Source organism: Frankia sp. Mgl5 (assembly GCF_023242985.1).
GTDB classification, from domain to species: domain Bacteria; phylum Actinomycetota; class Actinomycetes; order Frankiales; family Frankiaceae; genus Parafrankia; species Parafrankia soli.
The window spans coordinates 1-56,259 of sequence record NZ_JALKFY010000826.1 but is presented as its reverse complement, the minus strand read 5'-3'; the positions used below and the strand labels follow the sequence as shown (position 1 = coordinate 56,259).

The 56,259-nt window shown below is 68.7% G+C and carries 55 protein-coding genes, 1 other RNA gene and 3 pseudogenes; 28 read left to right on the top strand and 31 right to left on the bottom strand.

The window, feature by feature from the left end; genetic code table 11:
• Positions 1-136: 136 nt before the first annotated feature.
• From MXD62_RS33725 to MXD62_RS33710, 4 genes are all read left to right on the top strand, one after another.
• Positions 137-595 carry a helix-turn-helix domain-containing protein gene (locus MXD62_RS33725; protein ID WP_368862491.1) on the top strand — a complete coding sequence of 153 codons (459 nt, stop codon included), beginning with the start codon at positions 137-139 and terminating at the stop codon, positions 593-595.
• 3 nt (positions 596-598) lie between these two features.
• Positions 599-904 (top strand): hypothetical protein, encoded by a 306-nt coding sequence (locus MXD62_RS33720; protein ID WP_248833400.1) that lies wholly within the window; start codon positions 599-601, stop codon positions 902-904.
• 68 nt (positions 905-972) lie between these two features.
• Positions 973-1,437, top strand: a complete 465-nt coding sequence (locus MXD62_RS33715; protein WP_248833399.1) for a hypothetical protein — start codon at positions 973-975, stop codon at positions 1,435-1,437.
• Between the two features lie 21 nt (positions 1,438-1,458).
• Positions 1,459-1,893, top strand: coding sequence for a hypothetical protein (locus MXD62_RS33710; protein ID WP_248833398.1), 435 nt, complete (start codon positions 1,459-1,461; stop codon positions 1,891-1,893).
• A 156-nt stretch (positions 1,894-2,049) separates the two neighbouring features.
• Here MXD62_RS33710 and MXD62_RS33705 read toward each other — a convergent pair whose 3' ends face one another.
• The 5 genes from MXD62_RS33705 to MXD62_RS33685 form a co-directional block, all read right to left on the bottom strand.
• On the bottom strand, positions 2,050-2,331 hold the full coding sequence (locus tag MXD62_RS33705; protein ID WP_248833397.1) for a type II toxin-antitoxin system RelE/ParE family toxin: 282 nt from the start codon (positions 2,329-2,331) through the stop codon (positions 2,050-2,052).
• On the bottom strand, positions 2,328-2,609 hold the full coding sequence (locus MXD62_RS33700) for a type II toxin-antitoxin system Phd/YefM family antitoxin (RefSeq protein ID WP_248833396.1): 282 nt from the start codon (positions 2,607-2,609) through the stop codon (positions 2,328-2,330). The genes MXD62_RS33705 and MXD62_RS33700 overlap by 4 nt, the downstream gene beginning before the upstream one ends.
• Positions 2,610-2,810: 201 nt before the next feature.
• Entirely contained in the window at positions 2,811-3,176 is a 366-nt protein-coding gene (locus MXD62_RS41120) for an NUDIX domain-containing protein (RefSeq protein ID WP_368862490.1), read from the bottom strand.
• 803 nt (positions 3,177-3,979) lie between these two features.
• Positions 3,980-5,182 carry a cytochrome P450 gene (locus MXD62_RS33690; protein WP_248833395.1) on the bottom strand — a complete coding sequence of 401 codons (1,203 nt, stop codon included), beginning with the start codon at positions 5,180-5,182 and terminating at the stop codon, positions 3,980-3,982.
• A 448-nt stretch (positions 5,183-5,630) separates the two neighbouring features.
• Positions 5,631-6,035 carry a YchJ family protein gene (locus tag MXD62_RS33685; protein WP_248833394.1) on the bottom strand — a complete coding sequence of 135 codons (405 nt, stop codon included), beginning with the start codon at positions 6,033-6,035 and terminating at the stop codon, positions 5,631-5,633.
• 158 nt (positions 6,036-6,193) lie between these two features.
• Between MXD62_RS33685 and MXD62_RS33680 the strand changes: the two genes are divergently transcribed.
• Positions 6,194-6,907 (top strand): histone deacetylase, encoded by a 714-nt coding sequence (locus tag MXD62_RS33680; protein ID WP_248833393.1) that lies wholly within the window; start codon positions 6,194-6,196, stop codon positions 6,905-6,907.
• Between the two features lie 236 nt (positions 6,908-7,143).
• Here the strand turns inward: MXD62_RS33680 and MXD62_RS33675 are convergent, their stop codons facing one another.
• The 5 genes and pseudogenes from MXD62_RS33675 to MXD62_RS33660 form a co-directional block, all read right to left on the bottom strand.
• Positions 7,144-8,448, bottom strand: coding sequence for a glycosyltransferase (locus MXD62_RS33675; RefSeq protein WP_251082732.1), 1,305 nt, complete (start codon positions 8,446-8,448; stop codon positions 7,144-7,146).
• 306 nt (positions 8,449-8,754) lie between these two features.
• Positions 8,755-9,321, bottom strand: a complete 567-nt coding sequence (locus tag MXD62_RS33670) for a dihydrofolate reductase family protein (RefSeq protein WP_248833391.1) — start codon at positions 9,319-9,321, stop codon at positions 8,755-8,757.
• A 207-nt stretch (positions 9,322-9,528) separates the two neighbouring features.
• On the bottom strand, positions 9,529-9,762 hold the full coding sequence (locus tag MXD62_RS33665) for a hypothetical protein (RefSeq protein WP_248833390.1): 234 nt from the start codon (positions 9,760-9,762) through the stop codon (positions 9,529-9,531).
• Between the two features lie 475 nt (positions 9,763-10,237).
• Positions 10,238-10,526: pseudogene (locus MXD62_RS41115) on the bottom strand (YbhB/YbcL family Raf kinase inhibitor-like protein).
• Positions 10,527-10,707: 181 nt separating this feature from the next.
• The gene (locus MXD62_RS33660; RefSeq protein ID WP_248833389.1) at positions 10,708-11,400 is read right to left on the bottom strand and encodes a TetR family transcriptional regulator; all 693 of its coding nucleotides are present in this window, start codon (positions 11,398-11,400) and stop codon (positions 10,708-10,710) included.
• Positions 11,401-11,558: 158 nt separating this feature from the next.
• Here MXD62_RS33660 and MXD62_RS33655 point away from each other — a divergent pair, with 158 nt between their 5' ends.
• Entirely contained in the window at positions 11,559-12,395 is an 837-nt protein-coding gene (locus MXD62_RS33655; RefSeq protein ID WP_248833388.1) for an oxidoreductase, read from the top strand.
• A gap of 65 nt (positions 12,396-12,460) precedes the next feature.
• Here MXD62_RS33655 and MXD62_RS33650 read toward each other — a convergent pair.
• Positions 12,461-12,562: pseudogene (locus MXD62_RS33650) on the bottom strand (DNA-binding response regulator); the annotation flags it as partial.
• Here MXD62_RS33650 and MXD62_RS33645 point away from each other — a divergent pair.
• Positions 12,534-12,899 (top strand): response regulator, encoded by a 366-nt coding sequence (locus MXD62_RS33645; protein WP_308301368.1) that lies wholly within the window; start codon positions 12,534-12,536, stop codon positions 12,897-12,899. The pseudogene MXD62_RS33650 and the gene MXD62_RS33645 overlap by 29 nt on opposite strands.
• Positions 12,900-12,961: 62 nt before the next feature.
• Here MXD62_RS33645 and MXD62_RS33640 read toward each other — a convergent pair whose 3' ends face one another.
• A complete protein-coding gene (locus tag MXD62_RS33640; RefSeq protein ID WP_248833386.1) occupies positions 12,962-13,300 on the bottom strand; it encodes an EthD domain-containing protein in 339 nt (112 codons plus the stop codon).
• A gap of 1,351 nt (positions 13,301-14,651) precedes the next feature.
• On the opposite strand from MXD62_RS33640, the gene MXD62_RS33635 reads away from it, so the two are divergent.
• The 5 genes from MXD62_RS33635 (at position 14,652) to MXD62_RS33615 (ending at position 20,184) form a co-directional block, all read left to right on the top strand.
• Positions 14,652-15,431, top strand: coding sequence for a hypothetical protein (locus tag MXD62_RS33635; protein WP_248833385.1), 780 nt, complete (start codon positions 14,652-14,654; stop codon positions 15,429-15,431).
• Positions 15,432-15,712: 281 nt separating this feature from the next.
• Positions 15,713-16,228 (top strand): SigE family RNA polymerase sigma factor, encoded by a 516-nt coding sequence (locus MXD62_RS33630; RefSeq protein ID WP_020463251.1) that lies wholly within the window; start codon positions 15,713-15,715, stop codon positions 16,226-16,228.
• Entirely contained in the window at positions 16,228-16,998 is a 771-nt protein-coding gene (locus tag MXD62_RS33625) for a hypothetical protein (protein ID WP_248833384.1), read from the top strand. Before MXD62_RS33630 ends, MXD62_RS33625 begins: the two co-directional genes overlap by 1 nt.
• 68 nt (positions 16,999-17,066) lie before the next feature.
• A complete protein-coding gene (locus MXD62_RS33620; protein ID WP_248833383.1) occupies positions 17,067-19,514 on the top strand; it encodes a molybdopterin-dependent oxidoreductase in 2,448 nt (815 codons plus the stop codon).
• A gap of 220 nt (positions 19,515-19,734) precedes the next feature.
• The gene (locus MXD62_RS33615; RefSeq protein ID WP_248833382.1) at positions 19,735-20,184 is read left to right on the top strand and encodes a pilus assembly protein TadG-related protein; all 450 of its coding nucleotides are present in this window, start codon (positions 19,735-19,737) and stop codon (positions 20,182-20,184) included.
• 52 nt (positions 20,185-20,236) lie between these two features.
• Here MXD62_RS33615 and MXD62_RS33610 read toward each other — a convergent pair whose 3' ends face one another.
• Positions 20,237-21,364, bottom strand: a complete 1,128-nt coding sequence (locus MXD62_RS33610) for a hypothetical protein (protein ID WP_248833381.1) — start codon at positions 21,362-21,364, stop codon at positions 20,237-20,239.
• Positions 21,365-22,541: 1,177 nt separating this feature from the next.
• Here MXD62_RS33610 and prfB point away from each other — a divergent pair.
• The 4 genes from prfB to cobA all read left to right on the top strand — a co-directional run bounded on the left by prfB (position 22,542) and on the right by cobA (position 26,117).
• Positions 22,542-23,642: a peptide chain release factor 2 gene (gene prfB / locus MXD62_RS33605; protein WP_041256622.1), complete on the top strand. Its 1,101-nt coding sequence runs from the start codon at positions 22,542-22,544 to the stop codon at positions 23,640-23,642.
• 436 nt (positions 23,643-24,078) lie between these two features.
• Complete coding sequence (locus MXD62_RS33600; RefSeq protein ID WP_248833380.1) at positions 24,079-24,948, top strand: polysaccharide deacetylase family protein; 870 nt, start codon at positions 24,079-24,081, stop codon at positions 24,946-24,948.
• Complete coding sequence (locus tag MXD62_RS33595) at positions 24,932-25,186, top strand: glycosyltransferase (RefSeq protein WP_248833379.1); 255 nt, start codon at positions 24,932-24,934, stop codon at positions 25,184-25,186. The genes MXD62_RS33600 and MXD62_RS33595 overlap by 17 nt, the downstream gene beginning before the upstream one ends.
• Positions 25,187-25,301: 115 nt before the next feature.
• Positions 25,302-26,117 (top strand): uroporphyrinogen-III C-methyltransferase, encoded by an 816-nt coding sequence (gene cobA / locus MXD62_RS33590; RefSeq protein WP_248833427.1) that lies wholly within the window; start codon positions 25,302-25,304, stop codon positions 26,115-26,117.
• Between the two features lie 7 nt (positions 26,118-26,124).
• Here the strand turns inward: cobA and MXD62_RS33585 are convergent, their stop codons facing one another.
• The 3 genes from MXD62_RS33585 to MXD62_RS33575 all read right to left on the bottom strand — a co-directional run bounded on the left by MXD62_RS33585 (position 26,125) and on the right by MXD62_RS33575 (position 28,290).
• Entirely contained in the window at positions 26,125-26,760 is a 636-nt protein-coding gene (locus tag MXD62_RS33585) for an ATP-binding protein (RefSeq protein WP_248833378.1), read from the bottom strand.
• Entirely contained in the window at positions 26,757-27,914 is a 1,158-nt protein-coding gene (locus MXD62_RS33580) for a PQQ-dependent sugar dehydrogenase (RefSeq protein ID WP_248833377.1), read from the bottom strand. The genes MXD62_RS33585 and MXD62_RS33580 overlap by 4 nt, the downstream gene beginning before the upstream one ends.
• A 193-nt stretch (positions 27,915-28,107) precedes the next feature.
• Positions 28,108-28,290, bottom strand: a complete 183-nt coding sequence (locus MXD62_RS33575) for a hypothetical protein (protein ID WP_020463240.1) — start codon at positions 28,288-28,290, stop codon at positions 28,108-28,110.
• Between the two features lie 239 nt (positions 28,291-28,529).
• Between MXD62_RS33575 and ftsE the strand changes: the two genes are divergently transcribed.
• The 4 genes from ftsE to MXD62_RS33555 all read left to right on the top strand — a co-directional run bounded on the left by ftsE (position 28,530) and on the right by MXD62_RS33555 (position 32,148).
• Complete coding sequence (gene ftsE / locus MXD62_RS33570; RefSeq protein WP_248833376.1) at positions 28,530-29,276, top strand: cell division ATP-binding protein FtsE; 747 nt, start codon at positions 28,530-28,532, stop codon at positions 29,274-29,276.
• Positions 29,276-30,148, top strand: a complete 873-nt coding sequence (ftsX, locus tag MXD62_RS33565) for a permease-like cell division protein FtsX (RefSeq protein WP_020463238.1) — start codon at positions 29,276-29,278, stop codon at positions 30,146-30,148. Before ftsE ends, ftsX begins: the two co-directional genes overlap by 1 nt.
• Before the next feature lie 76 nt (positions 30,149-30,224).
• Positions 30,225-30,701 (top strand): SsrA-binding protein SmpB, encoded by a 477-nt coding sequence (gene smpB, locus MXD62_RS33560; protein WP_071060358.1) that lies wholly within the window; start codon positions 30,225-30,227, stop codon positions 30,699-30,701.
• Positions 30,694-32,148 (top strand): class I SAM-dependent methyltransferase, encoded by a 1,455-nt coding sequence (locus tag MXD62_RS33555; RefSeq protein ID WP_248833375.1) that lies wholly within the window; start codon positions 30,694-30,696, stop codon positions 32,146-32,148. Before smpB ends, MXD62_RS33555 begins: the two co-directional genes overlap by 8 nt.
• A gap of 114 nt (positions 32,149-32,262) precedes the next feature.
• On the opposite strand, the gene MXD62_RS33550 is transcribed toward MXD62_RS33555, so the two are convergent.
• Positions 32,263-32,730, bottom strand: coding sequence for a VOC family protein (locus tag MXD62_RS33550; RefSeq protein ID WP_248833374.1), 468 nt, complete (start codon positions 32,728-32,730; stop codon positions 32,263-32,265).
• Positions 32,731-33,051: 321 nt separating this feature from the next.
• Between MXD62_RS33550 and ssrA the strand changes: the two genes are divergently transcribed.
• Positions 33,052-33,426, top strand: a transfer-messenger RNA (tmRNA) gene (gene ssrA, locus MXD62_RS33545).
• A 943-nt stretch (positions 33,427-34,369) separates the two neighbouring features.
• Here ssrA and MXD62_RS41110 read toward each other — a convergent pair.
• From MXD62_RS41110 to MXD62_RS33475, 14 genes and pseudogenes are all read right to left on the bottom strand, one after another.
• Positions 34,370-35,407 (bottom strand): annotated as a pseudogene (locus MXD62_RS41110) (recombinase family protein); the annotation flags it as partial.
• Complete coding sequence (locus MXD62_RS33535) at positions 35,404-35,598, bottom strand: hypothetical protein (RefSeq protein ID WP_248833372.1); 195 nt, start codon at positions 35,596-35,598, stop codon at positions 35,404-35,406. The pseudogene MXD62_RS41110 and the gene MXD62_RS33535, both read right to left, overlap by 4 nt.
• Positions 35,599-35,635: 37 nt before the next feature.
• Positions 35,636-36,259, bottom strand: coding sequence for an ImmA/IrrE family metallo-endopeptidase (locus MXD62_RS33530; protein WP_248833371.1), 624 nt, complete (start codon positions 36,257-36,259; stop codon positions 35,636-35,638).
• A gap of 49 nt (positions 36,260-36,308) precedes the next feature.
• Positions 36,309-36,689, bottom strand: a complete 381-nt coding sequence (locus MXD62_RS33525) for a helix-turn-helix transcriptional regulator (protein ID WP_248833370.1) — start codon at positions 36,687-36,689, stop codon at positions 36,309-36,311.
• A 363-nt stretch (positions 36,690-37,052) separates the two neighbouring features.
• A complete protein-coding gene (locus MXD62_RS33520) occupies positions 37,053-37,424 on the bottom strand; it encodes a hypothetical protein (RefSeq protein WP_248833369.1) in 372 nt (123 codons plus the stop codon).
• 156 nt (positions 37,425-37,580) lie between these two features.
• Positions 37,581-38,192: a DUF2637 domain-containing protein gene (locus tag MXD62_RS33515; RefSeq protein ID WP_248833368.1), complete on the bottom strand. Its 612-nt coding sequence runs from the start codon at positions 38,190-38,192 to the stop codon at positions 37,581-37,583.
• A gap of 59 nt (positions 38,193-38,251) precedes the next feature.
• A complete protein-coding gene (locus MXD62_RS33510; RefSeq protein WP_248833367.1) occupies positions 38,252-39,085 on the bottom strand; it encodes a replication-relaxation family protein in 834 nt (277 codons plus the stop codon).
• Between the two features lie 121 nt (positions 39,086-39,206).
• Positions 39,207-41,507 carry a type IV secretory system conjugative DNA transfer family protein gene (locus tag MXD62_RS33505; RefSeq protein WP_248833366.1) on the bottom strand — a complete coding sequence of 767 codons (2,301 nt, stop codon included), beginning with the start codon at positions 41,505-41,507 and terminating at the stop codon, positions 39,207-39,209.
• Positions 41,504-42,712, bottom strand: coding sequence for a DNA (cytosine-5-)-methyltransferase (locus MXD62_RS33500; protein WP_285224281.1), 1,209 nt, complete (start codon positions 42,710-42,712; stop codon positions 41,504-41,506). Before MXD62_RS33500 ends, MXD62_RS33505 begins: the two co-directional genes overlap by 4 nt.
• A 261-nt stretch (positions 42,713-42,973) precedes the next feature.
• The gene (locus MXD62_RS33495) at positions 42,974-43,135 is read right to left on the bottom strand and encodes a hypothetical protein (protein ID WP_248833364.1); all 162 of its coding nucleotides are present in this window, start codon (positions 43,133-43,135) and stop codon (positions 42,974-42,976) included.
• 355 nt (positions 43,136-43,490) lie between these two features.
• Positions 43,491-44,135 (bottom strand): hypothetical protein, encoded by a 645-nt coding sequence (locus tag MXD62_RS33490; protein WP_248833363.1) that lies wholly within the window; start codon positions 44,133-44,135, stop codon positions 43,491-43,493.
• 103 nt (positions 44,136-44,238) lie between these two features.
• A complete protein-coding gene (locus tag MXD62_RS33485) occupies positions 44,239-44,409 on the bottom strand; it encodes a hypothetical protein (RefSeq protein WP_248833362.1) in 171 nt (56 codons plus the stop codon).
• Positions 44,410-44,425: 16 nt separating this feature from the next.
• On the bottom strand, positions 44,426-44,689 hold the full coding sequence (locus tag MXD62_RS33480; protein ID WP_248833361.1) for a hypothetical protein: 264 nt from the start codon (positions 44,687-44,689) through the stop codon (positions 44,426-44,428).
• Positions 44,686-45,006 (bottom strand): hypothetical protein, encoded by a 321-nt coding sequence (locus tag MXD62_RS33475; RefSeq protein ID WP_248833360.1) that lies wholly within the window; start codon positions 45,004-45,006, stop codon positions 44,686-44,688. The genes MXD62_RS33480 and MXD62_RS33475 overlap by 4 nt, the downstream gene beginning before the upstream one ends.
• Positions 45,007-45,278: 272 nt before the next feature.
• On the opposite strand from MXD62_RS33475, the gene MXD62_RS33470 reads away from it, so the two are divergent.
• The 7 genes from MXD62_RS33470 to MXD62_RS33440 all read left to right on the top strand — a co-directional run bounded on the left by MXD62_RS33470 (position 45,279) and on the right by MXD62_RS33440 (position 56,122).
• Positions 45,279-49,277, top strand: coding sequence for a hypothetical protein (locus tag MXD62_RS33470; RefSeq protein WP_248833359.1), 3,999 nt, complete (start codon positions 45,279-45,281; stop codon positions 49,275-49,277).
• A gap of 466 nt (positions 49,278-49,743) precedes the next feature.
• Positions 49,744-50,613, top strand: a complete 870-nt coding sequence (locus MXD62_RS33465) for a hypothetical protein (protein ID WP_248833358.1) — start codon at positions 49,744-49,746, stop codon at positions 50,611-50,613.
• 180 nt (positions 50,614-50,793) lie between these two features.
• A complete protein-coding gene (locus tag MXD62_RS33460; RefSeq protein WP_248833357.1) occupies positions 50,794-51,537 on the top strand; it encodes a hypothetical protein in 744 nt (247 codons plus the stop codon).
• 67 nt (positions 51,538-51,604) lie between these two features.
• The gene (locus MXD62_RS33455; RefSeq protein WP_248833356.1) at positions 51,605-52,303 is read left to right on the top strand and encodes a hypothetical protein; all 699 of its coding nucleotides are present in this window, start codon (positions 51,605-51,607) and stop codon (positions 52,301-52,303) included.
• Between the two features lie 6 nt (positions 52,304-52,309).
• Positions 52,310-53,716: a hypothetical protein gene (locus MXD62_RS33450; RefSeq protein WP_248833355.1), complete on the top strand. Its 1,407-nt coding sequence runs from the start codon at positions 52,310-52,312 to the stop codon at positions 53,714-53,716.
• A 7-nt stretch (positions 53,717-53,723) separates the two neighbouring features.
• A complete protein-coding gene (locus MXD62_RS33445; RefSeq protein ID WP_248833354.1) occupies positions 53,724-54,977 on the top strand; it encodes a pyridoxal phosphate-dependent aminotransferase in 1,254 nt (417 codons plus the stop codon).
• Entirely contained in the window at positions 54,974-56,122 is a 1,149-nt protein-coding gene (locus tag MXD62_RS33440) for a cytochrome P450 (protein ID WP_248833353.1), read from the top strand. Before MXD62_RS33445 ends, MXD62_RS33440 begins: the two co-directional genes overlap by 4 nt.
• The last annotated feature ends 137 nt before the right edge of the window (positions 56,123-56,259 follow it).

Sequence of the window (56,259 nt, the reverse complement as noted above, 5' to 3'; positions counted from 1 at the left end):
GCCGCCCAGGCCGTAGGCACGGTGGGTGTCGGCCTACGCACACGGGACTTGCAGATATTGCGTTTGTTGCGGATGATGCGGTTGGAGTCGCTGGGATCAGCGGACGAGGGTCATGGATGTTGGTGGGGTGGTGCGGATGCCCGGCCTGGTGGACGACGCCGCGGCGCGGCGGGACTCTGGTGCGGAGCTTGCTCGGCGGGCGGCGCGACGTATCAGTGAGTACCTCACGACGCACCCAGGTGCTGATCAGGACACGATCAGGGGGGAACTGGCGGGCGATGACGCCCTGGTGGTCCCGCGGGAGGCGACCGTCCTGCTCGCCAGGATTCTCCTGCTTCTGGCACAGGGGGAGAGCGTCAACGTCACGCCTGACTCCGCCGAGCTGACCACGCAGCAGGCAGCTGACTTCCTGAACGTGTCCCGGCCCCATCTGATCAAGCTGTTGGAGGCCGGTGAGATCCCGTTCCGTCTGGTCGGTACCCATCGCCGGGTCAGGTTCCGCGACCTCCACGAGTACCGGAGCCGCGACGACCTGGAGCGCAGGGGTGCGGCCGACGACCTGACCGCGCTGACCCAGGAACTGGGGTTGTCCTGACCGATGGCCTTCACGGTGGTCTACGACGCCAACGTGCTCTACCCGAACACCCTGCGCGATCTGCTGATCCGGATCGCGCAGTCGGGCCTGGTCCAGGCGAAGTGGACCAATGAGATCCTCGATGAGATGCTTGCCGCGGTCAGGCGAAACAGGCCGGAGATCTCGGCTGAGAAGTGTGACCGCCTCCGCAGCCTCATGAACGCCTCCGTTCGGGATGTCCTGGTGTCCGGCTATGAGCCGCTGATCGACGGGCTGCCGCGTCCCGCGTCAACAGGGTATGCGCGGTACCGAGGAGGGACGCGCGTATGATCGTTCTTATAAGTCGTAGTGGGACTAGCTGATATCTAGTGTGACCTGGCGTCGGGGGGTGCCGATTGGTGAGTACTCACGTTATCTACATCGCAGCAGAAAGCGTAAGGGCTGGCAGCGGAGAGTCAAGCCCTGGGCTAGGGAAAAGGCTTGGAATCTCGCTCGCCGTTCTGCTCGCCGCGTCGCTCGTTGCCTGGGCATTAAGGCTCTCCATCAAGCACGGATCGCCGGCGGCACCAGTTTTCGAGTGGGACGACGGCGTCCTCTGGGTTGACTGGATCATCAATGCCTTGATTGCTTTCACTGTTTTTGCCATTGAGGGTGGTAGCGGGGGAGACGGTATTGGGCCATTGCAAATCGCGCTTCTCGTGTTCATTCCAATATTTGTTACCCTCGGAATTCCCAACTACCTTCGATGGTACGGGACTGATTCCTCTGGAAACTATCACAAATATCGGGGGATACTTGCGTCGAATCTGATGGCGCTATCGGTGGTTGTGATCGTTGTAACGGCTGGCGCTGCGCTTTTCTGAAGGGGGTGAACGGTGCGACGGATGCGGGCATGGTATCGTGCTGTGGCGTCCCACGGTGGACCTGTTTTAGTCGTCGTTTTGGTCGCCGGTCTGGCTCTGTATCTAGTGGGAATATATGCCGGCTACACAACTGCTGTGATCATCATGGGTTCCGTCCTCCTTGTCGGCGTATTGATCACCTTAAGGGTGACATCGAGCGTCCGTGGTCATGCAAAAAAGATGATGATCGACTATATGCGCGCGCCGAGCCTCCAGTTGCGGCGGAGAATTGTCGATGTGCTGGCGAGTGTGCCAGAGGGTGAGCAGCTGAAAATTCTAGAGGTCTCGCTCGAGTGGACGGCTGATCTTGGCTATCGCCGCTTGGAAGGTCTCCTACACGACGACGGGCGAGATGTTCGCGATCGCGTTCTTCTCGCGATGTCAATCATCGATAGAAGCCGGAGGGATTCCGGCTAGTGCTGTGGCCAGATAGGTTTACCGATTTTCGTGCTCAGCGGACCGGAACCCGGCCCTTCGCGCCCGGTTGGGCCGTCTCCGTCCCTTGCCGCCGAGGTCGCCCATGTTGTGGCAGCTCGCCTCCGAGGGAGAAAGGGGCGCCGTCGCAGCGTTCTGTCAGCGGTGGTAGACGTCGCGATGGTGGTCGATGGCGACGACCGTGACGGTCATGGCCTTGTCGTCAATGCGGTAGATGACCCGGTAGGTCCCGCGTCGCGCGCTGAACCGGTCGTCGAGTGGCGGTATGAGTCGTTTCCCGACCCGGTAGGGGGCGTCCAGGAGTGGTCCGGTGACCAGTTCGTAGACCGCTGCGGCGACGGTGCGGGGGAGGCTCTTGTTGAGTGCGTGGCAGGCCGCTGGCGACGTCTGGAGGACATAACGGTCGACAGCGTCGGTCATGCTGCGCCGAACCGGCGTCTCATGTCCTCGGCGATCTCCTCCGCTGTCACGACCTCGCCGCGGGCAAGCTCGGCGTCCGACTCGGCGAGCTGGTGCATCGTCAGCGGGTCGCTCAGGATCGCGATGGTCTCCTCGAGTCGCTCCAGGTCCTCGGCGGCCATGAGAACGACGAAGTCGCGGCCGTTACGGGTGATGTGTACGCGCTCGTGCATCCGGTCGACCTCGTCGGCGATCTCGGACAGTCGGGCCTTGACGTCGGACAGCGGCAGCGTCTGCATAGACCAGAATTCTAGTCTCCGGGAGGGAGGATGTTGGCCTGGCGGACGTGCACGGTGATGCCCCGTGGTCCACGCTTCGGCGTCGCCCGCGATCAAGGAGGGGTGTGGAGGTGGCGGAACCCCGAAGGCGTGCCCCATGGCATGGCAGGCTTTGCGGGCCGTCAATCTTGATCTTCAAGATGGTGGCGACTCGGTGGCTGCTCAGCACCTCAGGTCTCTGGCGAAGGCCAGCAGCGTCGGGTGATCGAGCGGGTAATACGAGGGTGGTAGGTCCTTGAGGTGGAACCAGGTGGCAGGCTGCCCCGGTTCAGGCCGCAGCGGCTCGGCGGGGTTCGCCGTCAAGGCGTAGGCCAAGCCATAGATACGGCCGCAGGCATGCTGGTCATCCCCGAGAACCGCGGCGGGTTCGCGGACCAGCAGATCCGCATTGATTCCGGTCTCCTCGGTCACCTCTCGGAGGGCGCCCTCCCGGGGAGTCTCGCCTTCTTCCAGGCGCCCGCCCGGGCTCAGCCATCCGAACCGTGGGTGCCGGACAAGAAGTGTCCGTTCAAGACCGCGGGAGAACACCCAGCCGGCGACGACGACCTGCGCGTGCAGCGCTGGCCCGCCGCTCGCCGCGACAGCGAGTAGCCGGCGTCCGCCATATGGATCAAGTCTGGCGACGGATGCTTCGAACGTAAGCTCCGGGTAGTGACCTGGAAGAGCGATATGGCGGCCCACGGCGGGATCCTCTACCGGCTGATCCGATGGGGGTCGTCGCTCCGACCATCCTGTCCGGTCGGCTCCTGCGCGGCAGCGGACCGTTCCGTCGAGCCCGGCGCCGTCTCCGAACGCGGAGCGGCCGCGCTCCGCGTCGACCGTCCACCGTTCGGCCCGGCTGACGACGTGGACGAAAGATCGATAACACCACGGTGAACTGGCGCGTTTCCGCTTCAGGTGGATCAGCGCCTTCGCAGCTCGGCACAGCGGAGAACGTGGATTGAACGGCCAGTTCACTGTAGTAGTGGATGCGTTCCGTGCAGACAGGCGGGAAACCCAGTAGTACCAGCGGTTTCTAGAGTTCACGGGGTGACGCTGATCGTGCGGTTCTACGGCGTCCTGCGGACTTTTTGTGGACCGTGATCATGGCCCATCGGGCGCGTTCATGGCGACTGCCGCCGGGGAGCGGGCCTCAAAGGTCGGCGTCCCAGGCCCCGGGTGGCGAGGGGTGATCGGCCCGCCGCCGTCGGCCTGGCCCGCGTGCAGATGGATGCCGCACAGTAGCCGTCGGGGAGATACGGACAGGTGTTCGATCATACTGCGGGTACATCGGGGCCGATGGCCGTCGGAATCCGGATGGTCTCGTTCCATGGCCTCATATCGGGCTAGGGCTAACCCCAGGTCCGTGCGCCGTTCAACCGGACCCGCAGGCTCCGCAGGCCGCGGATGGTCAGGGTTTCGCGGTAGCTCGGCTCCGGATCCAGCACGGTAAAGCCCGGCGCGTGGCGTAGCAGCGTTGCCAGGACGATCTCAAGCTCCAGCCTGGCGAGCTGTGCTCCGAGGCAGAAGTGGGTGCCGAGCCCGAACGCCAGGTGGCGAGGAGCCGGTCCGGGACCGGCGAAGCGGGTCAGGTCCAGCCGGTCCGGGTCGGGGAACACCCGTGGGTCCCTGTTGGCGCCGGCGACGAGGATGACGACGGCCTCACCGCGGACGAAGACCTGGCCGGCCAGGCGCCGCTCCTGGAGCGCGACCCGGTTGGTGAACTGTACCGGCGGATCGAAACGGAGCAGCTCATCCACGGCCGCGGGGACCAGGTCAGGCCGTTCGCGCAGCAGGTTGAGCTGGTCGGGATGACGGCTGAGCGCCAGCACCATGTTGCCGGTCATGTGCACCGTCGTCTCGTAGCCGCCGAAGAGCAGCAGCACGCAGATGTCCAGCAGTTCCGTCTCGGTGAGTCGGTCCCCGGCATCGTCGATCGCGGCCAGTCGGCTGATCAGATCCGGTCCGGGCCGGGCGCGGCGTTTGGTGACCAGCCCGCGGAAGTAGTCGGAGAACGCCGCCGCGGCGGTCTCCCGGCCGTGTAGCTCGTCCGCGGAGAGCAGCGGATCCGGGTCGAGGCCCCTGGCCAGCGCCCGGACCCAGGCGTCGAAGCGCGGGTGGTCCTCGATCGGAGCGCCGAGCAGCTCACAGATCACTGTGATGGGCACGACCACGGCGAGATCGGCGACGAGGTCGAACTCGGCGGCGGCGAGGGCCCTGGCCACCGCGCGTTCGGCGGTCCGTTCGACAAGCGGGCGGAGCCGGGCCACCTCCCGCGGAGTGAACGCCTTGCTGACCAGCCCGCGCAGGCGTGTGTGGTCCGGTGGGTCCATCCGGATGAAGGAACCCGGGATGTCCTCGGCCGCGACACCTGGCCGGATGGGGCTGATCCCCTCGGAGTATCCGTGGCCCCACCGGGGGTCGCTCAGGACCGTCATGCAGTCGTCGTGCCCGGTGACCAGGTGAGCGCCGAGTGGGGTCGGGACGAGTGGACCCAGTTCGCGGGCAGCACGGTAGTAGGGGTACGGGTTGGCGCGGTTCTCGGGCCTGAGCATGTCGAAGACCGTCTGGACCGGGTCGGGGGCAGGCATCGCCCTTGATGTCTCCTCGCGTCGCGACTCGCCCGCTATCCCGAAGCCGCCGGCAGCACCCTCGCGCGACGGACGTCAGCCGATCACCCGGGCGAGGGGAATGGGCTGGACCCTTGCCCACCGCAGCCTGCCCGTGAGCCGGGCTTCAGGCTCGGCGGATCGGAACCCGCTATCAGACGATCCATCCGCCGGTCACCACCGTGAGCCGCCCGCGAGCAGCGCTACCCGTCAGATCCACATGGCGACTGTCAGCTCCACGGGAGCGATGGAGGACCGGGGCCGGTTTGTCATGGTGGTGCGGTGCTGGCCAGACGGCCGTGCTCATCCCGCCGGCGGCGCGTTCTGCTGGAGGCGGCTGGCATCCTTACCGGGGTGGAGACTCTGGCGAGCTGGGCCGGGGACGGCTACAGGATCACCGGTTGCGGACCAGTGGTCCCGTCCCGGCATCCACGTAGAGCCAGCGGCCGTCGATCCGCGTGAACGTGCTGCGTTCGTGCTGCACGCGGCGCTCGCCGTCCGCCGCGCGTGCGATCGCGCGGAATTCCACGACGCCGGTGTCGTCGTCTGGGCCGCCGTTCACGGTGTCGACGATCTGCAGGGCGCGCCAGGTCGTACCGGCGTCCAGGTCGAGGCGGTTGGGGCGCGTTGCGGGATGCCAGGTGTGCAGCAGGTACGGCGCGAGGCCGCGGGCGAAGGCGCTGTAGCGGGATCGCATGAGCGCCTCGGCGGTCGGCGCCGGGCTCCCGAGGTGGAAAGGCTTGCAGCACTCCGCGTACTCCCGGTGGGAGCCGCATGGGCACTGGTCGACGACGCTCATGCGGTGCGGCGCGGCGTCATGACGGAGTAGGTCAACTCCGCCTGCCGGCCCTCGGGACCCACGCCAGCGCGGCGGCGGTCTCGGCGGTTCACGACGCCCGGCGGGCGCGCGGCGAGACCGCCGGCTGCTTCGGGGGTGAGAACTGTCGACGGTCCAGGATGGGACGGGCGTGGACGCCAGCCGGGCGGCGAGCGGTGGTCGAGGAGGCCGAGGTGGCGGTGGATCGGGCGGGCACGCCACTGGTCTGGTATGTCAGCTACGGGTCGAACCTGCGGTTGTCGCGGCTGGCCTACTACCTGGCGGGCGGGACGATACCGGGCACGACCCACGTCTACCCGGGTTGCCGCGACCGTCGTCTGCCGCGTGCCACCGCGCCGCTCCTGCTGCCGGGATCGGTGTACTTCGCCCTGGAGTCGAAGGTTTGGGGTGGTGGGATGGCGTTCTACGACCCGGCGGTGCCCGGTCTGGCAGCGGCCCGCGCGTACCTGCTCAGCCGCCAGCAGTTCGTCGACATCGCGGCGCAGGAGATGCACCGGGAACCCGGCGGCGACCTCGATCTGACCGCCCTGCTCGGCGCCGGCCGGGCCGTTCTCGGGCCCGGCCGGTACGAGACGGTGCTGCTCGTCGGCCACTGGGGTCCGGTGCCGTTGCTGACGTTCACCGCCCCGTGGGCACTGGCTGACGCCGCTCTCACCGCTCCTTCCGGGGCCTACCTGGACACGCTGGCGGCCGGGTTGCGCGAGGCCAACGGCTGGCCGCCAGCGCGGATCGCCGCCTACCTGGCCGGGCTGCCCGGCGCCCACGGCGTCTGGCAGCCCGACGAGATCGCCGGACGTCTCACCGCCGCGGACGTGACCGAACCCGCTGGATGATCCTTTCTCGCCAGGGCGTGATATCTGTCAGGAAGGCCGCGAGCCCGCGTGCAGCGGCCCGATGTTCTCCAGGTGGAGATGGCCGCCGGACAACGCCGCCGGAAGATCGAAGGCACCACGGTGAACTGGCGCGCTTCCGCTCGCGGCTGATCGGCGTCTTCGCTGCTCAGCACGGCGGAGAACGTGGAATGAACGGCCAGTTCACCGTGGCCATCAATGCTTACCGGGCCGACCGGTCAGGCGTCTGACCGGTGGTCCTCAGGTGGTCGGCGGCGCCGAACCGGCGCCGCATGACCTCGGCCGATCTCCTTCTCTGAGCGGAGGTGTCTGGTCTTCGATTCTCGGCTGACTGCTTCGAGTAGCAGCGCTGCGGCCACGGTCGCCCCGTCGCTCCGAACCGTGCCGCCCAGGGTTGTCGCGTGTGCGCGGGTCTCGGGGGCCAGAGCGGTGCTGAGCGCGGCGGACAGGGACTCGGTGGTCGGAGTCGGACCGTCGTGTGCCGCGCCGATACCCAGGGCCGCTACCCGGCCAGCCCAGTACAGCTGGTCACCCGCCTGGGGTACCACCACCTGAGGAACGCCGGCCCGAGCGGCCGTCGTCGTCGTACCCGCGCCGCCGTGGTGCACGACAGCGTCCACCCGGCTGAACAGCGCCTGCTGGTTGACCTCGCCGACGACGAGGCAGTCGTCCCCATCGTCGATCAGGGCCAGGCCCGCCCAGCCGCGCCCGACGACTGCCCGGCGGCCCTGCGCGCGGATCGCTTCGATGGCCACCCGGGCGATGTCCGCCGAGACGGTGCGCATGCTGCCGAAGCCGGCGTACACCGGTGGTGGGCCGGCGTCCAGGAACGCCACCAGCTCGGCCGGGAGCGGGCGCTCGTCCGGCAGGATCCACGCCCCGGTGCGTACGACGTCGAGGTCCGCCGTCTCCTGCCACGGGCCGAGGGCGGGATCCGTAGCCAGCCACGGATGGTCGGTGAAGATGAAAGTGCGGACGTCGTCCACCGGCGGCAGACCGACCGAGGCCCGGTGGGCGTTGAGCGCCTCGCCGTGCAGCGCGTTGAAGCTCTGCGCGTTCAGCTCCCACAGCACCCGGTTGTCAGTCACCCCCGGTGGGAACGACTCACCCGGCAGCACCAGCGGCGGCGCGTGATGCGGCGACGGCAGCAGGAACGGGCAGAAGGTCGCGTACACGTAAGGGATGCCCAGCTTCTCGGCCACCGACCGCGACGCGAAGTGCGCCAACCCGGTCGCCAGAAGCGCGTCACATCCCCCGGCGGCCGCGGCGACCGAGTCGAACAGCCCGGCCAGCTCAGACACCCGCCGGGACGCCGCTCCCGCCGATGACGGCCGCACCATCGAGCCCATCGGCGGGCCGACCGGCACCAGCGGCACGCCGACGTCGGCCAGCCGCTGCGCGAACTCCTTGTCGGGCGGTGCGCACATTCGTACCTCCGCGCCGACCGCCCGCAGCCGTACCGCGAGTCCCACCAGCGGCTCCACGTCCCCGCGTGACCCATACGTCGACAACAACACGCGCATTTCGCGACCCCTGTTTCCGCTGTCTGCGACTTCTGGCCCCGGCCGGCTGTTCTGCGGCGCAACCCGGGTCTTGGCGCAAGCCCCCCGGTGCGCCTGAACGGTCGGTTCACCGTGGTCGTCGATGCCTATACCGCGCCGGCCGTTCAGGCGTCGAGCGCGGCGTCTGACAGCCCGCGGGGATGCGCGGGCGGACCGGTTCGCGGTGGTGCGCTCTCCGGGCTGATCGGGTCCAGCGAGGGCACGCCTGTGTCGACCTCGGCGTTGTGGCGCAGTTGCCAGGCCCGCGTGCCCAGGGGCAGCCGACCTTCAGGCCGGGACCTGACTGGGCTGGTATCGCAGCGCGAGCGCCCCCGACCGGAACTCCTGGCGCTCCACGAGCTTCAGCTCGAGGCGCTCGCTCAGGCCGGCGAACAATGTCGGCCCGTGGCCCGCCAGGATGGGCTGCACGACAAACTCGTACTCATCGATCAATCCCAGATCCGCCAGGGCCAGCGGGAGGGTCACGCCTCCCACGAACAGGCCTCTTCCAGGCTCCTGCTTGAGCTGCTGAACAGCGTTCCTCAGGTCACCCCGCACGAGCTCCGCGTTCCAGTCGACCCGGTCCAGGGTGCCCGACACGACGTACTTCTTCGCCCCGTCGATCGTCCGGGCGAAGGGGACCATCCAGTCAGCCATCCAGTCGGGCCACGTTCCCGTCGCCGGCAGCCGCCACGCAGCCTCCATCATCTCGTAGGTCACCCGGCCGAAGAGAAGGGCATCGGCTCGTTCCAGACTGGCGGCCCAGTAGCGATGCGACTCGTCGTCCGCGATCCCCACCCGGTGGTCGCAGCAACCGTCGAGGGTGATGTTGATCGAGTATCGGAGCGGTCTCACGGGTTGCTCTCCCTTGCTGCGGTCGCAGGCACCTGGCGGACTGTCATCAGACCGGTGCCGCCGCCGTTTCTCATCGGTCCCCCGTTCGGACCTGCTGGGAGGGCGCGAGGATCCCGCACCCGTAGCACCGAAGGACCGACGCCCCGTCCTGCGAGTGCCGCTTGAAGGCGGCCCTGGCGAGGCTGTCGCGTCCCCGTCGCCAGCACGCTACGTGACGAGAGGCCATGAGTGGGCGGCGTCCGCGGCCGCCAGCGGGCAGATCCCGATGGCCGCCCACAGCGGGACGCCGCTGCTCAAGAGCAGCAGGGCGCGGTCGCGGACTCCGCGAGTGCTGGTGTCGCAGGCGGCGAGCATGCCGCGGAGCTGCTCCAGTGCTGCCGGAGGTGACTGCTGCACCGACTGCCCGATGCCGGCGTCTTTCCGGCGGGCGGTACGCAACACCAGCCGCAGCCGCAGCCGCGCGGTGCGGTGCGGGTGGGGGCGGGGCGGCGGAAGAAGGCGCCGGTGGATCGCGCTGCGTTCGACCGCGATCGGATCACGTCGACCAGATGTCCGTTCGGCGGGATCCAGTCCCGCGGGCGCGTGTGTGGCGCTAGTCTTGAGGCCGCACTCCGTGGATGCGGTCGATGCACGTGACCGCACCGGTACGCCGGCCACCCTTCGCGGTCCCCATCCGCCGGTCATCGGACAGCAGGCAGGGCCAAAGGGGGGCAGGGTGGCTGGCCTACCAGCACTCGCCCCCTCCCGGAGACATAGGCCGCGAACACGCCAATCCGCCAGTTTTCGATCCGACCCGCGGTCCCCGAATACTGCCCTGCACCCCGCGTTCCGCTATCGACGCCTACCGAGAAGATCGGTCAGATGCCTGACCCGCTGCCCGTATTCACGTTGGTGGCGAGCGCTCCGTCGCGGGCGGTCAGGACGTCCGCGTGCCGGTGAGCGTTCCGGATGCCAGGACGTGTCGTGCGAGGGCTGACGGCAGATGTTCGAGGTCGGTGACCTCGGCGAAATCGACGCGGTTGTCGAGGGCGTAGAGGTGGAAGCGGTAGCGGTGCGGCCCGTGGCCGGGTAGCGACCGTGTGAATGCCGGGTGCGGCGTCTGGGGTGTCGAGGTCTTCGATTACGAGGACCAGGTCCGTCGTCCCGGCGGGAAGGGCGCTCCAGGCGAGGGCGGGCGAGATCTCAGTGCCGACGTCGGCGAGCACGGGCCGGCCGGCGAGCCGTCAGCGGCAGCGTCTGCAGAGACCAGAATTCCGGTCTCTGCCTCGGGGGAGGTCGGCCTGGCGCGCGCCCCTCTGCGCCAGTCTCGGGTGAGACGCCCGCTGGGTTACCGGCCCTCCGAACGCGGCACTGCCTTCGGAATCGGCTGTCATTCGGAATCGGCTGTTATGGAGTGTGGGTGCCCTCGATCAGCATGCCGACCAGGAAGGTCGCGACTGCTTGCTCAAGTGCCTCGGCGAAGGGGACATACATGAACGCCAGGCTCGGATCGGCGGCGTAGGCGGCGAGGACGGCGGGGGTGGGATGACTGCGGGTCCACAGGGCTCCCACGAGAACGATGATCATGCTGGCTGCGCGGGTGGAGCGTTCTTCCCTGAGCTCGGGGAGCAGGTGTCGGAGGAGCGTGGCGAGTCCGACCAGGCTGTCGCGTGCGCCCTGCTTGTACCGGGTCGCGACCTCGATGGAGACGTTGCGCTCCAGCACTCCGGCCTGTGCGCTGAGTAGTTCGCAGAGCGTCGGATGAGTCGCGAACGAGGTGGCGAGTGTGCTGGCCACGGATTGAGCTCTGCTGTGCGGCGGGGCGGCCGGGTCGACGTTCGACTGTAGTGCCTCGTCGATCTCCGTCAGGAACTCGGCGGCGGCGTGGTCGAGGAGGTCGAGGAGCACGGCCTCGCGCGACTCGAAGTAGCGCAGCACGTTGGACTTCGCCAGGCCGACGCGGCGGCTCAGCTCGTTCAGGCTCAGCGCCGCGACGGGCATCTCGTCGAGCATCGCGGCGGCGGTCTGGAGGATGCTCTGCCGCCGCACGGTGCGCTGCTCCTCGCTCCTGGCGCGTTGGAAGGCTGTCACGCCACCCATTCTAGAAGACCGCCGGTCTCTTGACTGGAGACCGCCGGTCTCTTACGGTAGAGACCGATGGTCTGATAGATGCTTCCCGGATCGTCGGGCGTCGGCCAGTACCTGCTCAGGCAGCGCCCCCGGCCTGGCCGGAGCGCGGCACCACGAAAGGAACTGACATGATCAAGAAGGTAGCTCTGGTAACCGGTGCCTCCTCCGGCATAGGCGAGGCCACCGCCCGGCAACTCCATGAGGCCGGCTTCATCGTTTACGGCGCTGCTCGCCGAGCCGACCGGATGACGGCGCTGGCGGCCTCGGGTGTACGTACGCTCTCGCTCGACGTCACCGATGAGACTTCGGCCAAGAACGCGGTCGCCGAGATCCTCGCCGCCGAAGGCCGCATCGACGTTCTTGTCAACAATGCCGGGTACGGCTCATACGGCGCGCTGGAAGACGTCCCGATGCGCGAGGCCCGCGCGCAGATCGAGGTCAACCTGTTCGGTCTGGCCCATCTGACTCAGCTGGTGCTGCCAGCCATGCGGGCCCAGCACAGTGGCACCATCATCAACATCAGCTCCATGGGCGGACGGTTCGCCACACCCATGGGTGCGTGGTACCACGCCAGTAAGTACGCCGTCGAAGGACTCAGCGACGCGTTGCGCCTGGAGCTCAAGCGGTTCGGCATCGCTGTCCTGCTCATCGAGCCGGGCTCGATCCGGACCGAGTGGGGCGCGATCGCTGCCGAGAAGCTACGTACCACCTCCGGCCAGGGGCCGTACGCCGAGCAGGCGAACGCCATGGCCGCGTCGCTGGAGTCCAGCTCACGCCCTGACGCGCGGATGACCTCACCGACCAGCGTCATCGCCAAAGCCGTCACCAGGGCGGCCACCGCCCGCCGACCCCGCACCCGCTACCGCGTCGGCTTCGGTGCCCGCCCGCTCATCCTCCTCAGCAGGATCCTGCCCGACCGGACCTTCGACGCCCTGGTCAAGCGCTCCTCCGGCGTTCCGGCCTGAACCGCCACCACAGCGGGGTGCCGCTGTACCGGCGGACGGATGCGGGCACCTGGCTGGCGTGGGACCTAGGCGCGCAGGAAGCGTGGGACGGCGAGCACGCGTCGGTGTTCGCGGTCGCCCGGCGTCAGGTCCAGCTTCGTGAAGATCGAGGTCACGTGGGCCTCGACCGTGTCACCGGCTCCGGATGGGGCGTCGGCCCGGACGAAACCGGGGACCTCCGAGACCGCCGAGGAGTCGATCGCCGCGGTCGCCGCGCTCGCACCCGACCTGGTGCCGATGGATGTCAACCTGCCGGGCATGGACGGCCTCGCGGCGACCCGGCTGCTGCGGGTGTCCGGCGCGGTGAGTTCAGTGGTCCTGATGTCGTCGTACGACGCCGACCACTACGCCGACGTGGCGACCGAGTGCGGTGCCATCGGATACCTGACGAAGGTCGACCTCGACCCGGACGGCCTGCAGGCGGTCTGGGACCGAGGTCGTCGACGGCCCGGGCCGTCGACATAGCTCTACCAGCCCACATTTGAGAACCTCGACCGGCGGGTATGCGGTGGGTGCTCCCGGCGTCGTCATCGGCGCTCGTCGACGATGTAGGTGCGAATGGATGAGCGGTCGACGAACCGGGCCTCGTCCTCGGCGATGATCCGCCCGACCTCCATGCCGGCGAGGGCGTCGACCACCTTCCGGTACATTTCCTCGTTCTCATAGGTCAGCTCGGTCATGACGTCGAACAGACGCTCCGTGGCGCGACCTGGGGCCATGTGACCGGTCCGGTGCTCGGCGCCCTCCACCGCGAAGTTGCGCCGGTAGTCAGAATGGAAGGGCAGCAGGCTGCTCACCAGGGGAACGTGTTTTTCCTCGTAGTAGGCGACGAACTCGTTCATCGTGAGGTCTGGCCTGCGGCTCATGAGGGACACGATCTTGATCACATGCTCTCCCTGGAGATCGACGGTTCGACCGCGACCACGAGCGCCCCGTCCACGCCGTGCAGGAAATCATGTGGTGCGTGGTGCGTGGTGCGTGCGGGTGGGCCACGAAGCCACCGTGGATGACGCAGGTCAGTATGGCGGAGAACGTGGCTTGCACGGCCAGTCCACCGCGGTCATCGACGCCTACCGGCCGACTGACCAGGCGTCTGACCAGGGTCTCCTGCTTTCGGGCTTCTGCGCTTCGTGGCACCGCGCTCGCCGCAGGCGTCAACTGGGGCCGGCCCGAGCTCATGGCGGAGACCAAGGCGTCAGCGCATCCTCCGCTACGGACCGGCTGGACAGGGTGTGCTCGGTGCTGACACGGTCATGGCGCTGCTCGCTCCGTATCGGCGTGTCGTCGCCCGCGCCTCATGGGGGTTTGCCCACGGCGATCTCTGCCCGGCGGTCGCTGCGTTCGGTCGGCGCCGGCCGGAAACCTTACCGGTCGCAGACGCCGGCGGATGCCCTCGCTTGAGTCATGTGATCCGTTGGTTCTGCCGGTCCGGTGAGCCGATACTCCGGGCTTGGGGCTTGGAACTGTGGTAACCGGCGCTGGCTCGCCCGCGCCGGGTGTACGGCCCCACGGACAATTCTCCGACATGATCCCGAGTGCGGTGCCGGGAAACAGTGCTGCCCGGTCCCCGCCGAGCTGCGGCGCCCCGCCCAGAACACCCCGGATCACGCTAAGGCGCAGCTCACGGGTACGGCAGTGTCAATGGCGTGTCCCTCCGCCTTCCGTCTGCGCGCCCGGATTTCGCCTAAGGACCACCCGCTGACGGGACGATCTCGGTGACGACGCCTGACCCACGCGTGGGGGGTGAACCTTGCGTAACCGGGAGCACCCTTGCGGTTGTCGAGTTGTTGCGTAGTGGCGCTGGGTGTTGGGGAAAGGTTTGGTCGAACGCGTCAACCTAATTACGTCAACCGTCGCTCTTAAGAGGTGGAAAACACCCGAACGGCAGCTGGGCTATCTCGGCGCGCGGCGCCGCCGTGGCCAGCGCCTACCAGAGCAGGAGCGTCAATGACGGATTGTTCCGACGGCCCTTCCACCATCCTTTCGAAGCGAACGGTCCCTCCGGATGACGCGGCGCGAGGGACCAGCCAGGAGGGATCCCATGGATCCCGGCGGCGTCCCACTGCACGTCGGCTGTCCCGCACCCTCGGCAGGCTGACGGCACTGGCCCTGACCGGGCTCGTGACCGTGGCGGTCGCCGGCCCGGCGACCGCCGCCGGCCCGGGAGGCGGCCCGGGAAGCGGTGGCGGTGGGAAGCCGGCTCCGAGTGTGGACGGGGTGCGGGTTGGCTGGCTGCCCAGCGGCGTCAGCTTCACCAGCGCGGTGCCGAGCACCCGGATCGAGAGCGAAGTCATCATCGGCACGTTCGAGGGCGGCGGCACCAGCATTCGACTGACAGTCCAGCGGGATACGCCCGAGGCGACGCTCGATGACGTGGCCAACGCCTACGCGCAGTACTACCCCAGCAGCCAGCGTGGACGGGTCGCGCTGCGGGACACCGAGGCTGTCACCCTGCTGGCCAGCGGCGGCGGTATCTCCGAGATGACCTGGGTGGAAGGCGACCCGTCCGTCGTGCTGACCGTAAGCGGCCGGGTCGGTGAGAACGGGACCACCCCGCCGGGCCTGCTGCCCGAGGCCGACCTGCTCCGCATCGCCGAGTCGCTCACCGTCGGCCCGGCGCCGACGCCGACGGCCTGGCAGAGGCTGTCGGAGCCGCTGATCCGCGTCGCGTTCGCGGTCGGCCTCAACAGCTCCGAGGCTCCGCCGCGGGTGCCGCTGGCCGCCGTGGAGAACGGCCAGCGCCTGGTCGGCGTGCTGGAGAAGTTCCGCACCACCTACCCGGGGCTGACCGCGCGGGTCACCGTCAACCAGATCTACTTCTGGGCGCAGGACCACGCCTCGGTCAGGTTCACGGTCGCCTACACCTACCAGGGCCGGTCCGGTTCCATCGGCAGCACCGGTGAGGCGGTCTTCACTCACGGCTCGTGGAAGGTCTCGGAGGAGACCTACCACAGCGTGCTGGGGCTCGCGTCCCTGCTCGGCAGCGCTCCCGCGTAGCCCGTCGACCGGCGGCTCCCCGGAAGCCGCGCGGCCGGGGGCGCCGCGCCGCCGGAGCCAGTGACTGCCAGCCCGGCCGGGGGGGGGGGGGGGGGGGGGGGGGGGGGGGGGGGGCCCGCCGGGCCGCGGGGCGGGGGCGCCCGGCGCCCCCCCCCCCCCCCCCCCGACTCTCGGCCTCGGCGCGCCCAGCGGGGCGGCGGCTCGTGTCATGGCGGGCCGCCGCCCCATCGACGTGCACGCAGCGGTGCTGGGCGGCGCGGGCCAATCAATGGGGGCATTGGATGGACGAGGCGTCCCACGAGTCGTTCGAGGATTTCGTCACTGCCTCGGCCGACCGTCTGATGAGGACGGCCTTTCTGCTGACCGGTAACCGCCACGCGGCCGAGGACCTGCTCCAGGGTGCCCTGGAGCGCACCTACCAGCGCTGGGGCAGGGAACGCATCATCGCTCCGGAGGCCTATGTCCGCCGTGTGCTGGTGAACGCGGCCTCGAGCCGGTGGCGGTCGCGACAGTTCCGGGAGGAGCCGTTGGACGCGGCGGCCGAACGGGCCGGTGCGGACGGCATGCCGGATCTGGCGATGCGGGACCAGGTGCTGAGGGCCCTGCGCGAACTACCGAAACGGCAACGCGCGGTGGTCGTCCTGCGTTACTTCGACGACCTGCCGGAAGCCGCGGTGGCCGAGATCCTCGGATGCAGCGTCGGCTCGGTGAAGACCCACGCGTCGCGGGCGCTGGCCCGGCTGCGTGGGAGCCAGCATCTGGGGGATGTCCGCGTCCGAATCGAGAGGAGGCGTTGATGCCGGCCGACAACGCTTACCCCGGCCCCGATTCCGGCCCCGATTCCGGGTCCGGGTCCGGGTATACCTCCGCATCTGATCTGGCCTTCGAACAGACGCTGCGCGAACTGCTCGACCGGGCCACACGGTCCGTCGTGGCACCGGCCGACCTGACCGTCAGGGTGTGCGCACCGGTTCCGCCGCGTCATCAGCGAGGACGGCGCAAAGCACTCGTGCTCGTAGCGGCGGCGCTGGCCACGAGCTCGGTGATCATCGGCGGCCTGGCCGTCGAAAGGCACCTCCCTTCCGACCGTGGGCTGAACGTCATCACACCGGCGGCCGGAAGCGCGCTCCCCGGACCGGCCACCGGCACGACCGCGCAACCGGGCGTTCCACCGGCCGGCGCAGCAACCGGCGCGCCAGCCGCCCCCGCGTCGCCGGACCAGGCCACCGTGGACGAGATCACGAAGGCGTTCACCGAGGCATTCGACGGGGACGGCAACGTCGACGACGGGTTGGCCTACGTCCAGAACGGCGAGCGGTACCGCGACATCGCACGGAGGTTCATTCAGCGTTATCCGGGTGTCGTCGGAAATCTCAAGGTAAAGATCGAGAACATCAGACGGACAGGCGGCAGCCGGGTCCAGGCGACCATCATCCTCACTCACACCGACCCCGAACTCGGCAGGAAATGGGGGTACCGGATCAGCCGGGACGTGGAAGCCGTCCGCGTCGACGGCCATTGGTTGGTGAGTTCCGGCACGTACTCGCTCCTCGTCGGATCCGCCTGACCGGAAGCGTCCGTACACCAGGGCGCACCACCCGGAATGTGCGCCGGGAATATGCGATCCTGCCGGACATGATGAAGAGAACAAGCACGGGTACGGGGACGGCCGCCGGCTCGGTGACTGCCCTGCGGGTCTGCCCGCTGTGCGAGGCGACCTGTGGACTGGAGCTACGGATCACGGACGGCCGGGTGACGGCCGCCCGTGGCGACGCGGAACATGTGTTCAGCCGTGGCTACCTCTGCGCCAAGGGAGCCTCCCTGCCGCAGTTACTCGGCGACCCCGACCGGCTTCGCCGTCCGTTGCTGCGCGACCGGGCCACCGGTGAGCACCGTGAGGTCGACTGGGACGAGGCGTTCGCCGCCGTCCACGCCGGGCTGCGGCGGGTGGTCTCCGCCCATGGCCCGGCCGTGGTCGCGGCCTATCTCGGCAATCCGAACGCGCACTCGATGGCCGGCGCCCAGCACCGGCCGGCGTTCACCCAGGCGCTGCGGACCCGCGCGTTGTTCAGCGCCTCCACGGTCGACCAGATGCCCATGCACGTCGCATGCGGCCTCGTCTTCGGCCACCCCTCGCTCATCCCGGTGCCCGATCTGGACCGCACCGACCACCTGCTGATGCTCGGTGCCAATCCGGCGGTGTCCAACGGCAGTCTGTGCACGGCGCCGGACTTCCCCGGCCGGCTGGCTGGAATCCGCGCGCGTGGCGGGCGGGTCGTCGTCGTCGACCCACGCCGCACCCGCACGGCCGCCCTCGCCGACGAGCACCTGCCGATCCGGCCCGGGACGGACGCGCTGTGGCTGTTCGCGATCGTCAACGTCCTCGCCACCGAAGGGCTCGTCCGCCTCGGCCCGCTCGCCGCGCACCTGTCCGGAGCGGACAGCGTCGCCGAGCTTGCCGCGCCGTTCACCCCGGAGCGGGTCGCCGCGAGCTGCGGAATCCCGGCCGAGACGACCCGGCGGACTGCCCGCGAGCTCGCCGCCGCGCCGCGAGCCGCCGTCTACGGGCGGATGGGCACGACCACGGTCGAGTTCGGCACCCTGACCAGCTGGCTGACGATCGCCCTCAACGCGATCACCGGCAATCTCGACGTCCCGGGCGGCGCCATGTTCGGCCGGGGTGCGCACGGCCGCGCCGACCGGGTGCCCGGCGGGCGGGGCGGCGGGCGCGGGTGGCGCACCGGGCGCTGGCACACCCGCGTCCGCGGTCTGCCGGAGGTGATGGGCGAGCTGCCGGCCGCGGCGCTGGCCGAGGAGATGGACACCCCCGGTGACGGCCGCCTACGGGCGCTGTTCACCATCGCGGGCAACCCGGCGCTCTCCACACCGGACTCGGCCAGGCTCGCCGCGGCACTGGCCCGGCTGGACTTCATGGTGAGCGTCGATCCGTACCTCAACGAGACGTCCCGGCACGCCGACGTGGTGCTGCCGCCGGCTGATCCGGCCCGGGTCGGGCACTACGACTTCGCGCTCGGCGCGCTGGCGGTGCGCACCGTGGCGACCTATTCGCCGCCGGCGCTGCCGCCGTACCCGGGCGGGATGGCCGAGCACGACATCCTGGCCCGCCTCACCCTCATCGCCCTGGCTCTCGCCGACGAGCCGGCCGATGCCGACGCGACAGCCGACGCGGAGCTGCCGGTCGAGGGCTCCCAGCCAGCCGATGCCGCGGTCTGGACCGACACCGCCGTCGCGGCCTTCCACGAGTACCTGGTCGAGGAGGCACTGCGGCGGGCGGTCACGGAGCCCGGCTCACCTGTCGCCGGGCGGGACGTCGCCGAACTGGGCGCTCTCGTGGACGGCGACGGCGCACCGGAACGCCTGCTCGACATCGCGCTTCGCACCGGGCACTTCGGTGACGCGTTCGGTGCGCGGCCCGGCGGGCTGAGCCTGGCCACGCTGCGGGCGAACCCGCACGGGATCGATCTGGGACCGCTCGAGCCGCGGATCCCGGCAATGCTGCGGACGGCCAGCGCGACGGTGGAGCTGTGCCCCGACCCGATCGTGGCCGACGCCGCCCGCCTGCGCGCCGCCCTCGACGCCCACGAGGCGGCTGAGGGCCGCGAGCCCTCCATGACCCCGGGTTCCCCAGAGGCACCGGAGAGCCCGGCGAGCCCGGCGAGCCCGGCGAGCCCGGGACTGACCCTGATCGGTCGGCGTCACCTGCGGACGAACAACAGCTGGCTGCACAACGTCCCGGCGATGGCCCGGGGACGAGATCGCTGCACCCTGCTGGTGCACCCCGACGACGCCGCCCGCCACGGCGTCCGCGACGGCGGGTCAGCCCGGATCACGTCCACCGCAGGCTCCCTCGACGTCCGGGTGCAGGTCAGCGACGAGATGATGGCCGGTGTCGTGTGCCTGCCGCACGGCTGGGGCCACGGCCTCGCCGGCACCCGGATGTCGGTCGCCGCCGGACACCCCGGAGTGAACACGAACATTCTCACCGACAGTTCGCGGATCGACCCGCTCTCCGGTACCGCCGTGCTCAACGGCATCCCGGTGTGGATAGGACCGGTGGGCTGAACGCCGGAATCCGGCTGCCGTCCTCGGGCCTGCGCACACCCGGCACACCGGTGCGGGCCGTGTGCGTGACGCCGTGGCGTTAAAGTCCAGACACGTCTCTTTACGGCGGTGGATGTCCGGCTCGTTTCCTGCGCGGCGGACGTCCCGGCGGTGGCCGGCGTCGGTACCGCGGCCGGCCCGGGAATCCGTCGACCGGCGGATGGCACCTGGGGAGCATGGGATGGCTGACGCGCGCGAACCGGTCGACCGTGACGGCGGGACGATTCTCATCCTGACATTGGGATATCTCATGTTGGCCGCGATGCTCGCCGTGGTGGTCACCGACGTGTCCGCGCTGTATCTCGCCCGTCGGTCCGTCGCGTCGGCCGCCGACGGTGCCGCCCTCGCGGCCGTACAGCGTATCGACGAGAACGCGATCTACACCGCCACCGAGGATTTCGAGGCACTGCCGTTGTCGGACATCGTCGACGCCGTCGACGAGTACGAGGCGCAGGCGGACCCGTCCGGCCGGACCGCCCTGGACGCTTCCCTCGTCGACGCGACGACCGTCCGGGTGGAGGGCAGCCGGACGGTGGAGCTGCCGGTGGTCGGTTTCCTCGGTGTCGGCCCGGTGACGGTGCGCGCGGGCGCGCAGGCCCGATCGCTGGTCAGACCGCTCGCCGGGCCCTGAGCCCGCCGGCCCTGAGCCCGCCGAGCGCCGAGTCCGCGGTCCGGGCCGCGGCTCAGAGGTCCTTGCGGCCCGACATCATCTCGGCGCGCGGCGACGGGACGGCCGTCGACCCGCCGGCGTGGGTCAGGGCCGCGTCGCGGCAGGCATCGTCGCCGGGGCTCGGAGCCGCTGCCGGGAGCGCGATCCACCCGGCGGTGGCCGCCACGAGGTCGTCGAAGCCGTGACCTGTCCGGATCTCGGCCAGGTCGGAGACGTCGCGCACCAGGCGGGCGACCCACTCGGCCGGCCGGCGGGCGGCCAGGGCGACCGCGTCGGAGGCGTGCTCGACCGCCTCGTCCCGGTCCGGGAAGTCGCGGGCGATCGCGGCCCGCGACTGAGCCATCCGCACCGAGACGATCATGCCGGTCTGGCCGCTGCGGGCGATGAGCGACGCGGCCCGGTCGAGGTAGGGAGCCGCCTCGTCGGCCGCGCCGACGGTGGTGAGCGCTTCTGCGCAGGCGAGGGCCAGGTCGGCGGGTGAATAGGTGTCGAGGCTGAACCCGGGACGCCCGTGCACGTCCTCGCCGAGATCCGCCATGGTGGCCCAGGCCCGGGCCACGGCGTCGCGCACGCCCGCGGCGTCACCGGCGGCGGCACAGGCGCTGGCGGCGACCTTGCCCGAGATCAGGGCCCGGGTGGGGCTGCGGCCGGCGATCCGCGCGGCCGAGCCGGCGATCTGCAGGGCGACGGCCGGGCTGTGCGGGCGCACCACCCGGGCGCGCAGTGCCAGCGCGCGGGCGGCGAGCGGGCCGTCTCCGGCCGCGCGGGCCAGGGAAGCGGCGCGGTCGGCGCGGGCCGCGGCTTCGCCGTGCCGGCCCCGGTCGTACGAGGCGGCGGCGGCAGCGGTGGTGACCGCCGCGTGCAGCCACATCCAGTCGATGGCGGCGCGCCCCCGCAGCCGGTACTGCTGCGGGATGGTCCGACTGGTCTCCTCGAGCGGCTCGAGGGTGGAGGCGGTGGTGGCGAGATCGACGGTCTCGTAGTTCGCGACGGCCGCGCGCAGTGCCCCGAGGCACGCGTCATGCAGGCTCGAGGCGGTCTCGTGACCGGCGGCCGGTGTCGGGCTCTCGGGGCTCATCGGGACCACGGCCAGTACGCCGGTCGTGAGCAGGACCGCACGTCGATCGACGCCAATCGACACGAGGGGACCCTCCGTTCGCAATCCGCTCGCCCGTGCCCGCTCGGGTGTTTTCCGGGCATCGGCGGCCGGCTGTTGCGAGTGCGCATATCCGCTGACCTCACGTCTGTTGCCGTTGTGTCGTCTGCATGTCCCGTCGCCGGTGACGGAGGCGCCGCGCCATGACGGGGCGCCGCCGGTGGCCGCCGGCCGATGCCGGCTGCCGATGCCGTAGGTCTGTTGTCGCCGGCCGCTGCCACTGTCGTCGGACGCCGCCGTCGCGGACGGCGCCGCCGTCCGAAAACGCGGCGCGCTGTCCGAAACACCTGGCGTCCCACAATGCCGCGAGAACCCACGATGTCGCGAGAAGGAAGGGTCGGCGTCATCCTCGACGCATTGGCCGATTCGGCGGCTTCGTCGCCGCCAGGGCTTCATCGCCCGTGCGCGATGCCGTAACCCACCGGAACGGTGCCCGCGGCGGTGCAGGCATCAACCGGCGCGGGCTCCCCCCGGCACCATGTCGCCCGGCGGTTCCGTGAGCCCGCGGACCTCGTTGTCCACCGGCCTGGGAACCGCCGCGCCGTGCGTCGCCCGGGTGGGCCCGGAAGGCTGCCCTGATCCGTTCGGATCTGATCCGTTTGGACCATCTGCCGAGTCGGACCGAGGCTCCACCAGCTGTACCCGGGCTTCTCACCGCGCCGCGATGCAATCGACGATATCGCTTCGCGCTGTCTCGGGAGTGGCTCGGGTGCGGGGCGTGATGTGGAACGCACCTTGCCCGTTGCCGTCCAGGAAACATCACGCTCGATTTAGTGCGCTTGATGTGACCTCGGAGCCGCGATGTTAACCGAATATTTCGGCGTGCCGTTGCATGTTTCTTCCTCGTGACCTGCTTCTCGGGGTGTTCGATGGTTCGAAAGGCGGTCCCAACGGACCGTCCGTCCCGGGCACGACGGGACCGCCGACGGGCGGTGGCACCGCCGTGTGACGGCGCGGAGGCGGTGCGCCCCGCGGCGGCGCGGAGCCGGCACCGTGGTGCGGATCCGGCCCGGTGGTGCCGCCGGTCCCGCGCGCGGGAAGAGTCGCTCCGGGCCGGGGCGCCGGGCTGATCGCGGCAGCCCGCGGGCGGGCGGGCTGGCTGGTGGAGGGCCCGGATCAACCGTTCGTCGGCTCCCGCGCGCACGCCGGTAGGCTGGGTCACATGGCCGTCGACCTCTCCGAGGAGATCAAGAATCTCGACGCGACGCTGGCAGGTATCGCGACCGTGCTCGATGTCGAGGGTCTGCGTCGCCGCGCTCAGGCGCTGGAGCAGGAGGCGGCCGACCCGGACCTGTGGAGCGACCAGGATCGCGCCCAGGCGGTGACGAGGCGGCTGTCCGCTGTGAAGGGTGACATCGGCCGGGTGGAGGGCCTGCGCCGCAGGCTCGACGACCTCATCGCCGCCCTCGACCTCGGCGACGACGACCTGCTCACCGAGGCGGCCGCCGACCTCCCCGCGCTGGCGCGTGACATCTCCACGCTCGAGGTCCGCACCCTGCTCTCCGGCGAGTACGACGAGCGTGACGCGATCGTCCAGCTCTCGGCTGGTGCGGGCGGGGTGGACGCGGCCGACTGGACCGCCATGCTGCTGCGGATGTACCTGCGCTGGGCCGAGCGGCACGGGTACGCCACCGAGGTCTTCGACACCTCCGAGGCGGAGGAGGCCGGTCTGAAGTCGGCCACCTTCCAGGTCAAGTGCCCTTACGCCTACGGAACGCTGCGCAGCGAGCACGGTGTGCACCGGCTGGTGCGCATCTCGCCCTTCGACAACCAGAACCGGCGCCAGACGTCGTTCGCCGGCGTCGAGGTGACTCCCGCCGTCGAGGTCTCCGACCACGTGGACATCGACGAGAAGGAGCTCCGGATCGACATCTTCCGGTCCTCCGGACCGGGTGGCCAGGGCGTCAACACCACCGACTCCGCCGTGCGGATCACGCACCTGCCCACCAACATCGTCGTGACCTGCCAGAACGAGCGCAGCCAGCTGCAGAACAAGGCCGCCGCGATGATGGTCCTGCAGGCCAAGCTGCTCGAGCGGCGCCGCGCCGAGGAGGCCGCGGAGAAGCAGCGCCTCACCGGCGGCCCGCAGGACGTCTCCTTCGGTTCACAGATCCGGAACTACGTGCTCCACCCGTACCAGATGGTCAAGGATCTGCGGACCGAGGTCGAGACGTCGAACACGAACGCCGTTCTCGACGGGGATATCGACGACTTCATCGACGGTGAGATCAGGTGGCGCAGGGCCACCGAAAAGCAGGGCTGACAGGTCTTTTCCGTGGCTTCCGGCCATGATTCGGTAATCTCACCGGTCGTTATCAGTCGGAAAGCCGCGGACTTCTCCAGCCAATCCCGTTCACTGGCGTGAACAGATCGGTCATCGCATGGGACGTGGATCTTTGGTCGGCCACGTTTACGTACCGGACCATTACCCTCCACCCTGTCGAGGCGGACATCGAGGGATTGGCTCACCGGTCCTGCGCGTGTAGAGTGACGCTCCGTTTGGCGTCATCGCCCGACGTGGTTCCCTCGGACCGGTCGGTAGGCGCGGGATGGGGGCATCACGTGGATTCGCGGTTCTGCCGCTCGTGGCACACCCGGTCGAAGTACTGTCGTTCCACGTACTGCCGACTGAGCTTCTTCGACGATACGGCGGGTGGAATGTCCGAACTCACGGTAGTCGCTTCGGGGCGTGACAACCGATGACCGGGATGTCGACGGCCACGGCGGCTTCGCCGGACGGAACGTGGCCCACAAGCTCCCCGGGCGACGGCTCGCCGTCGGCGCCGTGCCGGGCCGCGCTCCCCGTGCTGATGTACCACAGCATCGGTGACTCGGTGAGCGCCGACTTCCGCAGGTGGGAGGTGCCCGCGGGGGTCTTCGCCGAGCAGCTCGGCAGCCTCGTGGAGCACGGCTACACCGTCACCAGCCTGTCCGACGCGCTGGCGAACCCGCGGGAGCGCCAGGTCGCGGTGACCTTCGACGACGGCTTCGAGGATTTCGTCACCAGGGCGCTGCCCGTTCTCGCCGAGTTCGGCGCGGCGGCGACCCTGTACGTACCGACGGCCTACGTCGGCCAGCGGGCGCGCTGGCTGGAGGCGTACGCCGAGCGTGAGCTGGCCCTGCTCGACTGGCCCACGCTGGCCGCGCTGGCCGACCGGGGGATCGAGATCGGCGCCCACGGCCACCGGCACGTGGAGCTGGACGTCGTGCCGCCCGCGATCGCGCGTTACGACGTCACGGCGAGCATGCGCACGATCGCGGAGGAGACCGGTCACCGTCCGGACAGTTTCTGCTATCCGTTCGGTTACCATTCACCCGGTGTCCGACAAATCGTCGAAAGCGCCGGATTCGGTTCGGCGTGCGAGGTCGGATACAGAATCCATCGCCGGAGCCGTTCGCGTTTCCAGGTCAGCCGCCTGATCGTCGGCCGGTCAGTCGGCGCGGCCGACATTCTGCGGCTCGTGACGGAGGGGCATCGCGACGCGGCTCTCGCCGCGCGGCGCAGGCTCCGGGCCGGATGGCGTGCCTACCGTTCGATCCGGTGGCGCCTGGGTGTGGAAACCGCGTGAGCGCGGGCCGCCCAGGACGGCGGTCATCGTCTGCTGTCATCTTGTCGAGCGATGGGACCTGCTGATCCGGGCGCTTGATTCGCTCGCGGCTCAGGAACACCGTCCCGATCAGATCGTCGTCGTCGACGGCGATGACGAGCTGTACGACCGAATCATCGCGCGAGGTGGGCCGGAGTTGTCACGCCCGCTGCCGGTGCGGCGACCGGTCGCCGCCGAGGTCGGCCAGGACGCACACTGACCACACGGCCTCCGCGGCCGGGCCACCGCGCCCGGTCCGCAACGTGACGCGGCGCGACGCCCGGTGGGGCAACGCGGCGCGGGGCGACACGAGGTGGGGCGACGCGAGGTGGGGAGTGGGCGTGGACGCGCAGGCGGGATGGGTAGCGCTTGTCGGAGGCGGGCCGGGCCGGGGTGATCTGATCACGCTGCGCGGCCTGCGGTTGCTGCGGCGCGCCGACGTGGTCGTCGTCGACCGCCTCGCTCCCCGTGAGCTGCTGGACGAGCTGCGGCCGGACGTCGAGATCGTCGACGCCGGCAAGGCACCGCACGGCCACAACCTCACCCAGGACGAGATCAACGCCCTCATCGTGGAACGGGCGCTGCGTGGCCTCGGGGTCGTCCGTCTCAAGGGCGGCGACCCGTTCGTCTTCGGCCGGGGCGGTGAGGAGGCGCTGGCCTGCACCGCCGCCGGCGTGCCGTGCGAGGTGGTGCCCGGGGTGACCAGCGCGGTAGCCGTGCCGGCGATGGCCGGGATCCCGGTCACCCACCGCGGCATCACCCAGGACGTGGCGATCGTCAGCGGCCACCTCGACCCGTCCCACCCCGGTTCGACGGCGGACTGGGACGCGCTCGCGACCGGTCCCGGCACCGTGGTCGTGCTCATGGGGGTCGCGGCGCTGCCCCGGATCAGCGCTGAGCTGATCAAGCGCGGGCGGTCACCGCGGACCCCGACCGCGGTGATCCACGCCGGCGGCACGGAGCACGAACGGCTGGTGACCGGCCCGCTGGGCGAGATCACCCGGCTGGCGCTGGCGGCGGACGTCTCCTCGCCGGCCGTGATCGTCATCGGCGAGGTCGTCGCCCTGCGCGACCAGCTCGCCGTGGGTCGCATCCCGGATCGCGCGGACGACGCCCCTGCCCGGGACGACGGCCCCGGTCAGGTGGGGTGAGCAGGGCTCACTCGAACCGGATCTCGGTCAGGCGGGCGGCCTCCTCGCGGCTGATCCCGCGCGCGAACGTCCAGCCCTCCCGGGCCAGCGACCCGTCCTGCAGGGCGGCGCGCATCCGGGCCCACGACCGTTCGTGCCGCCGGAACGACCGGTGGGGGACGACCCGTCCGCGTGCGTGCTGCCCGGCCAGCGCCGCGGCCGGCGAGGTCTCCAGGAAGACCAGGTAGGCGGGACGGCGGCGCAGCCGTGCCAGGGCGGCCACCGTGCGCCGGGCCCACGTCCGGGTGCCGCACTCGTGGATCACCAGGTTGCGGCGCGGACCGGCCGTCCAGGCCGCGATCCGCCAGTAGTGGACGATGTGCACGACCGGCCGGTAGAGCGCGTACGGGAGGTGCCCGAGCCGCCGGGCCAGCGCGGCCCGCACCTGCGCGGAGTCCAGCACGAGCGGGTCGTCCGCCCGGCCGCCCGCCGGCCCGGCACCGCGGCCGGGGACGGGCGCACCGTGGTACAGCCGTTGGATCAGTGTGCTCTTGCCCGCGCCCGGGATGCCCGCGACGACCAGGACGCCGCCGGCTGGAACGATCATCGACCATCCGGTGCCCGGGTCGTGATCGGATGCCACGCCGGCGACGCGCTCGCTCATCTCAGCGACACGATCCGGTCGTCGCCGGTGGCGGGCCTGCCACGGCCGTCGGTGTTGGACGTCGTCAGCCACAGCCCGCCGTCGGGCGCCGTCACGATCGTGCGGAGCCGCCCGAGCTCGCCGGCGAGCAGCGCCTTCGGCTCGCCGGTGACCCGGCCGTCGGCGAGCTCCACCAACCACAGTCGCTCCCCGCGCAGCGCGGCGACGTAGAGGATGTCGTCCCGGATCGCGATCCCGCTCGGGGACGCCTCCGCGGTGGTCCAGGTGACCTGCGGGTTCGTGTAGCGGCCGCCGTCGGTGTCACCGGTTCCCTCGACCACCGGCCAGCCGTAGTTCGCGCCCGGGGTGATCAGGTTGATCTCGTCGAAGGTGTTCTGGCCGAACTCCGACGCCCACAGCCGGCCGCCGGCATCCCAGGCGAGGCCCTGCACGTTGCGGTGCCCGAGGCTGTAGACCAGCGAGGACGGCGTCGGATTGCCGGCGGGCACCGCGCCCTCCGGCGTCATCCGCAGGATCTTCCCGTTCAGACTGGACGGGTCCTGCGCGGCGCCCGGGTTCCCGGCGTCGCCGACGGCCGCGTAGAGGAGGCCGTCCGGCCCGAAGGCGATTCGCCCGCCGTTGTGGTTCGGCGCGGCGCGCAGACCGGTGAGCACGTCCTCGACGGCGCCGGCGCGGGCGCCGTCGAGGCGGAAGCGCACGATGCGGTTGTCCGATGCCGAGGTGTAGTAGGCGTAGACGAGGCTGTCCGTCTCGTGGTGGGGGGAGATCGCGAGGCCCAGCAGACCGCTTTCGCTACGGTGCGTCACGGGCAGTGTGAGGATGTCCACCGGGGTGCCGCCGCCCGCGGGCACCAGCAGGACGCGACCGCTGTCGCGCTCCCCGACCAAGGCCCGCCCGTCGGGCAGGAACGCCAGGCCCCACGGCGCCGCTAAACCGGTGACCACCGGTGACGGTTCCCCGAGCCCGCCCGCGGACGCGGCCGGGGGAGCCGCAGCCGAGGCTCCGCCGGCGGGCCCGGTCGCGGACGGCTCCGGTTCCCCCGGGCCGCCCGCACCCACCGGCCCGCCCGTGCCCGCGGAGCCGCAGCCCACCAGCAGAGCGAGCACGGCGACGACCGCCGCGAGCAGCCGTGGGGCACCGGACGGAACGCGCATGATGCTCCTGACGGCGGTGTCGGCCTGACGGCGGTATCGGCCTGACGGCGGTGTCGGCGGGCGGGCTCTACACCTGAAACGGTCACCAGCCGCCGAGCGTGCCCGCCCGGCCCCGTGTGCCACATCGGGCGACCGGACCACCGCTACGGACGGCGGCGTCCCAGGGCAGGCCGACCGCTACCGCCGAGCGGGCTCAGACGCGGTAGCCGGCCAGGAGCATCAGCGCGAGCAGCACCGTGAGCAGGGCGATCAGCAGCTGTGGCGAGACGGTGAACGAGGAGTGGTGCAGGGACTCGCGGGCGGCGCGGCACGCCGGGCAGCGCCCCTCGGCGACCGGAGCGGCACACCTCGCGCAGACCAGGTCATCGCAGCACATGCCGTCCTCCTTCGGCCCGGTCCGGCAACCAGATCGCCGCCCACGCGGCCCCGCGCACGCTGGTCCGTCACCGGCTGGACGCGATACGACTCCACGGTACGCCCGGCTGATGCGCTGCGCCGCCGTAAGCCACCGGGCGGGACGGGCCACCGCGGACGCGCGCGCCCCGAGGTGCGGGACCCGACCCATCCGACTACGTATCGTGATGGATCTGCTGTGCTGAGTATGGGGAGGTCCTGATGATCCGGTTGGCCTCCGTGACCAAGCGTTACGCCACCGGGAGTCGACCCGCCCTCTCGGACGTCTCCCTCGAGATCGGCGCGGGAGAGTTCGTGTTCCTGGTCGGTCCTTCCGGCTCCGGCAAGTCGACCCTGCTGCGGCTGCTGCTGCGCGAGGAACGGGCGACCGCGGGCCTGGTCGAGGTCGCCGGGCGGGACGTCGCGCGTATCCCCGACCGCAGGGTTCCCCAGCTGCGGCGGACCGTCGGCTGCGTCTTCCAGGACTTCCGGCTCCTGCCGGACCGGACGGTCGCCGGGAACGTCGCCTTCGCTCTCGACGTCGTCGGCCGGCCCCGGCATGTGGTCCGAACCGTTGTCCCCGAGGTGCTCGAGCTGGTCGGCCTCGCCGGCAAGGAGAAACGCTTCCCGGACGAGCTGTCCGGCGGCGAGCAGCAGCGGGTCGCCATCGCCCGGGCGTTCGTCGGCCGCCCGCGGGTCCTGCTCGCCGACGAGCCGACCGGCAACCTCGACCCGGCCACCGGCTCCGAGATCATGGAGCTGCTGGAGGACGTCAACCAGGCCGGCACGACCGTGCTCATGGCCACGCACAACGCCGGCCTGGTCGACGCGATGCGCCGCCGGGTCCTGGAGCTCGACGCCGGCACGCTCGTCCGTGACGAGCGCCGCGGCGGCTACGACGCGGGACCGGTCACCATCCCCGACCAGCGGACCGAGCCCGTCCGCCCGGCCGGTGGGGCGGCGGGCTGATGCGGCCCGGCCCGCTCCTGGCGGCGCTGGCCACCAGCCTGCGCCGCAACCTCGCGATGACCTGCGCGGTGGTCGTGACCGTGACGATCTGCCTGGCCCTGCTCGGCGCGGGCCTGCTGCTGCGCGCTCAGGCACGCACCGTCGACCGGTTCCTGCTCGACCAGATCGAGGTGGTCGTGGATCTGCGGGACGGCCTCACCGACGCCGACCGTTCCGCGCTGCGCGCCGAGTTAGCCGCCGACCCACTGGTAACGAAGGTCACCTACGAGACCAAGAAGGACGTCTACGAGCGGTTCCGTCGTGACTTCCGGAGCTCCCCGGACGTCGTGGCCGGGATCGGCCCCGACGACCTCCCGGCCTCCTTCCGGCTGACCCTGGTCGATCCGCGGGACGCCGAAGAGATCGTCTATGCGTACACTGGCCGGGACGGCGTCGAGGCCGTTCGGGATCAGCGTGCCCTCCTCGGGCCGCTCTACCGCTTTCTCGACGCGTTCACCCTGGGAGCCTTCGCCCTGGCGGCGGCGCAGGCCGTGGCCTCGTTCACGCTGATCTACACGATGATCCGGATCTCCGCCCACGCGCGCCGGAAGGAGACCGCGATCATGCGGCTCGTCGGCGCGACCAACGCCACGATCCGAGCGCCGTTCGTGCTGGAGAGCGCCCTCGCCGGCCTGTTCGGCGGGCTGCTCGCGGCAGCCGCCCTGGTGCTGGCCAAGATATATCTGGTGGACGGACGATTCGCCCATCAGACAATGTTCCCTCTGTTCGGATGGGACGCGGTGTGGACGGCGGTCGCGGTGGTGCTCGCCGTCGGGGTGGCCGCCGCGGCGGGGATGGCCTCCGTCGCGCTGCGCCGGCACCTGCGGGTGTGACGGCGTCCCACGACACGGCGCCCCACAATGGGCGGTGGACGGGAACGTTACGGACGGGAAGCAGGGCTGAGGAGCAGTGCCGAAGGAGACCGGGCGCAAGCTGATCGCGCAGAACAAGCGCGCCCGCCACGACTACGAGATCCTCGATACCTACGAGGCCGGGCTGGTCCTCATGGGTACCGAGGTCAAGGCGCTGCGCGCCGGCCGCGCCTCGCTGGTGGACGGGTTCGCGCAGATTGCCGACGGTGAGATCTGGCTGCACAACGTGCACATCCCGGAGTACACCGAGGGCACGTGGACGAACCACGCCCCGCGGCGGCGGCGCAAACTGCTGCTGCACCGCGCCGAGATCGAGAAGCTGATCGGCAAGACCCGCGAGGGCGGCCTCACCGTCGTCCCCCTCTCGCTCTACTTCAAGGACGGGCGGGCGAAGGTCGAAATCGCGTTGGCCCGCGGCCGCAAGAACTACGACAAGCGCCACGCCCTCGCCGAGCGGGACGCGGCGCGTGAGATGAGCCGGATCATGGGCCGGCAGGCGAAGGGCCGTGTCTGACCGACCCGCGGCGCCGGACCATGACGGCGAACAGGCAGCCCGTCCGCTCGCCACCTTCGACGCGCTGCTGACCCCCACGGGAGCGGACCTGCTCGCCGCGGCGGCCGCGGCGCATGCCGACGGCACGGAGCTGCGCGCCGGTTCCCGGCTGCGCGCCGCCGGCCATCCCCCCGACCTCGTCGCCGCCGCGTTCGCCCAGGCCGAGCTGCGGGCCCGGGCCGCGGCGAAGTTCAGCCAGGCCGAGCGGATGTTCTTCACCCGCGCCGGGCTGGAGCAGGCCTCGTCCGAACGGGCCGCGGCGCACCGGGCGGCGAGGTTCGCCGGCCTGGGCCGCCTCGCCGACCTGTGCACCGGCATCGGCGGTGACCTCCTCGCCCTGGCGGCCGAGCACCCGGTCCTCGCCGTCGACCGCGACCCACTGCACCTGCGGATGGCCGTCCACAACGCGCACGCGCTCCGGGGCGGCGGGCGGGAGGGTGGGTCCGGTGGGGTCGAGGCCCTTGCGGCGGACGTCCGGGATGTCAGCCTGACAGGCGTCGACGGCGTCTTCGTCGATCCCGCGCGGCGGGGCGGCGAGCGGCGGATGTCCGCCGGCGCCGGTGAGCCCCCGCTGGCCTGGTGCTTCGGGCTGACCGAGTGGGTCGAGGCCGTCGCGGTCAAGGCGGCTCCGGGGCTCCCGGTGGAGCTCGTCCCGCCAGGCTGGGAGATCGAGTTCGTCGCGGACAGACGTGGCCTCAAGGAGTCCGTGCTGTTCTCGCCCGCGCTCGCGACGGCGTCCCGGCGGGCGACGGTGCTGCTCGGCCCGGGTGACCGGTCGGTGCCCGGGACCACCGGGCCACGGGTGGTGACGCTGACCGGTGAGCCGGACCCCGTCGGTGACGACCGCGACCACGGCCGCCCGGGCGGCGGTCACAGCGGCGGTGGCGGGCCCGTCCCGCTCCCGGTCCGGCCGCCGGGGGAGTACCTCTTCGACCCCAATCCCGCCGTCACCCGGGCCGGGCTGGTCGGCACGCTCGGCCGCCTGGTCGGCGGGTGGCAGATCGACCCGAGGATCGCGTTTCTCGGCGCCGACCGGCCGCTGGCGACCCCGTTCGCGCGGACGCTGCGGGTCGAGGCCGAGATGGCCTTCGACGTGCGCCGGGTGGCGGCGGCCGTGCGCGAGGCCGGCATCGGCGCACTCGACGTGCGCCGGCGCGGACTCGCCGGGGATGTGGACGCCATCCGGCGGCGGCTGATGCCGGCCCGGCGGCACCTGGTCCCGGGGGGCCGCACCATGACGGTGGTGATGACCCGGGTGCGGGACGAGCCGTGGGCTCTTCTGTGCACCGACGTCACGCAGGCCGATCGGGCGGATCAAGCCGATCGGGCTGATGCGGCGGATCGGGCCGGGTGGGCGGATCCGCCGGACCGGGCGGCTGGGGCTCGGGGCGGTCCGGCCAGGGACTGAACGCGGAGCCGGCGCCGGCGCTCGCGAACATCACCACGGGCCCGGCCAGCTGCCGGGGCCCACCCGCGCCGGGCCCGGCCTGTGACGCGCGGTGACCGCCGGCGCCCGGGCCGCTCAGAGGCGGAGCGGACGGATGGGCGCCGCGATCAGGGCGGGGTTGCCGCGCCAGTCGACCCCGGGCACGTCGATGTACAGCTCGATCTCGTTCCCGTCCGGGTCGGAGATGTAGAGACTGTGGGTGACCGTGTGGTCCGACGCGCCGACGAGTCGCACGCCGGCCCGCTCGATGCGCTCCAGCGCCTCCCGAAGCTCGTCGTCGCTGTCGCCGACCTTCAGCCCGAAATGGTAGAGCCCGACGCGCCGACCGGGCGGCAGCGCGGCCGCGTCCGTCCCGACCTCGATCAGCAGCAGCTCATGGTGCGTGCGGCCCGAGGAGAACGCCGCCGCGGGGATGCCCAGACCGGCCGGCCCGCCAACCTCGGGGAAGACCTGCCGCCAGCCGAGGACGTCCCGGTAGAAGGCGACGGAGCGCTCGAGTTCGCGCACGTACAGCACGAGGTGTCCCAGTTCCTTGATCTCCATTGCGTTCCCCCTGATCACATTGCCTCTGTCTTGAACGTTCAACTGTATGGACGGCTGGTCTGTTCCGTCGTCCCGCCGCCCGTTCGCCACCCGTTCCGGCCGGCCGGCCGTCGGTGGTGGTGCCGCTCGCCCGCGGACCGGGCGAGCGGCGGTGCTGCCCGCCGGCCGGGCGCGCCGAGCCGTAATCGGGTGGCCGAGCCGCGCCGCCGTGTGGGAACATGTGGCCGGCGGTCGACGTTGGACCGTCTGGGCACGCTGGCGAGTCGTCGGCGGGTCCGCCTGGCACAGAACAGCACGCATGCACCAACAGGGCACACACCAGGGGGTGACCGGCTTCGACTCCGGACGTCGAGGCAGGGGAAGCGGGCCGAGGATGAGCGGTTATCTCGTTAACGATCCGTTCAGAACAACAGCTGCCACTAAGACGCAGCCTGCTAGCTCCACTTTCGCCCTCGCGGCCTGAGTAGAGACCAACTAGCCGTCAGCCTGGGAGTTCCTCCGGCCCAGGATCTGGCGTCGACAGGAGGATCACCGTCCCACCCGGTCGCGGGGTAGGTCGGGAAATCTAACAGCGACTGAGCCTGCGCCGGCTTGCCTGCGGGACCGGCGGGGCTGAGAAAAAACAAGCAGGCTGCGCCCGGAGAAGCCCTGTGTCGGGGCCGGAGGACGCGGGTTCGATTCCCGCCACCTCCACTCGACTTGGACGCCCCCATGCCTTCGTAGAAGGCGTGGGGGCGTCTTCGTTATGTCTGCCCGGGGCCGAGCCCCCGGACCCCGACGTGCGCGATTGCCCTGTGGGCCGGGGGTGTGCGGGCGAGGTCAGAGGTTCGAGTCCCCTCAGCTCCACCATATTGGTCCAACTAGAACCCTCTCGATACAGAGAGTGTCCAAGTAGGCCCGAAATGGTAACAAGTTCCGAGATCGTGGCGTCCTCCGCAAGGAGGGCGCCACTGTCGTTTCTGCGCTCATACCGTGTTATCGATCTTGCAAAGCGCCGGCGCAGCCGGTCTGTCGTCTCGCGGTCGCCGTCGGCGGCCCCTGGCTTGCCATCTCCGGTTCGGGGCTCCGGCTGAGTGTCTGCTGCGGGAGTCGCCAGCTCGGTGTGCGTCTCCCGCCGTAGGTACACGACTGTTTCGAACGGCTCGGTCAGCTCGTCGGCAACCACCAACGGGCCATCGCCATCGGTGTCCATGAACAGCTTGGTGAAGATCGCTCTGTTCAGGACGCTGCGGGTGCGCTTCTTCGCCACCCGGTACAGCTCCTGGGGGTCGGTCAGGAGGTCGAGCATGCCGGTGATGATCTGGTAGCCGACCTCAAGCTCGGCGTTGGTGTTGTCGAGCTGTCGCTTGAGAGCGGCCCGTTCGTCACGGATAGCCCGCATCCGGGCTGTGATCTTGGCCTTCGGCCAGTCGGGGTCACCGACCAAGTCAAGATAGCGATCTTCCTGCCGGTCGAGTTCCTTGAGGCGCCTGGTGTGCTGTGCCCGGAGCTGTCGGGCGTTGTCCTCGCCGCCGGCGACCGCTTCGCGCATGGTGGCGCGTGCCAGTCGCTGGACGTCGTCCGGCACCCGCACGTGGCAGTAGTGCCGAAGCACGGACTCCTCCACGTCCTCGACCTTCAAGTACGGCAAGTCACAAGTGTGATCTTGTCTTCCGCGACAGATGTAGTAGAAGTAGTCCACGCCGTGCCGGTTCTTGACGCCGGAGATGATCAGCCTTCGCTCGCAGCGGCCACAAAACACCACGCCCTTCATGTAGTGGTTGTAGACGCGCTGCCGGGTGCCGGCCCCGCGGTCGGCGATCAGGATCTTTTGGACCCGGTCGAACACGTCCTGGTCGATGATCGCTTCGTGCCGTCCCTTGATCTCGACGCCCTCGTAGGTGACGAAGCCGAGGTAGTACCGATCTCGCAGTAGATCGCCGATCTTGTGGATCGAGATGGGTCGTTCCGGCCGCTTCGGCGTGGGACGGGTGCGCAGGCCGGCATCGGTCAGGGCCTTGCGGAGCGTGTGGAAGTTGTACCTACCCGTGGCGTACAGCTCGAAAGCGAGGCAGATGAGCGGCGCCCGCACCGAGTCAAGCGCGACGGTGCGGATCTCGCGGCCCTCGAACTGCTCGCGGACGTTGAGGTAGCCCAGGGGCGCTTGCCCGAGGGTGCCGCCGCGCCGGGCCTTCTCGCCCATCTTGTAGCGGATGTCCTCGCCGTTGGTCCGCGACTGGAAGCCGTTGAACACCGCCAGCATGCCGTGGATGGCCTCGCCGAGGGGCGTGTCATCGAATTTTTCGGTAGCGGATACCATAGTCACGCCGAGGTCCCGCAGCATCGCGTAGGTGATGCCGTTCTCGGCCCAATTGCGGTGCATCCGGGAGAGCGAGTAGAAGATCACGTAGTCGACGTCACGATCTTGCCTGATGCGGGCGATCATCTTCTTGAATTCAGGCCGCTTGTGGATGGCGGTAGCAGAGCGGCCTGGGTCCACGTACTCGTCGACTATTTCCACTCCGAGCTCGCGGGCTTTCTCTGCCGACTTGCGGCGCTGGGCTGGCAGCGAAATGCCCTCGGGGTCGTAGTCGGTCTTGACCTGCCCTGGTGTGGATACCCGGAGGTAGACGACGGCCCGTTTCGAGCCGCCACTGCGGGGAAGCTCGCTGCGGAAGTAGCGTGCGGAGCGGCTCATGCGAAGCACTCCGACGATTGCCGAGGGAAAAACCTGCCCCCACCGGCTCCAGCGCCCCAGTCTTCCCGGATGATCCGGACGCCGAGCCGCTCCGCTACCTGCTCACACCATCGACGCTGCAGCTCGACCTGGCTGTCGACAGTATCGATCTCGCTGGTGTCCCGGTTGATCCGCCCGTAGACGACGGCCATCAGTGTTCTTGACTGTTCCATATCGATCTCCTTCTTTTTAGATAGCCGAGTATGTTCGGGGTTGCTCGCCCCGGAAGTAGCTGATCACTGGCCGGTCCTCGTCGTCGAGGAATCCGAGGTAGGCAAGCCTGATCTTCATGGCGTACGCCGACACGTTGAACAGCTCGGCGAGCGCATCGATATCCTGGATGCCGTTGGCCCAGGCGCGTTTGACCCACGGCCGAGGCATCAGAAAGCAGGCGGCGAAGTGGTCGCAGATCCGCTCGATACGTTTCCTGCGCTCTTGCTCGTCCCGCCCGCCGACTTGTCCGTACAGCGTGCCCCGCGCCGGATGGTCGATCACGTGTTTTAGCTCGTGAGCAAGTGTAAAGCGTCGCCTACCGGTGCCGCTGTTGCGATTGATCACGATCAGCCAGTGGCCGTTACGCCACTCGGAGAAGCCGGCCAGCGTCGGCATCCGCCAGCGTGGCTCAACCTGTACTTCGATGTGCGGCAGCTCGGTCAGCCGTCCGACATCGGCCGGTGCATGCCGGATATCGAGCAGGTGCAGCAAGGTTGTGGCCTGGGTCTCGGCGACCTGATAGGCCTCGCCGAAAGTCAGCGGCCGGTCTGGAGCCAGCTGGCTCAGTTGCTGAATAATAGTTTTCTCGCTGTGGTCCATTGGAATATGTTCCCTCCTTCCGCAGCCCACCCACACGGGGCGTTATGTATTACGTGTCGGTTCCCGTCGATGCGCTGCGCGCCTCGTACTTGGCGACGATGGCCCTGATGCTGGCTTCCGCCTCGCGGATGCCAGCCTCTGGCAAGTCGTACTCTGCACGCAGCATGACGGGGAGACTCGGAAGGCCTTCGGGGAGTGGCATGCCGGCCAATAAGAACAGGTCGCCGGCGCTGATCTCCAGCGCCCTGGCGAGGTTGACCAGGTTCTCAGGCAACGGGTGCTCGACGCTATCGCTTTCCAGTCGCGCGATCGTGGTCTTTGGAACGCCGCTTTTCGTGACGAGCTGGCGGATGGACAAGGCGCGGGCCGCTCGGGCTTTCCGCAAGGCTCGTCCAAGCGATTCTGGCGTTTGTTTTTCGTTTGTACTCATTCGGTCCTCCGTTTACATTTTGATCATACCAGGATCGTCCCAATTCCGGTACAGTGGAATTTACAACAATGCCCTATGTGTTGTACGCCAGATATAGGTCATTCCTGTGAATTGGTCGAGAGTTCGCGGAGTTGATGTGTCCGCCGAGGAAATGAGTCGCAGCCATATCTCGCGCCTGATCGTCCACCCATCATCGTGTGATGTCGGCCACTACACGCTGGAATGTCCGGCCTACAGAGTCGTAAGCATCGTGACGATCAACAGTAGAGGCGCAAGCGGATTTGGCTAACGCTATGAAAAGCCCGTCCTCCCGATTGGTCAGAAGGACGGGTTGGCGCGGAGGCATCCGCGATAGTCGGGCAGCTACGCTTCTGCCTCGCCGTGCTTGGCCTGGCGAGGCTTGCGCAACTCATAGAAGTCGCGTTCCAGGCACCGGATGCCCGGAGCATCCACGTCAAACAAGCCGTGGATCATGAGCGAGCCGATCGCCCGCCCCACTTCGGAGTCACCGTGGTACCTGTAGCGCTGGTACTCACCAGCGATCAGAGCGACAGTCACCAGGTACGTATCGAAGTTTCCTTTGGTTGTCGCAACAGCGCCTCCTTCTTCGACCCACAAGGCCAGGTAGTCCTGCAGCAGATTGAGATTCACGGCTCGGGCATCGAGCGGACTGCATGAACTCTCTACGAAGTCGCAGAAACTGTTCATGGCAAGGTACGCCGTGTCGATGGGCATATTGTAGAGCTCCTCGCATCAGATGGTATGATTCACACTCCGCAGTATTGATATAACACAAAATGATCATTAAAGCTAGCCGGCCGGTATGCGAGTATCTGTGTCAGGTCGTGCCGCGTCCTGAATAGTCGGCAGCCCCGTCACTAAATTGCGATTTCAAGCCTCGTCGCGATTTCTCTGCATTCTTCGGAGCACGTCACCGGCTCGCGCTGTGCTCACCCCGAGTTCCCGCCGCAGCGCATCTCGCGTGATCGGGCGCCCGTCGTGTGTCTCCCGATACCGCACGTCGGCGGCGCGGGCTGCGGTAAGCAGTGGCTCCTCGGCTTCCCGGTCGCCGATCGTCTCTGACTCTGAGGCGTTCTGACCCGCCGGATCGCTGAGGACGGCCGTTGTCCCCGGCGGTCCGCCGTCCTGTCCACGTAGGACAGCCAGGTGCGAGAGCAGGCCAAGGACGACCGGCGGTACGGATCCGGTCCCGACCACGATTGGCCAGCCGACCGTGAGCATCCCTACTTCGGCCAGGTGCCACAGGCCGTTTCCGACGAGCGAGAGGCCCATGGCCAGGAGCGCGTTCCAGCGGGCGAACCGCCGCACGCCGCCGGCCGAGCCGGTATCACGGGTCAACCACACCCGAGTCGCCGTGATCGCGTAAGCATCAACGGTAAGCGGCAGCAGCGGCGCAAGCGGCTCCGGCCAGCCAGCCGCGCTGGCCAGGCTTCTGAGCCCCGCGAAGCTGCTGATCGCTGCGGACAGGGCCGCCACCGTCATGCCGCCCGTGATCCACCAGTCCCGAACCGATCGGACAGTCCCTGACCCCTGGTTGGGGGTCACGGTGTGGTCTCCGGCATGAGAGTGGCTGTCAGGAGGCCCGCTGTCTTGTCGTGGCGGACGACAGTGACCAGTTCAGGTCCGGGTTCGGGCAGTCGTCGCGCCGCGTTTCGGATCACCTCGGCCCGGGCGTCGTCCGGCACCGTTACCAGCACGCCTGGCACGACGCCTCCCGGACCCAGGCCGCCACGGTTCACGAAGCTGACGTAGGTCAGCAACTTTCTGTGCAGCGTCGGCAGGCTCTCCGTGGCCCGGTCGACCTCGACCCAGGTGTGATCAATGAACTGCTCGGTGGCCAGAGCCACGTAGGCGTCTGGCTTCAGCCAGTTGCCCGCCCCAGTCGGCCACCAGCAGGCCGGTTCCGCGTCGAACGCCTCGATCGTGAGGCCGGGTGTCTGGCGTTCGGTTTCCCGCAGGCTGACATACAGATCGCTTCCGGCCAGGGCATGGGCCAGGAACAGTGAGCGTGGGGTACGGGGCCGCCGCGCGCGGCGGCCCTCGACCGGCTGACCGGTGGCGGTTTGCCGGCGTTCCAGCACCCTGGTTCCGGCCGTGTCGAGACAGAAGATCAGGCCGTCCGAGCCGGCCCGGACGCCGCCGACCCGCCGCTCGAGGCTGGTGACCGCCCGCCGCTGCACCAGCTGGCTCATGGTCCGACGACGGACCCGACCGCGGGCCGTGGGCGCGATATCCGCGAAGTGCAGCCGGTCAAGCTGACTGCCGGTAAGGACGCGGACGCGGCGTAGGTCCTCGAGGATGCGCCAGTCGCGAGGCCCGAGCAGGCCGGTCAGCCGCTCCACCTGGGCTGCGGACACCCGCTGCGCGCCGGTCATGAGTGTGCCTCCGACAGGAGGCGCACTCTCGGGGGCGTAGACGCCAGAAACAGGCGGTTGTACAGGGGAAACGGCCACGAGTAACTCGACGCGACCGGAGCGCCGAACGGAGCAGCACGCCTCACGATGTTTCTCCACGCCGTTGCCGCCCGATCCGTCCGTTCGCCCCGGACTGTGGAGGCGCGATTCGGGCCAGCAAGGCTGCCTCGACATCCGCCCGGGGGACGCCGTAGCGCTGCCGGCTCTGCTCAGCGAGCACCGCCGGATCTCGGATGGCGTCGGGCAGCGGCGGCGTGGCTGCGGTGACGACGCCGAGGGTCCGGCCGTTGACCGCCGGCTTCATCGCGATCTCGTAGGCATCCAGGCCGAGCAGCTCTTCGGCGGTCAGCGGCGCGAAGGGGCGGGCCAGCACCCGGGCGTCTTCGTAGGAGTTCAGCTGGTAGACGATCTGGGTGCGGGCTGTGCCGAGCACCGCGGTCTTGACCGTCTCCGGCAGCTGGCCGAGGTACTGGTGGGCCAGGATGAGGCCTACGCGGTATTTGCGAGCTTGGGCCAGCATGTCGCCCACATCAAGCGGGAGCTTGATCACGTCCTGAAATTCATCTAGATAGACAAACGCCTCGCGCCGCTGCTGGGCCGGCACCGCGACCCGGCCGAGGATCTTCTGCCACAGGACGGCGACCACTAGGGCGCCAGCAAGTTGAGCCGTGTCCGTCCCGAGGGCGCCCTTGGCCAGGTTGACCAGCACCGTCTTGCCGTGGAAGACCTCGCCAAGGTCGAAGCCCTCGCTCTGGCCGAGCGCCAGCCGAAGCGCAGTACGTGTGGAGAATTGCCTCAGTTTGTTCATGCTTGGCCCGATGACTTGAGCCCGGTCCGCATCGGCCTTGCCCTCGTACTCGGCCCAGAACTGCCGTACCGACGCCGGGACGGTGGACTGAGCCAGGACGAACCGTCGGAAGCGTTGGTCCGTCAGCAAGATCGGAATTTCGGCCAGGGTGAACGCCGACCCGTCCGGTGCCCTGGTGGACGTGAGGGTCAGCAGGCTGGCCCGTAGGACGTCGCTGGTCCTCGGACCCCATGAGCCGCGCCAAAGGTTGGCCATGATGTGGACGATGTTGTCAACCGAAAGCTCGCGGCTGTGCTCCGAGCCGATGTTGCGCAGCAGGTTGATCCCCACCACGTGATCGGTCGAGGCCAGGTCGAGGACGATGACCCGGTCAGCGCGATCCTCCGGCAGGCGGGCCAGGACGTCTGTTACCAGGTCCCCGTTCGGGTCCACGACCGCCACGCCATGCCCGGCAGCGATGTCCTGCAAGATCTGATTTCCCAAAAGCGTCGATTTCCCGGCACCGGTGGGGCCTACGCACCACTGGTGCCGGAGCCGATCTTCCGTGAGTAGCGCCAGCGGCCGCGTAATCCCGGGGTAGTTGCTGGTGCCGACGATCGAGGCGCCGCGACCGCCGCGCGGCATGCCTGGTGCCGGCGGCAACTGCCGGGCCGATCCCAGGCTGAGGCCGGGGAGCGACACCGCGCCTACCGGCAGGCCGAGGCCGACCGCTTCCGCCGCGTTGATCACCATGCCCCAGCCCCACAGCGGGAGCGCGACGTTGGTCAGCCGCCGGGCCGTGATGTTTGCCGGTACCGGTACGCGCCGCATCGATACCCCGGGTGCTTCCAGGGTGCGCATGGCGGCCACGACCCGGGCGAGCATGGCTCCCCGGCGGTCGGGCCACGCGGCGACGGCCCCGATCCGGCAGGTGGCCTGGAGCAGTGGCCAGGCCTGTTTGACGCGCGCCGCACGCTCAGCCTCGGCATTCGCTCGCTGCAGTGCAGCGCGCATTCCCGGTGGGGCCAGTGGCGGAACCGGCGTCTGACCGAGACGGGTCGCCACCAGGCCCCCGATGATGTACTGGCAGTAGATGGCTTCGCTGCCGGACAGGGGCTGCAGCGAGGCCAGTACCGCTGCGCTGGTCAGGGCGGCCCGTTCGGCCGCCAGCGGTTGTACCTCGCTGGTCAGGCCCACCTCGACGGCCGAGCCGAAGATCGGCCGGTTCCGCAGATGGTTCGGGGCTTCCTCAATCCGCACGCCAGGCAACGCTGCCCGCAGCCCGGCCAGCAAGGTCAGCCGGTCATTCCGGGGGGTTAGCAGGTAGTAGGAGATGCCCTGTGGGGCGGTCGCCACCACCTCAAGCGCGATGGGCGGGTGCGGCACCAGGGCTTTTGCCGGCGAGCGGGTCGCCGCCGCGACGGTCGCCAGCCAGCCGGCCAGGGCGTCCTGGTCCAGCTTGTGGGGCAGCCGCAGGTGGTAGGCAACGAGGGATTCGCGCCAGCGCTTCGCGTTCAGTGTGCGGGCGGTCACGACGACGGTCAGGCCGAGCAGCGCGCCCAGCAGGTACGGGAGATAGGGAAGAAGGCCGGTCATCGGGCGGCCTTCTTCTGCTGGGCCGAAGTCGTCCGGTCGCCGGGCCGCCGCCCGGCAGTGGGTCGGTTGCGGGGCCGCCCAGCTTGCGCTCCGACGGCCACCCAGCGGCGGAGCCGCTGTGGCTTCACGAGGTGCTGGGCCTGGCTGAAGCCGGCCGTTCCAGCACCGGTGAGCATGGCGACGGCCGTCCGCCCCAGGTGGTAAGCGAGTGTGACGGGCACCGCGTTGCCGATCTGCCGGTACTGGGCGGACACAGGGCCGGAGAAGGCCCAGTCGTCGGGGAACGTCTGGAGCCGGGCGTACTCCCGGACGCTGAGCGGCCGGGTCTGAGACGGATGGCAGCGCTCGGTCAGTTTCGACATCGGTGTACACAGCAACATCGGGCTCGGCTCGTCCCACCTGAGCCTGCGCGCCGCGCCGCTGCAGCTGCCGCCCCCATACGGACCGTTCGGCAGAAACTCCCGCAGGACGTGTTCGGGCAGGTCGCGCCAGTTACCGCCTTCCGGCACGTGGCTCAGGATCCACGCCATACGCGCCGAGTAGCGGGCGCCCGGTCCGGCCGGAAGCCCGGCGATCGCCTCCCGAACCGTCGGCGGAGGCCCGTCGGCTTCCGGTGGGAAGAGGAGCGGCCCGCTGCCCGGTCCGCGCCGCGCGATGAGGATCAGCCGTTCGCGTCGCTGAGGGACGCCATGCCGGTGAGCGCCGAGCACCCGCCAGGCGACCTGGTACCCAGCCTCCTCGAACGCGGTCACGACGGCGCCGAGGGTCCGCCCGCCCTCGTGACCGCGCAGCCCCTTGACGTTCTCCGCGACCACCATCCGCGGACGGATCTCTCGGACGGCGCGGGCGAACTCGAAGAACAGCGCGCCGCGCGGATCGCTGAACCCCTGCCGCTTACCGGAGGCGCTGAACGCCTGGCACGGGAAGCCGCCTTCCACGACGTCCACCGCGCCTCGCAGGTGGAGGAAGTTCAGCTCGCGAATGTCCCGGCTGTCCACCGTCCAGCCGGGCCGGTTGGCGCGCAGCGTGGCCACGGCATGGCGGTCGAACTCATTGAGCAGCACATGCGCGAGGCCCGCCTGCTCGAACCCCAGGGCCATGCCGCCGCCTCCGGCGAACAGACTGACGCAGGTGAACGCTCCAGCCCGCTGCCTGACATCGGCGGGGCCCGTCTGCCCGTCTGATTCCCGCCCCGTTTTCGGCATGGGGGTATCCATGGATGGTATTGCGGTCTCCTTTGTCGCACTGGTTAGGTAAATTTGAAATCCCAGCGTGAGTCCCGCCGGGTTGGAAGCGCCAAAAGACTCGTGGCGGATATGGGTGTACGCGGGTCGTACGATGGATGATCGCCGGCCTGGCGCTCCGGCGGCTGTTTCATCCCGCGCGTGGCGGGGACGCATCGCAGCCGGAGCGCCGGGCCTCAGGGGAATTCCGTAACCGGCCGGTGATCACCGGTCAGGCAGGGTTCAGAAATCTGGGTAGTCGTCCGGCCGGGCTGTGGTGCGCGGCACTTCCTCTCCGGCCGTACCGGGTCGGATGGCGTCGGCGGCCTCGGGCTGCGCCGTCCCCTGAATATCCTCACTGGCCATGATGAGCGCCTGCGCCAGCAGATCGACATCGATGCTCACACGCGGCCTTCCGCGTACTCGAATTCGCTTGTATCGGGGCATGACTGGTCCCTCCTCCTTACTCGTTAGATGGTTTATCCCGTGGGCCGGCGGGCGGCATTACCTGCCTGCGCCGTGCGCGACCCTCTTCTTTCCTTATGCGCTGCTACGGAGGCAGCGTCAAGATCGCGAAAGTTGTGGAATCTACACGACAGATTCGGCTACCTGGCGGAGGGATTCGCCGCGCCGCGCGTCACAGGGCCACGTCACAATCGATCTAGCGATCTTTGCGCTGCGCCACGGGAGCCCTGCTGCCCGAGCTGCCACGGCGGATCGGCCATGATCGTGGCGTACCGCTGCTCAGTTTCAGCACCGCTCACTGCCACACCTCCCACCGCGGCTCCGTATACCGCTCTGGCAGCAGCGCCATCTTTGCCTTCGGCACGCCGCGTGCCGGATGGCCGTAAAGCAAGGCACAGGTCCGTCCCCGGATCTCGGAGCCCATTGCCCGGCGAGCCAAGGGCCCGAACATCGCGGCGTGCCGCATCCAGGCTGCCTCGGAGCCATGCTGATCGAAGCCGACCGCGGCCACGGCGTGCCCGAAGACGTCGTGCAGCACGTGCAGACGGTCCAGCTCGCTGGCGGTCAAGAAAGGGTGGTCCTGGCCGGACTGGGTGCTGCCGAAGACCCGCACCTCCCGGGCTCCGCACAAGTCAGCCACCAGGTCGTCAACATCCCCGTAAGCCTCTTCAGCCTGCGTGATCACTCTCACGCCCAGCCCGCCTTTCTCGGGCGGGCCGGTCAGAAACGCGGACTGCTGCTTGATTTCGTGCCGCAGGGCGCGGTAGGCAGGCACCGCCCGCTGGTCGATGACCGGCGCCGCGTGATAGTGCCGGGCAATCCGCTGGCCGACCGTCGGGTCGGCTCGTACCGCCGGCCAGTCGGCGATCGGCATCAGCAGCGCACGGTCGAAGCAGTACTGCACCGAACTTTCATGCAGCTCTGCCAGAGACAACGACATGACACCTCCTTGGCGTCGGATGAAAAAAGGAAGAGGGCGAGGTGCTGGCCTGTCCGCCGGGCGACTGTTCGGCCGCCCGGCGGACAGGCTCACGAGGGCGGCGTTACCTCCGGCCACCGAAGAAACGGTCCCACCAGAAGCCGACCGCCAGCACCATGAACAGCAACGGCACGATGGCGACCATCAGCTGGGAGACGACGATCGAGCCGACCCAGATGAGCAGCAGCGCTGTGGCCCCGCCCATCAGGTACTTCACGAGGTCCCGGGGGTTCATGGAGCCCACGCCTGGCTCACCGCCCGTCCTGGTCGCGGTTCTGGTCCCGCCGGGCATCCCGGGTGGCGTCGTGCATGGACCGGGTGGCCCGCCAGAAGGCCATCCCGATACGCCGCGTTGCCCGCAGGGCGTCCATCTGCGCCTGGGTCCGGGCCTCGCGAGCCGTCTGAGCGTCGCGGTCCTCGGTCTGCTCCTCCCGGTCGTCCTCGGCGAACACCCACAGGCCAACGGCGACCGCGAAACCGATCAGGACCAGGAGGAAAATGAGGTCGCCGCTCACCGCTCGTACCGCCGGCCCAGGGACGCGACCTCGGCCAGCGCCACCGCCGTGAAGGCATCGACGATGGCGTGTGCCCGCTCGGCCGCCGCCGGCGACGCCGCCACGAGGTCGGCTTCCGCCTTGCTGAGCGCCGCGACGCAGCTGAGCGCGGTGTGGGTGACATAGCCAGCCGCGTCGACCCGCGTAGCTGACGTCAGGCTGACGGCCAGCTCCTGGTCGATGGCCCGGTCCAGCTCACGGGCCGGGGCGTAGCGGGAGAGGGAGAAACGGGTGGGGTCGGACCAGCGGTCGGGAAGGTTGGGGAGAGAGCCGGGCATGGAGTACCTCCGATAGGCAGGGATGTCGGGCCGCATCCGCCGGGGCGGGGAGCCGGACTTGCCGGTAGTCCCGATCCGCATCGGCTTGGCGGGTGGATGCATCACTGAGCCTCGGGCCGCTGGCATCCCCCGGCCGGACGCTGGCCGGACACTTCTCGGACGGAGCCGGACGCGGACCGGACGGAGCGTTTCGTCGCTGCTCTTCTGGGAGAGGTGCCTGTGTCACTGGGTGGCAGCGCGTACCATCCGAGCAACCAGGGGGGAGGGGCTCTGTGCTGTCCGAAACACCGGCGTCCGATGCCGACGCGCACCCAGCGATGGCGGAGCTTCTAAGGCTCGCGGATGAGACCGCCCGTCCGGACGTACTGCGTCAGTGCCCCGTTCTTCTGGGCCTGCTTCGACCGCCGTTGGTCAGCACGGGCGCACCGCCCGACGTCCGAGCACGGGTGTTTCGGGGCGTTCTGCAGGCGGTGATGGCGGAGGAACAGCGGCGTCCGACGCATCCCGAGAACTACGTCCTGGCTGCTGCCGAGCTGCTTGCGCTGCACGATCCGCGGGTCACCAACCTCGAAGCCCGCCGTCTAGCTGCCGGCGCGGTGTTACGCAAGCCGATCACGACCGAGCGGCGGGTGCGACCTCATCTCGGTCCCATGTCGAACGCTCTGCTGCACGCGATCCTTGACTTCCTTGATGACGAAGCCAAGGTGCGCGACCTGGCGAAACGCTTGCCGCCCTCCACGCGTGACGCCCCGCCGACAGCCGAAGCCGATAATGAGACGGGCGGAGCCGACGACGAGCAGGACGACGTTGCAGCGCTCCGCCGGCTCCAGCAACTGTCGGTGCAGATGGCGGATGAACTCGACATCGCCAGCAGCTCCGACGGCACCCGGACAGAGCACCGTCTCAGCACCGACCTCTACGTCAGGCGAACCCAGGAAGCCGATGTCCTGGCTGCCCTCGCCCCGGACGGATCGCCCTCGGCCACGGTGGTCAGCGGAGAAGCGGGGCACGGGAAGAGCAGCCTGCTATGGGGAGTGTGGCAGCGCCTGCAGGATGACGAGCGCGTCGAGTCATTCCTGCTCAACGCCATCTGGTTGATCGATCCGAACGGAACCGGGCGGGAACCGCTGTTGCCGGCGGGGGATCTCGCCGAGGCCGTCCGCACGGTTGCGGCGCGGGGGCGTACCTGTGTTGTCCTGATCGACACCGCTGACTTGCTGCTTCATTACGAGACCGACCGACGCCGTCTCCTCGATATCTGCGACCGGGTGATGGACGACGGGGCGCACGTGGTGGTGACCTCGCGGCCCGAGGAAGCGCGGGCGCTTCCTCGCACGATCTTCCAGCACGTCGGCCTGCAACCGTACGACGCTCGGGAGCTCCCGGAAGCGGTGGAGCGGCATGTGCGGGCCTACTGCCCTGATGCCCCGCCTCATCCGGCCGAGGAGAAGATCGCGCTTATCCTCCGCGCCGTGTCTCGTGGGCTGCCGACCCGGGAAATCTGCCAGAGCCCGCTGCTGCTGCGCTTGCTGTTCGACTTGTACGCACCAGAGTTTCCCCCGCTCGAGCTCGACGTCTCCGGCCTGTACCGCATGTACTGGCAGCGACGGGTCGTGGCCGATACCAGGAGCGAGGTCGGGCTCAGCGGGACCGCCACGGTGAATCTCTCGGGGCCGGCCGAGTCCGTCGGGCTCGCCCTACTGGCTACCGGACGGACTGAACTGGCGTCCGACGTCTTGCTGCGGTACATGCGTACCGTTGCCGATCAGTGGAACGGTGGGGCAACCTCGGCCCCGCTGGGCGAGGCCATTGACACGCTGACTCGGCGCGGCGTGCTCCTCCGTTCCCGGGTCGGCCTTCGTTTCTTGCACCAGACGCTCTTCGAATACGCTGCGGCCTTGGGCCTGCTCGAACGCGACGGGCTTAGTGCCGTGGAGTTCCTGGACGCGCACCTCCGGCAGCATCCCGATGACCTGTTCGTCGGAGCTGTCTTCGAGCAGCTGTTGATCCTCGCCGCCGCCGACCCCCTCATGACTGATCACGTCCAGCAGACGCTCACTGGCCTGGCGGACAGCGGATCGGTTGCCTTGCAGCGCACCGCGCTGGGCGTCGTGGCCTACCGGCCGGAGCTGACCTCGGCCGCCGAATACCTGATCCGCGCCGTGGAGCCAGCGGCTGCTCGCCGCTATGCCCAGATCGCCCCGAGCGTCGCTGACGTCGATACCGCGCACCTGCTCACGGCTCTCGCGCGCGCGTGGGAACGGAGCGTGCATTGCCGGATGACGGTCATGGAGGCGTTCGAACGCCTCGCGACCCGGGAGCCAGCGGCGGTGCTCGGCACCGTGCGACAGCTGCGCTGCGACGAGTACGTCCGCGGCATGTCCAAGGACTCAGCCCCGGTCATCCAGCTGTTCGCCCGGGTCATCTGCGCTGTGGCTCCCGCCGACGGGCCATGGGCTGCCGGTCAGCTCTTGGACTTGCTGGAACTCCTGGTCTCCCGGGCCACCAGCCGCGATCTGCCGCTCTACATCCTTGAGCTGATCGCTTCCCACTGGTCGACGGTCGGTTCGGCGGCATTCGCGGCCGAGATCCAAGCCTTTGTGATCCGGTCGCAGCAGACACGGGATTCCGGACGAGCGGCGATGCGCGAGGCCCTGGGCGGCATCCTCGCCCTCTCCTGGCGCGATCGCCCAGTCACGGACGGCATTGGTTGGTGGCGGGACCTGCTCGACGAAGTCTGCGTCGCGCTTGAAGCCAAGGACCAAGACGTGCTCGCGAACGCCCGGTTAGCTGCCATGGTCGAGCATCTTTCGACTGGGCCGTCGGACTCCCGGCTGATGGAGATGACGGCCGAGCGGTTGCTCCGACTCAAGGGTCCGTCAGCGCCGTTTGCGCTGGCCCGGGAAGCCGCCTTGCCGCAGTTCCTGAGCATCGACAGCCCAGTGGCACAGCCCGCACTGGAGTTGATCGTCAAGTGCCTCGGTGGGCTCCCGGCTCCAGGCAACAAGCCTGCGCCCGGACCGCAGGTCTGGGCTTCGGTCGTGCGCAAGAGCCTGCATGCGGTCCGCGCCCCTGAGCAGCTCGCCCGGCTGCTAAAGATGACCGATAAATCCCAGGACGTCGACCTCTGGCTCGCCGAGGACGGACTGGCGTTGCTACTCGTCCAAGCGGCCATCGGGGGCCATGACACGGCGCGAGCTGCCTTGACGGCTCTGCATGAGCAGCCGTCTGCGGCGTCCGAATTGGTCCAGAAGATCACCAGTTACGACATCGCCAAGTGGCTTGATCGTGACCGCGGCATGCTTTCGCTGCTGATCGAACTGTCCCATACGCGCCGAACTGCGCGCCCGCTCGGCGATGTAGTCCGTGAGCACGGCGAGCTGCTCCGTGAGCAACTTGCATCGCATGCGGTCGAGCTCCAACGACTCATCAGCCTGCTGTTGGGCGGGAGCAGCGGCCAGCAGCAGCAAGAAGGTGCCCACCTCTGGCTGCTGCTTGACCAGCTCGAGGTGGTGCCGCCGCCTGTCTACGAGGAAGTCGTTCGATGGATCAAGCGGGTGGCCGCCCCGCAAGCCATCGCCAACCTGTACCGCCTCGCGGGACAGGCGGCCATTGCCGGACGGCTCCCGGCGGTGCAAGCCGAGAGTCTGCTGCGGGGGCGCTTCGCGTTGGTCGAGAAACCACCACGGCTGGTGAGACCCGGCCGGGAGAAACCCGATGTTGTCGCCGAGTTCGCCCGCGCCGCCTGGCTCGAGCTGCTGTGTGTCGCGTGGCCGTTGGCTCATGTGGACCGCGAAGTCATCCTCGATGTCACCGCGGCAACGCCCACCGATACCGGAGTACTCGGGACGACAGGGCACCTCATCGGGAGGCTAGCGGAGAGCGGTCGGCCATCCGACGCAGCGGATCTCCTGGTGGCCATCGCGGACCGAGCCGTCGCTCTCGGCCTATCCCCAAAAGCCGAGAGTGATCTCGCGAACAAGCTGCGCAGGCCCATGCGGATGATCTTTAGGTACGCGGACGTCGGCACGGCCACCGAGCTGCTTCGTGCTGCCCCTCATCTACCGCGCGCCACTTCGCGGCTGCTCGTGGCGGCTGCGGCTCAGGAGAGCTTCGAACGCCTGCGAGGCGTATTGGTGGGACTGCTCGACCAGGAACTGCCGGAGGGGATGGGGCAGCAGATACATGATGACATAAAAGCGCGAGCACGAAATTTTGGGCAAGGGACGTTGCAGGAGATTCTGCGACCGCTTGGATCGCAAAGAGTTTGATTTTGAGTCGTCAATTTTGAACGATAATAGAAGAGACGGTTGGTTGTTGGCAGGTATAGCAGGAGTGGAATCGGCCAGCCAGTGTCCCCCGAGTTTTGAAACTGCACTATTCCGTTAGTAGACTGTACGTGATGTTGAGTACACCGCGGACTGGTCCGTAAGCTCCAGCTCGCCGAAGATAGGCGCCGGCGAAGTGAGCCTACTGTGCTTTCGATACGCCGGACTACGGAATTTCGAGCGTTGTGGGGTTGAAGAGTAGCTGTGGAACGGGCCGATTACCCGATGGATATCTGGCTATGCCAGAGCGCGCCGATCGTGCCCGTGTCATGCTTTTGTCAACTCCGCGCACGCCGTGTCACTTGACCGGCCCGACTGTCCTAGACACACGGCCTATGCACGCGGCCGGATGTTTGAAATCATCAGGAGGCGGAGCGGGCCGTAGAGAGCAACTCACGGGGAACTCAGAATGAAAGAAGCCGAACAGACCATCACTGAGCTGCGGGAGCTCCGTCGCGGCCGGGGACTGCTGGCGGATGACGTACACGCCCGCATTGGGCCGAGGCTCCGTTTCGCCTGCGGCATCGTCGACACCGATCCGCCAGCGGCCGCGCGCCGGAAACTGGCCCTCAGCATCACCGACCGCTGCGGCCGGCTGCCCGCCGACCTGCGGCTGGCAGTCTTGGCGGCCCTTGCCTTGCACGAAGCGACCGACCAGCAGTTCCTGCACGAGCGCATGGCGTGGCTGGCCGCCCAGTTCGACCGCGACCCCCGGACGGCTCGCCGGCGGATGGACGAGGGTTTTCGGATGCTCGCCGAGCAGATCGACACCGCTGACGACGCCCGGCTGGAGATTTACAACGAGTTCGCCCCAGACGGCTGGTACGTGGAGTCGCTCAGGTCCACGCTCCGCCTGGACCTGGAGCTCCCCAAGCTCGTCGAGGAACGCCGGATCGTCGCCACGGTCGACGAGCTGGATGAGATCGTCGCCTCGCTCAGCGCCCTGCGTGGCATGGAGCCGCCAGCCGAAGCGGACGAGATCCGCGCCGATATGGTTTACGGCGGGGAGATCATCGAAACGCATCGGCCGGGCCGGGCCTACGCCCGGTTCGTGGTCCGCCTGCCACGGCCGCTCAAGCTTGGCGAGCGGCATGAGTACGGGGTGGAATTTATCGCGTACCCGCGTACCCGCGTACCCGCGTACCCGCCTGCAGCCGTACTACGTCCTGACACCGCTCCGGCGGTTCGACTACTTCAGTCTCAAGATTCGTTTTGGCGTGGGACAGGCGCCAGAGAAGCTGTGGCGGCTGAATGGTGTACATCCGGTGGTGGCGGATGAGTTCATGCCGAACGATGACCTGCTCGAGGTGGATTCGGTGGGAGAGGTGGGGTTGGAGTTTTATAGCCTGCGGGTGGGAGTGAGGTATGGGGTGCAGTGGTCGTACGAGTGAATCGTCAGCCTCGTTTGGCAGCTGAGAGCTGTCACCAAAAATACCATCCTCGGGTAGGCGGAAGCCTGATGTCGATGTTCACCGCGCTGTTGGCCGGGTCTCCTGAGCTTGGCTTGGAGCTGGAACGGGGACAAGCAGCCCTCACAGGAGGGATGAGCCGCCTGACCGTCGTCTGCATCATCCGGGACCGTTGCTTCGTCGAGTCCCGCCAGACGCGCACGGTCATCTCCCTGGTCGACGGCGCGCCGCACTTCGTCTACGGCACCTACAGCCCGACCGAGCTGAGCGATATTGAGGGCGGCACGCTGGGCCTGTCGAAGAAGATGCCCGGCGGGGTGGTACACCGCATCGACTTCCTCGAGCCGCTCCGACGGGGGCAAGCCCACACCTTCAGCTTCTGGGAACGGGTACCCGAGTCGAAGCAGGAGATGCTGGCTGACCAGGACTTTTCCGGCCAGACCTTCGAGAGCCCGACCCTGCGGTACCAAGTAGAAGTGCACTTCCTGGGTGAGCAGCCCGCCGTCATCTGGGGCTACGACAAGCTGTTACGCATCGAGCGACCGCGTGAGCCAGATGGCGGAATCTTGCTGCAAAGCAGCGAGGGCCGTGTGTCAGCCGAGTTCGCCGACCTATACGGAGGGCTGTGCGCAGGGGTGGCGTGGAGGTGGCTGCCCTTCGTCCGGGTCGCCCGCCGCAACCCTCGTCCCACGTTGGACGCCCAGGGCGACCATCGAGAGTTGAAGACCATCAAGGTTCAGGGCAGGCACCGAGACTTCAAGAGGCTCGTTGACCACCGAGGGTCTGTCGACTAGCATGGATTTTCGGTTAGCCTTTCAATGACTTGTCGGCGATTGCATTCTCTGGGTGGGGGGTCACGGCATGCGGCGCATACTTGATCAGATCGAAAAACATCGCGAAGAGCTCTCAGATCAACCGCTTTTCAAGTTCCTGAGCGACGAGACCGTCGACGGCGCGACGCGACTGAGTTTCACACCCTCCATGCTGTACTACCTGATGGGATTCAAGGACGTGCTCCACCTGCTGGAGCGCCCCGACAGCGACGAAAAGCTGCACCGCTACATCAACGCTTACTGCGGCGAGGACGCCGATCACTGGCGCTGGTACCTCACCGACCTCGACAAACTCGGCTACCAACTTACGACCTGGGGCGCAGACCTGCCGTCCTTCGCCGTGGACGTATGGAGCGAGTCCACCCAGGCCAACAGGGGCACAATCTTCCGCCTCGTCGAGTACGCCCAGAAGATCGACAGCCCGCTCGCCGCGCTCAGCCTCATCAGCGTCTTCGAAGCCACTGGCGTGGTTTTCATCGGGCACACCCGCAAAGCCGCGATCGCGCTTGGGATGGACGACGAGCTGCAGTACTTCGGCCGGGAACACTACGAAGAGGAATTCGGGCACAGCGTTCAGGCCCGACATCTGGCCGAATATAAACTCGATGACGAGACCTACCGATACTGCTCCGCAATGGTCACCGAGTTGTTCGCCGACTACGAGAAGCTCTTTCAATGCTGGTTCGAACACGTGAACGCCTACTCACCCGCTGTACGATCCGCCTGACTCGCCATGGACCTGAGCCTCGACACGAGTTCGGCCACGCGCTGCGCGGAAACGCTGCGCGATTATCTGGCGCGGGGCCGCGAACCGGCAGGAATGGCCCCGTTCGCCAGTGTCTTCTTGATCGGCAGTTGCACCGAGAATCGCATCCCGGAATCCACGTGGCAGGATTTCGACTTGCACTTCGCCCTCGACACGGTCTACGTGCGCCCGGAGACGCTGGACTGGCTGCGGGACTTCCTCGAGGCGCTCCGGCGCGCCTCCACGCCGGACTGCCGCATCGATGGAACGGTACGTGACCGCCACTGGAAGTTGACTCCCAATCCGACGGTGGCGAACAACATCGGGGTGCACGCGACGCTGCTGAGCCGGGTCGACCACTACCGCCGGGTTTCAGTACACCCGCTGCTGGCGGACAACATGTACACCCGATGCCGCGTCCTGCGCGGAATCCATCCGGCCGTCTGGCAGGGCCGACGAGTGCCGAACCGGCTGGACTACCTGCACTCAGTTGGTGGACTTGGATGGCTTTCGGAGAATCTGGCGCGGGCGACCGCGCTCTACCTGATTGATCCGAATGACCGCTCCTTCGCCCCTTTCGTCGGTGGCTACTGCTGGAACATCACCGGCGCGCTGCTCTTCCATCTCTACACCCTGGAAAAGGGGGGCATCGTGGGCCGACACGGCGCCTTGGCATATCTGCGTTCGCGCGAGGACACCCCGCCCGATGTGCTCGAGCAGGCGGAACTACTGGAGAGCCACCGCCTCACGCCGGAAGTTGACCACGCCACCGCGATTGCGCTTTGGGACGCGGCCGGACGCATGCTCGAATACGCGGGTTCCCGCATCCTCTCCGCAGTGGGTTGCAACGCCACCCCGGAGGCTTGGGCTGGCGTGCGGGAGGAGCCTCCGGGGTGGACCGTGGTGCTGAACGAGAGCACGGCTTTCGCCCAGGTGTGCCGCGACGAGTCCGAGACGTACACCAACGGCATGCGTTCCGCCATTGAGCAGGCCCGCGAGCGGTTGGGCCGCTCGGAGATCGGCGTCAAGGAGTGGCCTGAATTCCTGCGCGACGCTACCTCGGCAGGCCCTGCGGTGAAGGTGCAGGTGTGGGATCAATTCAGTCGGCTGCGGCGGCGTTTCTCGCATGACTACCGCGACGACTGGGACGAGCCTGTCGCCGAGCGCGCTCTCTTCGGCTGGGAGGATGGTGCCCAAGCATTGCTCCAGCGGTTGAATGAATGGTCGATCTTGTATCCGGGTGAAGCATGGCTCGACCAAGTCGCACACACTTTTCACCGGATCTGCCGTCACCAACTTGGCTCCGTGGGTATCGCAGTCGACGATGCTGAGGCGCTTGAGCCCTGTCGACATACGATCGCTGATGCGCTGGCAGCCGCTCTCCCCTTGCAGTGAGCCTTTCTTGGACTTCTACGAACTAATGGCGGCGGCGGAGTCGCTGCGTGGCGACTCCGACACGATCGATTTGTCCTCCGGCTCGCCGCTAGTCTTCGAAGAACTCAGCCGCATCGTCTTGGACGAACTCGCCGCACCACGGTGGATCAACGCGGCGACTCTGGGTGGCTACGCGGACTACGACGGTGTCCCCGCGTTCACCGAACTCATCTGTGCGCGGTGGAGCAGCACGTTCGGTCGGGCGCTGCGCCCTGCTGAGGTCATGGTTACACCTGGCGCACAGGGCGCACTGACCCTTCTGCGACAATGGCTCGCTGAAAGTGGACGCAGGATCCTCTATCCGCTCGGTGTCGAATATCCCGGTGCGGTGACGCATCAGGACCCGGCGAGCGGCGTCTACGAGTCCGTCCGGCTTGGCGACGGTGTCTGCCGGGTCGTGTTGCCGAATCCGGAGGCGCTCGACTGGCGCAGGGTCGGCGCCGTGATCCTGTCCCAGCCGCACAATCCGACCACGGTCGCATTTACCGCTCAGGAGCTGCAACCGCTCCTCTCCGCGGCAAGGCAACACGATGCGGTGACGGTCTTCGACCGCAGCTACGCCTTGCCCGGCGCGCCGATGGCTCTCGATTTGCCTGCGCTGCCCCCCGAGGCTGTACATATCTTCAGCTTCTCCAAGGTCGGTCTCGCAAGCGAGCGCACCGGAGTCCTCATAGGCCCCGAGGAAGTCGTTGCACAACTGCGCGCGGTCCAGCGCCGCATGTTCATCCAGGCGCCAAAGATCGGACAGGCGCTCGCGGCGGGACTGCTCGACGGACTCGTCGCCGAATCCGCGTCCGGCGCACTTGTGGGGCGAGCCTACCGGCGGCGTTGGGATGGACTAGCCGCAGCGATGAAGGAGACCGCCGGAGACGTGTTTGCCGACGGAAAGCTGTTGCTGCATGTGTGGCAGGGCGGTCCGTTTCTCTGGGCGGAACTGCACGCCAGAACCGACATCTGGGAGTTCGCCGAGTCCTGCTTGCGTGCTGGCGTCATCATCATGCCGGGCGCGAGTTTGGCTGTGCGCCCGGAAGTTTTGCCCGCACCGGCCTTTCGGCTCGGCCTCGGTAAGCCCACCAGTGTATTGATTGAGGCCGGAGTACGGTTGGGCCGGGTACTGCGTGCAAAGCCACATCGACGAGGTACATCCGATGAGCCGAGAGGGACGTGTGACTCCGCGACGCTCGATCCTACCATTGTCGACGGGCAGGAGGTCGAACCGTGACGCACGATCGCCATGTCGCGCGGGAACCCTGGAACAACGCTGCGGATGATTCCGGCTTTCATCCATCCCGCTATGACCGAGTCTCAAAGTCGCTCTTCGTCTACAGTGCGTCCCGGGTAGCCGACCTGCTCCGCGACGACCGGCTGTGGAACAGGCGGCCGGAATATCCTCCGTTCGAGCTGATGCAGTCAGGAGAGGAGGATGCCGCTAGAAAGTTCTATGAGTTCACGCTCCTTTGGCCCGCCTTCTCGGACGGTGCCTACCACGAGCGGATTCGTCCCGCCCTGGTGGAGGGGTTGGCGGGAGCGGTCAATCCGCGCGCGAAGCAGTTGTTCGCACAAGCGGCGGAATCGCTGATTAGAGCGGGTACAGGACGGCGCATCGACTGGGTCGGCGAGGTGGTTTGGCCGTACTCCGTACGAGTCCTCTCCATCGTGTTCGGCATCGATGCCAATGAAGCCGAGAGCATTGCAAGGCTCGGCGCCGTGGTGCTGGATGCCATCGGAAGCCCGTCAGTCGACGGCCACCGATTTCTCTCGGCACTCTCCGCCGCCGAGGAACTTGAGCGCTGGCTTGGAAGGTCAGCCGATGCGCCCTCGTCGCGACTGCTGGCCGCGCTTGCGCACATACACGAGGATCCGGAGCTTGGTCCCGCGGTGGCAACGGCGTTGCTCACTCAAGTGGTGACGGGTTCCATAGAACCTCTGGTCTCAGGCCTTTGCGTCCTCGCTGAGCGAGTCGGGAATGACGATCTTGGACAGTTGGCCATCGCACCCCTCCGCGAGGAAGTGTTCCGCCTGGCCACCCCCTTTCGCTACGCGGCCCGCTATGCGCGCTGCCCGTTGGAGATCGACGGTCATCCGGTCGCCTCCGGCGATCGCGTGGTCCTGCACCTCGCCACGGCCAACATGGATCCGTCTGCGGTTCCGGATCCGACTGCGATGCGGGACCGGGGCCGATTTCCCCATCTTGCGTTCGGCCTCGGGTCGCACTACTGTCCAGGTGCTGGAATCGCACGAGCGGCCGTTGATGCCGTGCTCGCGACGATGAAGGCACAGGCCGTCGTGTTTCATCTCGACTCCCTCGAACGAGCGCCCGGAGAATCCATCTTGAGATACAAGGTGCTCACAGGCGCACTGCGCTGACAGCATCAGCAGCGAGACCCGGACTCCTCCTACTGATGTTGTATTCGTGAGGTGGCCGGTTATGGGGGTTCGAGTTGTAGGCCGGTTCCGGTCAGGAAGCCCCGTAGCAGGTCGGGGCGGTACTGAAGGCGTTTGAG

Bases quoted from the DNA above. Each gene is read 5' to 3' on its own strand.
- MXD62_RS33725 (WP_368862491.1), top strand. From the start codon at position 137: ATGCCCGGCCTGGTGGACGACGCCGCGGCGCGGCGGGACTCTGGTGCG.
- MXD62_RS33720 (WP_248833400.1), top strand. From the start codon at position 599: ATGGCCTTCACGGTGGTCTACGACGCCAACGTGCTCTACCCGAACACC.
- MXD62_RS33710 (WP_248833398.1), top strand. From the start codon at position 1,459: ATGCGGGCATGGTATCGTGCTGTGGCGTCCCACGGTGGACCTGTTTTA.
- MXD62_RS33705 (WP_248833397.1), bottom strand. From the start codon at position 2,331: ATGACCGACGCTGTCGACCGTTATGTCCTCCAGACGTCGCCAGCGGCC.
- MXD62_RS33700 (WP_248833396.1), bottom strand. From the start codon at position 2,609: ATGCAGACGCTGCCGCTGTCCGACGTCAAGGCCCGACTGTCCGAGATC.
- MXD62_RS33690 (WP_248833395.1), bottom strand. From the start codon at position 5,182: ATGCTCAGGCCCGAGAACCGCGCCAACCCGTACCCCTACTACCGTGCT.
- MXD62_RS33685 (WP_248833394.1), bottom strand. From the start codon at position 6,035: ATGAGCGTCGTCGACCAGTGCCCATGCGGCTCCCACCGGGAGTACGCG.
- MXD62_RS33680 (WP_248833393.1), top strand. From the start codon at position 6,194: ATGGGACGGGCGTGGACGCCAGCCGGGCGGCGAGCGGTGGTCGAGGAG.
- MXD62_RS33675 (WP_251082732.1), bottom strand. From the start codon at position 8,448: ATGCGCGTGTTGTTGTCGACGTATGGGTCACGCGGGGACGTGGAGCCG.
- MXD62_RS33660 (WP_248833389.1), bottom strand. From the start codon at position 11,400: ATGGGTGGCGTGACAGCCTTCCAACGCGCCAGGAGCGAGGAGCAGCGC.
- MXD62_RS33655 (WP_248833388.1), top strand. From the start codon at position 11,559: ATGATCAAGAAGGTAGCTCTGGTAACCGGTGCCTCCTCCGGCATAGGC.
- MXD62_RS33640 (WP_248833386.1), bottom strand. From the start codon at position 13,300: ATGAGCCGCAGGCCAGACCTCACGATGAACGAGTTCGTCGCCTACTAC.
- MXD62_RS33630 (WP_020463251.1), top strand. From the start codon at position 15,713: ATGGACGAGGCGTCCCACGAGTCGTTCGAGGATTTCGTCACTGCCTCG.
- MXD62_RS33625 (WP_248833384.1), top strand. From the start codon at position 16,228: ATGCCGGCCGACAACGCTTACCCCGGCCCCGATTCCGGCCCCGATTCC.
- MXD62_RS33620 (WP_248833383.1), top strand. From the start codon at position 17,067: ATGATGAAGAGAACAAGCACGGGTACGGGGACGGCCGCCGGCTCGGTG.
- MXD62_RS33615 (WP_248833382.1), top strand. From the start codon at position 19,735: ATGGCTGACGCGCGCGAACCGGTCGACCGTGACGGCGGGACGATTCTC.
- prfB (WP_041256622.1), top strand. From the start codon at position 22,542: ATGGCCGTCGACCTCTCCGAGGAGATCAAGAATCTCGACGCGACGCTG.
- MXD62_RS33600 (WP_248833380.1), top strand. From the start codon at position 24,079: ATGACCGGGATGTCGACGGCCACGGCGGCTTCGCCGGACGGAACGTGG.
- MXD62_RS33585 (WP_248833378.1), bottom strand. From the start codon at position 26,760: ATGAGCGAGCGCGTCGCCGGCGTGGCATCCGATCACGACCCGGGCACC.
- MXD62_RS33580 (WP_248833377.1), bottom strand. From the start codon at position 27,914: ATGCGCGTTCCGTCCGGTGCCCCACGGCTGCTCGCGGCGGTCGTCGCC.
- MXD62_RS33575 (WP_020463240.1), bottom strand. From the start codon at position 28,290: ATGTGCTGCGATGACCTGGTCTGCGCGAGGTGTGCCGCTCCGGTCGCC.
- ftsE (WP_248833376.1), top strand. From the start codon at position 28,530: ATGATCCGGTTGGCCTCCGTGACCAAGCGTTACGCCACCGGGAGTCGA.
- ftsX (WP_020463238.1), top strand. From the start codon at position 29,276: ATGCGGCCCGGCCCGCTCCTGGCGGCGCTGGCCACCAGCCTGCGCCGC.
- MXD62_RS33550 (WP_248833374.1), bottom strand. From the start codon at position 32,730: ATGGAGATCAAGGAACTGGGACACCTCGTGCTGTACGTGCGCGAACTC.
- MXD62_RS33535 (WP_248833372.1), bottom strand. From the start codon at position 35,598: ATGGCCGTCGTCTACGGGCGGATCAACCGGGACACCAGCGAGATCGAT.
- MXD62_RS33530 (WP_248833371.1), bottom strand. From the start codon at position 36,259: ATGGACCACAGCGAGAAAACTATTATTCAGCAACTGAGCCAGCTGGCT.
- MXD62_RS33525 (WP_248833370.1), bottom strand. From the start codon at position 36,689: ATGAGTACAAACGAAAAACAAACGCCAGAATCGCTTGGACGAGCCTTG.
- MXD62_RS33520 (WP_248833369.1), bottom strand. From the start codon at position 37,424: ATGCCCATCGACACGGCGTACCTTGCCATGAACAGTTTCTGCGACTTC.
- MXD62_RS33515 (WP_248833368.1), bottom strand. From the start codon at position 38,192: ATGACGGTGGCGGCCCTGTCCGCAGCGATCAGCAGCTTCGCGGGGCTC.
- MXD62_RS33510 (WP_248833367.1), bottom strand. From the start codon at position 39,085: ATGACCGGCGCGCAGCGGGTGTCCGCAGCCCAGGTGGAGCGGCTGACC.
- MXD62_RS33505 (WP_248833366.1), bottom strand. From the start codon at position 41,507: ATGACCGGCCTTCTTCCCTATCTCCCGTACCTGCTGGGCGCGCTGCTC.
- MXD62_RS33500 (WP_285224281.1), bottom strand. From the start codon at position 42,712: ATGCCGAAAACGGGGCGGGAATCAGACGGGCAGACGGGCCCCGCCGAT.
- MXD62_RS33490 (WP_248833363.1), bottom strand. From the start codon at position 44,135: ATGTCGTTGTCTCTGGCAGAGCTGCATGAAAGTTCGGTGCAGTACTGC.
- MXD62_RS33485 (WP_248833362.1), bottom strand. From the start codon at position 44,409: ATGAACCCCCGGGACCTCGTGAAGTACCTGATGGGCGGGGCCACAGCG.
- MXD62_RS33475 (WP_248833360.1), bottom strand. From the start codon at position 45,006: ATGCCCGGCTCTCTCCCCAACCTTCCCGACCGCTGGTCCGACCCCACC.
- MXD62_RS33465 (WP_248833358.1), top strand. From the start codon at position 49,744: ATGAAAGAAGCCGAACAGACCATCACTGAGCTGCGGGAGCTCCGTCGC.
- MXD62_RS33460 (WP_248833357.1), top strand. From the start codon at position 50,794: ATGTCGATGTTCACCGCGCTGTTGGCCGGGTCTCCTGAGCTTGGCTTG.
- MXD62_RS33455 (WP_248833356.1), top strand. From the start codon at position 51,605: ATGCGGCGCATACTTGATCAGATCGAAAAACATCGCGAAGAGCTCTCA.
- MXD62_RS33450 (WP_248833355.1), top strand. From the start codon at position 52,310: ATGGACCTGAGCCTCGACACGAGTTCGGCCACGCGCTGCGCGGAAACG.